This is a genomic window from Stenotrophomonas sp. 278 (assembly GCF_003935715.1).
Lineage (GTDB): Bacteria > Pseudomonadota > Gammaproteobacteria > Xanthomonadales > Xanthomonadaceae > Stenotrophomonas > Stenotrophomonas maltophilia_AH.
Map to the genome: position 1 here is coordinate 1 of NZ_RHPP01000014.1, position 50,024 is coordinate 50,024.

The 50,024-nt window shown below is 65.4% G+C and carries 45 protein-coding genes; 24 read left to right on the plus strand and 21 right to left on the minus strand.

The window, feature by feature from the left end; translation table 11 throughout:
* Positions 1–179: 179 nt before the first annotated feature.
* Complete coding sequence (locus EGJ34_RS04130; protein ID WP_125359271.1) at positions 180–1,622, minus strand: class II fumarate hydratase; 1,443 nt, start codon at positions 1,620–1,622, stop codon at positions 180–182.
* 200 nt (positions 1,623–1,822) lie between these two features.
* Here EGJ34_RS04130 and purB point away from each other — a divergent pair, with 200 nt between their 5' ends.
* The 6 genes from purB to lpdA all read left to right on the plus strand — a co-directional run bounded on the left by purB (position 1,823) and on the right by lpdA (position 11,108).
* Positions 1,823–3,190: an adenylosuccinate lyase gene (gene purB / locus EGJ34_RS04135; protein ID WP_125359272.1), complete on the plus strand. Its 1,368-nt coding sequence runs from the start codon at positions 1,823–1,825 to the stop codon at positions 3,188–3,190.
* Between the two features lie 231 nt (positions 3,191–3,421).
* Positions 3,422–4,822 (plus strand): cupin domain-containing protein, encoded by a 1,401-nt coding sequence (locus tag EGJ34_RS04140; RefSeq protein WP_125359273.1) that lies wholly within the window; start codon positions 3,422–3,424, stop codon positions 4,820–4,822.
* 1 nt (position 4,823) lies between these two features.
* Positions 4,824–5,351 carry a hypothetical protein gene (locus EGJ34_RS04145; RefSeq protein WP_260476895.1) on the plus strand — a complete coding sequence of 176 codons (528 nt, stop codon included), beginning with the start codon at positions 4,824–4,826 and terminating at the stop codon, positions 5,349–5,351.
* A gap of 186 nt (positions 5,352–5,537) precedes the next feature.
* Complete coding sequence (locus EGJ34_RS04150) at positions 5,538–8,369, plus strand: 2-oxoglutarate dehydrogenase E1 component (RefSeq protein WP_125359274.1); 2,832 nt, start codon at positions 5,538–5,540, stop codon at positions 8,367–8,369.
* 42 nt (positions 8,370–8,411) lie between these two features.
* Positions 8,412–9,608, plus strand: coding sequence for a dihydrolipoyllysine-residue succinyltransferase (gene sucB / locus EGJ34_RS04155; protein ID WP_125359275.1), 1,197 nt, complete (start codon positions 8,412–8,414; stop codon positions 9,606–9,608).
* Positions 9,609–9,671: 63 nt separating this feature from the next.
* A complete protein-coding gene (gene lpdA, locus EGJ34_RS04160; RefSeq protein ID WP_125359276.1) occupies positions 9,672–11,108 on the plus strand; it encodes a dihydrolipoyl dehydrogenase in 1,437 nt (478 codons plus the stop codon).
* 120 nt (positions 11,109–11,228) lie between these two features.
* On the opposite strand, the gene EGJ34_RS04165 is transcribed toward lpdA, so the two are convergent.
* From EGJ34_RS04165 to EGJ34_RS04190, 6 genes are all read right to left on the minus strand, one after another.
* On the minus strand, positions 11,229–11,441 hold the full coding sequence (locus EGJ34_RS04165; RefSeq protein WP_125359277.1) for a hypothetical protein: 213 nt from the start codon (positions 11,439–11,441) through the stop codon (positions 11,229–11,231).
* Between the two features lie 198 nt (positions 11,442–11,639).
* Positions 11,640–13,064 carry a replicative DNA helicase gene (locus EGJ34_RS04170; RefSeq protein ID WP_125359278.1) on the minus strand — a complete coding sequence of 475 codons (1,425 nt, stop codon included), beginning with the start codon at positions 13,062–13,064 and terminating at the stop codon, positions 11,640–11,642.
* 130 nt (positions 13,065–13,194) lie between these two features.
* Positions 13,195–13,746 (minus strand): NAD(P)H-dependent oxidoreductase, encoded by a 552-nt coding sequence (locus EGJ34_RS04175; protein WP_125359279.1) that lies wholly within the window; start codon positions 13,744–13,746, stop codon positions 13,195–13,197.
* A 95-nt stretch (positions 13,747–13,841) separates the two neighbouring features.
* A complete protein-coding gene (asnB, locus tag EGJ34_RS04180) occupies positions 13,842–15,779 on the minus strand; it encodes an asparagine synthase (glutamine-hydrolyzing) (RefSeq protein ID WP_125359280.1) in 1,938 nt (645 codons plus the stop codon).
* A 3-nt stretch (positions 15,780–15,782) separates the two neighbouring features.
* Positions 15,783–18,062 carry a thiamine pyrophosphate-dependent enzyme gene (locus EGJ34_RS04185; RefSeq protein ID WP_125359281.1) on the minus strand — a complete coding sequence of 760 codons (2,280 nt, stop codon included), beginning with the start codon at positions 18,060–18,062 and terminating at the stop codon, positions 15,783–15,785.
* A 182-nt stretch (positions 18,063–18,244) separates the two neighbouring features.
* Entirely contained in the window at positions 18,245–19,060 is an 816-nt protein-coding gene (locus EGJ34_RS04190; RefSeq protein WP_125359282.1) for a glycine zipper 2TM domain-containing protein, read from the minus strand.
* 161 nt (positions 19,061–19,221) lie between these two features.
* Between EGJ34_RS04190 and EGJ34_RS04195 the strand changes: the two genes are divergently transcribed.
* Positions 19,222–19,446 (plus strand): DUF6116 family protein, encoded by a 225-nt coding sequence (locus EGJ34_RS04195; RefSeq protein WP_125359283.1) that lies wholly within the window; start codon positions 19,222–19,224, stop codon positions 19,444–19,446.
* A complete protein-coding gene (locus EGJ34_RS04200; RefSeq protein WP_125359284.1) occupies positions 19,443–20,207 on the plus strand; it encodes a TatD family hydrolase in 765 nt (254 codons plus the stop codon). The genes EGJ34_RS04195 and EGJ34_RS04200 overlap by 4 nt, the downstream gene beginning before the upstream one ends.
* A gap of 36 nt (positions 20,208–20,243) precedes the next feature.
* On the opposite strand, the gene EGJ34_RS04205 is transcribed toward EGJ34_RS04200, so the two are convergent.
* Positions 20,244–21,035 carry a tRNA threonylcarbamoyladenosine dehydratase gene (locus EGJ34_RS04205; protein WP_125359285.1) on the minus strand — a complete coding sequence of 264 codons (792 nt, stop codon included), beginning with the start codon at positions 21,033–21,035 and terminating at the stop codon, positions 20,244–20,246.
* Between the two features lie 149 nt (positions 21,036–21,184).
* Here EGJ34_RS04205 and EGJ34_RS04210 point away from each other — a divergent pair, with 149 nt between their 5' ends.
* On the plus strand, positions 21,185–21,679 hold the full coding sequence (locus EGJ34_RS04210) for a glycine zipper 2TM domain-containing protein (RefSeq protein ID WP_125359286.1): 495 nt from the start codon (positions 21,185–21,187) through the stop codon (positions 21,677–21,679).
* 79 nt (positions 21,680–21,758) lie between these two features.
* On the opposite strand, the gene EGJ34_RS04215 is transcribed toward EGJ34_RS04210, so the two are convergent.
* On the minus strand, positions 21,759–21,968 hold the full coding sequence (locus tag EGJ34_RS04215; RefSeq protein ID WP_125359287.1) for a cold-shock protein: 210 nt from the start codon (positions 21,966–21,968) through the stop codon (positions 21,759–21,761).
* Between the two features lie 234 nt (positions 21,969–22,202).
* Between EGJ34_RS04215 and EGJ34_RS04220 the strand changes: the two genes are divergently transcribed.
* The 3 genes from EGJ34_RS04220 to arsC all read left to right on the plus strand — a co-directional run bounded on the left by EGJ34_RS04220 (position 22,203) and on the right by arsC (position 24,360).
* On the plus strand, positions 22,203–22,688 hold the full coding sequence (locus EGJ34_RS04220) for a DUF456 domain-containing protein (protein ID WP_125359288.1): 486 nt from the start codon (positions 22,203–22,205) through the stop codon (positions 22,686–22,688).
* Between the two features lie 167 nt (positions 22,689–22,855).
* Positions 22,856–24,019: a phospholipase A gene (locus EGJ34_RS04225; protein ID WP_125359289.1), complete on the plus strand. Its 1,164-nt coding sequence runs from the start codon at positions 22,856–22,858 to the stop codon at positions 24,017–24,019.
* A complete protein-coding gene (arsC, locus tag EGJ34_RS04230; RefSeq protein WP_125359290.1) occupies positions 24,019–24,360 on the plus strand; it encodes an arsenate reductase (glutaredoxin) in 342 nt (113 codons plus the stop codon). Before EGJ34_RS04225 ends, arsC begins: the two co-directional genes overlap by 1 nt.
* 132 nt (positions 24,361–24,492) lie before the next feature.
* On the opposite strand, the gene EGJ34_RS04235 is transcribed toward arsC, so the two are convergent.
* Entirely contained in the window at positions 24,493–26,010 is a 1,518-nt protein-coding gene (locus tag EGJ34_RS04235; RefSeq protein WP_125359291.1) for a fumarate hydratase, read from the minus strand.
* Between the two features lie 350 nt (positions 26,011–26,360).
* On the opposite strand from EGJ34_RS04235, the gene EGJ34_RS04240 reads away from it, so the two are divergent.
* On the plus strand, positions 26,361–28,217 hold the full coding sequence (locus EGJ34_RS04240) for an ABC transporter ATP-binding protein (RefSeq protein WP_260476897.1): 1,857 nt from the start codon (positions 26,361–26,363) through the stop codon (positions 28,215–28,217).
* A gap of 287 nt (positions 28,218–28,504) precedes the next feature.
* Positions 28,505–29,284: a ferredoxin--NADP reductase gene (locus tag EGJ34_RS04245; RefSeq protein ID WP_125359293.1), complete on the plus strand. Its 780-nt coding sequence runs from the start codon at positions 28,505–28,507 to the stop codon at positions 29,282–29,284.
* A 118-nt stretch (positions 29,285–29,402) separates the two neighbouring features.
* Here EGJ34_RS04245 and EGJ34_RS04250 read toward each other — a convergent pair whose 3' ends face one another.
* Positions 29,403–29,885: a glutathione peroxidase gene (locus EGJ34_RS04250; protein ID WP_125359294.1), complete on the minus strand. Its 483-nt coding sequence runs from the start codon at positions 29,883–29,885 to the stop codon at positions 29,403–29,405.
* A 118-nt stretch (positions 29,886–30,003) separates the two neighbouring features.
* Here EGJ34_RS04250 and EGJ34_RS04255 point away from each other — a divergent pair, with 118 nt between their 5' ends.
* Together EGJ34_RS04255 and EGJ34_RS04260 are read left to right on the plus strand one after the other, a co-directional pair.
* On the plus strand, positions 30,004–32,169 hold the full coding sequence (locus EGJ34_RS04255) for a M3 family metallopeptidase (RefSeq protein ID WP_125359295.1): 2,166 nt from the start codon (positions 30,004–30,006) through the stop codon (positions 32,167–32,169).
* 151 nt (positions 32,170–32,320) lie between these two features.
* Complete coding sequence (locus EGJ34_RS04260) at positions 32,321–32,767, plus strand: hypothetical protein (protein WP_125359296.1); 447 nt, start codon at positions 32,321–32,323, stop codon at positions 32,765–32,767.
* 8 nt (positions 32,768–32,775) lie between these two features.
* Here EGJ34_RS04260 and EGJ34_RS04265 read toward each other — a convergent pair whose 3' ends face one another.
* From EGJ34_RS04265 to EGJ34_RS04280, 4 genes are all read right to left on the minus strand, one after another.
* Positions 32,776–34,296, minus strand: coding sequence for an MASE1 domain-containing protein (locus tag EGJ34_RS04265; protein ID WP_125359297.1), 1,521 nt, complete (start codon positions 34,294–34,296; stop codon positions 32,776–32,778).
* A gap of 306 nt (positions 34,297–34,602) precedes the next feature.
* On the minus strand, positions 34,603–35,721 hold the full coding sequence (gene cfa, locus EGJ34_RS04270; protein ID WP_125359298.1) for a cyclopropane fatty acyl phospholipid synthase: 1,119 nt from the start codon (positions 35,719–35,721) through the stop codon (positions 34,603–34,605).
* Positions 35,722–35,734: 13 nt separating this feature from the next.
* The gene (locus EGJ34_RS04275) at positions 35,735–36,598 is read right to left on the minus strand and encodes a DUF3298 and DUF4163 domain-containing protein (RefSeq protein ID WP_125359299.1); all 864 of its coding nucleotides are present in this window, start codon (positions 36,596–36,598) and stop codon (positions 35,735–35,737) included.
* A 64-nt stretch (positions 36,599–36,662) separates the two neighbouring features.
* A complete protein-coding gene (locus EGJ34_RS04280; protein WP_125359300.1) occupies positions 36,663–36,968 on the minus strand; it encodes a GNAT family N-acetyltransferase in 306 nt (101 codons plus the stop codon).
* Between the two features lie 212 nt (positions 36,969–37,180).
* On the opposite strand from EGJ34_RS04280, the gene EGJ34_RS22105 reads away from it, so the two are divergent.
* Entirely contained in the window at positions 37,181–37,357 is a 177-nt protein-coding gene (locus EGJ34_RS22105) for a hypothetical protein (RefSeq protein WP_185750059.1), read from the plus strand.
* A gap of 100 nt (positions 37,358–37,457) precedes the next feature.
* Here EGJ34_RS22105 and EGJ34_RS04285 read toward each other — a convergent pair whose 3' ends face one another.
* Positions 37,458–38,084: a rhomboid family intramembrane serine protease gene (locus EGJ34_RS04285; RefSeq protein WP_125359301.1), complete on the minus strand. Its 627-nt coding sequence runs from the start codon at positions 38,082–38,084 to the stop codon at positions 37,458–37,460.
* Between the two features lie 8 nt (positions 38,085–38,092).
* Positions 38,093–39,655 (minus strand): oligopeptide:H+ symporter, encoded by a 1,563-nt coding sequence (locus EGJ34_RS04290; RefSeq protein ID WP_125359302.1) that lies wholly within the window; start codon positions 39,653–39,655, stop codon positions 38,093–38,095.
* A 211-nt stretch (positions 39,656–39,866) separates the two neighbouring features.
* On the opposite strand from EGJ34_RS04290, the gene EGJ34_RS04295 reads away from it, so the two are divergent.
* Positions 39,867–40,646: an endonuclease/exonuclease/phosphatase family protein gene (locus EGJ34_RS04295; protein WP_185750060.1), complete on the plus strand. Its 780-nt coding sequence runs from the start codon at positions 39,867–39,869 to the stop codon at positions 40,644–40,646.
* A 159-nt stretch (positions 40,647–40,805) separates the two neighbouring features.
* On the opposite strand, the gene EGJ34_RS04300 is transcribed toward EGJ34_RS04295, so the two are convergent.
* Positions 40,806–41,417 carry a superoxide dismutase gene (locus EGJ34_RS04300; RefSeq protein WP_125359304.1) on the minus strand — a complete coding sequence of 204 codons (612 nt, stop codon included), beginning with the start codon at positions 41,415–41,417 and terminating at the stop codon, positions 40,806–40,808.
* A 190-nt stretch (positions 41,418–41,607) separates the two neighbouring features.
* Between EGJ34_RS04300 and EGJ34_RS04305 the strand changes: the two genes are divergently transcribed.
* Positions 41,608–42,060 carry a ribonuclease domain-containing protein gene (locus EGJ34_RS04305; protein WP_125359305.1) on the plus strand — a complete coding sequence of 151 codons (453 nt, stop codon included), beginning with the start codon at positions 41,608–41,610 and terminating at the stop codon, positions 42,058–42,060.
* The gene (locus EGJ34_RS04310; protein ID WP_125359306.1) at positions 42,057–42,488 is read left to right on the plus strand and encodes a barstar family protein; all 432 of its coding nucleotides are present in this window, start codon (positions 42,057–42,059) and stop codon (positions 42,486–42,488) included. The genes EGJ34_RS04305 and EGJ34_RS04310 overlap by 4 nt, the downstream gene beginning before the upstream one ends.
* Positions 42,489–42,515: 27 nt before the next feature.
* Here EGJ34_RS04310 and EGJ34_RS04315 read toward each other — a convergent pair whose 3' ends face one another.
* Both EGJ34_RS04315 and EGJ34_RS04320 read right to left on the minus strand, forming a co-directional pair.
* On the minus strand, positions 42,516–44,546 hold the full coding sequence (locus EGJ34_RS04315) for a hypothetical protein (protein WP_125359307.1): 2,031 nt from the start codon (positions 44,544–44,546) through the stop codon (positions 42,516–42,518).
* Between the two features lie 9 nt (positions 44,547–44,555).
* Entirely contained in the window at positions 44,556–45,155 is a 600-nt protein-coding gene (locus tag EGJ34_RS04320) for an NfuA family Fe-S biogenesis protein (protein WP_125359308.1), read from the minus strand.
* Positions 45,156–45,246: 91 nt separating this feature from the next.
* On the opposite strand from EGJ34_RS04320, the gene EGJ34_RS04325 reads away from it, so the two are divergent.
* The 3 genes from EGJ34_RS04325 (at position 45,247) to zupT (ending at position 46,896) form a co-directional block, all read left to right on the plus strand.
* On the plus strand, positions 45,247–45,588 hold the full coding sequence (locus tag EGJ34_RS04325) for a 4a-hydroxytetrahydrobiopterin dehydratase (RefSeq protein WP_125359309.1): 342 nt from the start codon (positions 45,247–45,249) through the stop codon (positions 45,586–45,588).
* A gap of 5 nt (positions 45,589–45,593) precedes the next feature.
* Complete coding sequence (locus EGJ34_RS04330) at positions 45,594–46,010, plus strand: energy transducer TonB (RefSeq protein ID WP_125359310.1); 417 nt, start codon at positions 45,594–45,596, stop codon at positions 46,008–46,010.
* Positions 46,011–46,086: 76 nt separating this feature from the next.
* Positions 46,087–46,896, plus strand: coding sequence for a zinc transporter ZupT (gene zupT, locus EGJ34_RS04335; RefSeq protein WP_125359311.1), 810 nt, complete (start codon positions 46,087–46,089; stop codon positions 46,894–46,896).
* Positions 46,897–46,970: 74 nt separating this feature from the next.
* Here zupT and EGJ34_RS04340 read toward each other — a convergent pair whose 3' ends face one another.
* Entirely contained in the window at positions 46,971–47,948 is a 978-nt protein-coding gene (locus tag EGJ34_RS04340; protein ID WP_125359312.1) for an RluA family pseudouridine synthase, read from the minus strand.
* A gap of 403 nt (positions 47,949–48,351) precedes the next feature.
* Here EGJ34_RS04340 and EGJ34_RS04345 point away from each other — a divergent pair.
* Positions 48,352–50,024: Rne/Rng family ribonuclease (locus EGJ34_RS04345; protein WP_125359313.1), on the plus strand; the 1,673-nt coding region annotated here is incomplete at its 3' end.

The following is a 50,024-nucleotide window of genomic DNA, read 5'->3' on the forward strand; positions in this document are numbered from 1 at the left end:
CCGTGAATCCATCCATGGAGGCTACTCGGACGCCATCCATGGCGCCGAGTGTCCCGCAAACCCACCCCGGCACGCCCAAACACGTAGACCGGCAGCCAAGAGCTGTTCGCCCAAATGCATGAAGCCGGGCAAAGCCCGGCCCCACGCAACACATCGCAATCGCAGGGCGCGTTAAGCGATCAACCGCCACCGCCCGAACCGCCGCCGGCGTGGATGCCGCCAGCGGTCAGTGCGGCAGGATCCAGCAGGCGGCGCAGCTCCGCTTCGCTGAGGCCGCTGTCTTCCTTGGCCACGTCCAGCACCGGGCGCTGCTCCTTGTAGGCGCGTTTGGCAATTGCGGCCGCCTTTTCGTAACCGATGATCGGGTTCAGCGCGGTCACCAGGATCGGGTTGCGGCCCAGGGCTTCGCGCACGCGATCCTCGCGCACTTTCAGGCCTGCGATCGCGGTGTCCGCCAGCAGGCGCGAGATGTTGGACAGCAGACCGATACCATCCAGCAGGTTCGCCGCCACCAGCGGCAGGGTCACGTTCAACTGGAAGTTGCCGGTCTGCCCCGCCACCGTGATCGCGGTGTGGTGGCCGATCACCTGTGCGCACACCATCACCGTGGCTTCCGGAATCACCGGATTGACTTTGCCCGGCATGATCGAGCTGCCCGGCTGCAGCGCCGGCAGCTCAATCTCGCCCAGGCCCGCCAGCGGACCGGCATTCATCCAGCGCAGGTCGTTGGCGATCTTGATCAGTGCCACCGCCAGCGCGTTGAGCTGACCCGAAAGCTCCACCGCATCGTCCTGCGCGGCCAGCCCTTCAAATTTGTTTTCGGCGCTGTCAAACCGCACGCCGGTCTGCTGCTTCAGGCGTTTTGCCACGCGCTCGCCGAACCGCGGGTCCGCATTGATCCCGGTGCCGATGGCGGTGCCGCCGAGCGGAAGGCGGCGCAGGCGTTTGAGTGCGTCTTCCAGCCGCTCCTGCGCCGAAGCCAGCTGCGCCGACCAGGCACCGAACTCCTGCTCGAAGGTCAGTGGCATCGCATCCATAAGATGCGTACGGCCGGTCTTGACCACCTTGCGCAGGCTGCGCCCCTTCTTGTCGATGGTCCTGCGCAGGTGCACCAGCGCCGGCAGCAGCTGTTCGTGCACGCCGAGCAGCGCGGACACCCGCAACGCGGTGGGAATCACGTCGTTGGAGCTCTGGCCCTGGTTGACGTGGTCGTTCGGGTGCACCGCGGTCTTGCCGGCCTTGCCTGCCCGGTTGGCCAAGGTGGCGATCACCTCGTTGGCATTCATGTTCGACGAGGTGCCCGAGCCGGTCTGGTACACGTCAATCGGGAAATGCGCGTCGTGGTCGCCCGCGGCCACTTCGCTTGCCGCCGCTTCGATGGCCTTGCCGATGTTCTTCGGCAGGTGGCCCAGTTCGGCGTTGACCGCCGCCGCTGCGCCCTTCACCAGGCCCAGGGCGCGGATGAAGCCGCGCGGCATGCGCTGGCCGGAGACCGGGAAGTTTTCCACCGCACGCTGGGTCTGTGCGCCCCACAAGGCGTCTGCAGGCACCTGCAGTTCACCCATGCTGTCGTGCTCGACGCGGAACGCCTGCAGGGGCCGTTTTGTTGCAGCTTTGCTCATTTCGTTGACTCCGCACTACTTCGTGTTGGGGAAAGGAAGCGGCGGCTGGCGAAGGAGCGCTTCCTGGCTGGCGGCAGCGGTCACGATACCCCGCATCGCGGGATTTGGGTATGCGACAGCCCGGTAGCGCCGGCCGTTGGCCGGCCCAGGCAGTGGGTCAGGTAGAATATTGCCCCCGCCGCCCCTCGCCTGCGCCTGCCATGTCCGAATTTGCCCTGCTTGCCCTGTCCCCGCTTGATGGCCGCTACGCCGGCAAGGTCGACGCCCTGCGCCCGATCTTCTCCGAATATGGCCTGATCAAGGCCCGCGTGAAGGTCGAAGTGGAATGGCTGCTGGCCCTGGCCAATGAGCCGGGCATCGTCGAGCTGGCCCCGTTCGCCCCGGCCGCGGCCGACCGACTGCGCGCCCTGGCCGACGGCTTCTCGCCGGCCCACGCGGCACGGGTGAAGGAAATCGAGCGCACCACCAATCACGACGTGAAGGCGGTGGAATACTTCATCAAGGAACAGCTGAAGGACGACGCCGAACTGGCTCCGGCGCTGGAGTTCGTGCATTTCGCCTGCACCAGCGAAGACATCAACAACCTCAGCTACGGGCTGATGCTGGAACAGGCGCGCCGTGAAGTGCTGCTGCCGAGCCTGGACGGCATTGCGTCCAGCCTGCGCGCCCTCGCCCACGCCCAGGCCGACCAGCCGATGCTGTCGCGCACCCACGGCCAGACCGCTTCGCCGACCACGCTGGGCAAGGAAGTGGCCAACGTGGTGGCCCGCCTGGAGCGCCAGCGTCGCCAGATCGCAGCGGTGGAATTCACCGGCAAGATCAACGGTGCGGTGGGCAACTACAACGCGCACGTGATCGCCTACCCGGACGTGAACTGGCCGGCCTTCGCGCAGCGCTTCGTGGAAAGCCTGGGCCTGGTGTTCAACCCGTACACCACCCAGATCGAGCCGCACGACAACATCGCCGAGATCGGCGACGCGGCACGCCGCGCCAACATCATCCTGATCGACCTGGCCCGTGACATCTGGGGCTACATCTCGCTGGGCTACTTCAAGCAGAAGCTGAAGGAAGGCGAAGTCGGCTCTTCGACCATGCCGCACAAGGTCAACCCGATCGACTTCGAAAATGCGGAAGGCAACTTCGGCATTGCCAACGCGCTGTTCGAGCACTTCAGCGCCAAGCTGCCGATCAGCCGCTGGCAGCGCGACCTGACCGACTCCACCGTGCTGCGCGCGGTGGGCACGGCGTTCGGCCACACCCAGGTGGCGCTGGACTCGCTGGCCAAGGGCCTGGGCAAGCTGACGGTGAACCCGGAGCGCCTGGACGCCGACCTGGACGCCTCCTGGGAAGTCCTGGCCGAAGCCGTGCAGACGGTGATGCGCCGCTACGGCCTGCCCAACCCCTACGAACAGCTCAAGGCCCTGACCCGCGGCCAGGGCATCACCGCCGAGTCGATGAAGGCCTTCGTGGAATCCCTGGACCTGCCGGAAAGCGCCAAGCAGGAACTGCGCACCCTGACCCCGGGCGGCTACATCGGCCTGGCATCGGAGCTGGCCAAGGCGATCTAAGCCTTGCGGCCCCTGTGAAACCCCGGACGGGGCATCGGTTCATCCGGTGCCCCTTTTCGTTGTGGATCGCCTGGGCCGGCCAACGGCCGGCGCTACCGTGTTGAACCGCACGCCTCGGTAGCGCCGGCCGTTGGCCGGCCCAGGCGGTATCGGGCGCGTGACAGATCAGCGCAGGTGCACACACCGCCGAACCAGCGGACAATAGCCGGGTACCCTGCAAGGATTTCCCCCATGGCTGTGCGCAAGACCAAAACTCCCGTCATCGAAGTCCAGGCCCGTCCCGGCTTGCCGCTGGGCATGCCTGCCGCCACCTTCCTGCGCGACTACTGGCAGAAGCGGCCGCTGCTGATCCGCCAGGCCTTTCCGGACTTTGAAACGCCCGTGCAGCCCGAGGACCTGGCTGGCCTGGCCTGTGAGGAAACCGCGCTGGCGCGGGTGATCAGCCATGACCGCGCCACCGACGGCTGGACCGTGCGTACCGGTCCCTTCCAGGAAGAAGATTTCCCCGGCATGCCCGACCACGACTGGACCCTGCTGGTCCAGGACGTCGACAAGTGGGACCCCGATGTGCGTGCCCTCATCCAGCACTTCGACTTCCTGCCGCGCTGGCGCATGGACGACGTGATGATCAGCTTCGCCGCCACCGGCGGCTCCGTCGGGGCCCATGTCGACCAGTACGACGTGTTCCTGCTGCAGGCCTACGGCCACCGCCGCTGGCAGATCGACGCCAGCGAGTCAATCAACGGCAAGCGGCCGCCACTGGACTTCCGCGATGACGTCGACATCAAGCTGCTCAAGCGCTTCAAGGTCACCCATGACTGGGTGCTGGCTCCCGGCGACATGCTGTACCTGCCGCCCAACGTGCCGCACAACGGGGTCGCCGAAGACCCCTGCCTGACCTTCTCGTTCGGCATGCGCGCCCCGGCCGCCGCCGAACTGATCAGCGACTATCTGGACACGCTGATCATGGATGCCAGCGAGGACATCCGCTATCACGACCCCGATCTCAAGGTGCCGGAAGATCCCAACGAGATCGATACCGTCGCCATGAACCGGGTCGTGGCCGCGCTCAATGCCATCCGCATGAACGACCCCGACCGCCTGGGCGACTGGTTCGGCCGCTTCATCACCACCTACCGCGCCGCGGGCGAGGTCACCGCCAATGGTGAGCCGCTGCCGCGTGAAGAGATCGAGTCCGCCCTCGCTGGCGGCTTCGTGCTCGGGCGCCACCCTTGGGCCCGGCTGGCCTGGCGTCGCGCCAGCCGCGGGGCCAGCCTGTACTGCAGCGGGCTGGAATTTGCCCTGTCGGTGAAGGACGCCCAGTCCCTGGCCGCGCTGGAACAGCTGGATGCCGGCAGCTATGGCAAGCTCTCCGCCAAGGGCCGCGCTGCCGTGCAGGACCTGGTCGCCGGCGGCTACTACCAGTTGATCGACCCCAGCGCCTTCGACGAAGAAGACGACATCGAAGAGGGCTACGAGATCGTTGACGCCACCGAGACCGTCGAAGTGATGGAAGACGCCGACCTGGAAGCCGACGTCCACGAGGTCACCATTCACGAGGACGGCGTCGAAGTGATTGTCGAGTTCGACGACAGCGACGACAGCAACGACACCGACGAGCCGCGCCGCTGACATGGACCACCCCGGCGAGCCCCTGCTGCCCGACCTGGCCCGCCTGCTGAGCGGGGCCGCCACCGTCGACACGGCCGACCAGGCCGTGTCGATCACGACGGCAATCGCGCAGCGGGCCCGCCGCCAACTGTGGATCCACAGCCGCCTGCTCGACCCCGGCCTGCTGGACGCCCCGCCGGTGCTGGAGGCGCTGCGCCGCTTCGCCACCGCGCGTCACGACAAGCAGGTCTGCATCATCGTCCACGACGCCAGCGCCGTCGCCGCCGCCGGTTCACCCCTGCTGGGGCTGATCCAGCGCCTGCCCACCGTGTTCCGGGTCCGCCAGGTCACCGACCCGATCGACCGGGCGGTGGCCTCAGCCTGCCTGCTCAATGATGTGGGCGACTACTACTTTCGTCTGAGCGGGCATCGGCTCGACGGCGAAGCCGGCCTCGCGCAGCCGGCACGTTCGCGGCCGTTGCAGGACGGTTTGCAGCGCGTATGGGAACGTTCGCGTGATTGCACCGAGTTGCGCGCGCTCGGCCTGTAGTCGCGAAGGAGGGGCTGAACCTGTCTGGGAATGACACCGCAAGCCCCGGAAAGTCCCGTTTGCTGCCCCTTCCTGTCCTGATGGGGGTACAATTTGGTGGTTAGATACCGCCCGCGCAGGGCTATTCACATTTGTCCTGCCGGATCATCGAAGACTTACCCCCACAAGCGAATCCGACCCTCCATCGTGGACAATCTACTGAAGCAGTTTGCGCAGTCATCGCAGCTCGCCGGCGGCAACGCCTCCTATGTCGAGGATCTGTACGAGCAGTACCTCGTTTCTCCGGACAGTGTCGATCCCAAATGGAAGACCTACTTCGACGGCTTCAAGGGCCGCGAAGCCGGTGACATTCCGCACTCGGCCGTCATCGCCCACATTGCCGACGCCGCCAAGGACGCCCTCAAGGGTGGTACCGGCGCTGGCGCAGGCGACGAACGCGAGCGCAATGTCGGTCGCCTGATCACGGCCTACCGCTCGCGCGGCCACCTGGACGCCAAGCTCGACCCGCTGGGTCTGGCCCAGGCCGTGAACTCGCCCGATCTGGGCCTGCCCTTCCACAGCCTGTCCGAAGGCGACCTCAACGCCGAGTTCAGCACCGGCGGTGTCGGTGGTCAGCCGCGCATGAAGCTGCGCGACCTGCTGGCGCGCCTGAAGGCGACCTATACCGGCTCGATCGGTGCAGAGTTCATGCACATCTCCGAGGTCGAGCAGCGCCAGTGGATCTACCAGCGCCTCGAACTCGCCGGTGGCAACTACAACCTGGATGCGGACACCAAGCGCCGCACCCTGGAGCGCCTGACCGCCGCTGAAGGCCTGGAACGCTACCTGCACACCAAGTATGTCGGCCAGAAGCGCTTCTCGCTGGAAGGTGGCGACGCGCTGATCCCGATGATGGACACCATCATCCGTGACGCCGGCAAGGACGGGGTCAAGGACGTGGTGATCGGCATGGCCCACCGCGGCCGTCTGAACGTGCTGGTCAACACCCTTGGCAAGAACCCGCGCAAGCTGTTCGACGAATTCGAAGGCAAGTTCGAGCACGACGAGCATGCTTCGGCCGGTGACGTGAAGTACCACATGGGCTTCTCGGCCGACGTCGCCACCGATGGCGGCCCGGTGCACCTGGCGCTGGCGTTCAACCCGTCGCACCTGGAAATCGCCGACCCGGTCGTGGCCGGTTCCGTGCGTTCGCGCCAGGAGCGCCGCAAGGACACCGCACGCAAGCAGGTCATGCCGATCCTCATCCACGGCGACGCGGCCTTTTCCGGCCAGGGCGTGGTCATGGAGCTGTTCCAGATGTCGCAGGCCCGCGGCTTCGCCGTGGGCGGGACCGTGCACATCGTGGTCAACAACCAGGTCGGTTTCACCACCTCCAATCCGCTGGACACCCGCTCCACCCGTTACGCGACCGACGTGGCCAAGATGATTGCCGCGCCGGTGCTGCACGTGAACGGCGACGATCCGGAAGCCGTGGTGTTCGCGGCCAAGCTGGCGTTTGATTTCCGCCAGAAGTTCGCCAAGGACGTGGTCATCGACCTGATGTGCTACCGCCGCTGGGGCCACAACGAAGCCGACGAACCGGCGATCACCCAGCCGCTGATGTACCAGGTCATCCGCAAGCACCAGACCACCCGCGAGCTGTACGCCGCGCAGCTGGAACAGGCTGGCGTCATCGCCGCCGGTGCCGGCAAGGCGATGGTCGATGCCTACCGCGAGAAGCTGGACGCCGGTGAAGTGACCACCGAGCTGGCCAAGGTCGAGAAGACCCCGCCGACCAGTCCGCTGTTCGTCGACTGGCCGAAGCTGCTGGAAGGCAAGCTGTCCGATCCGGTCTCCACCAAGGTGGACATGGGCAAGCTCAAGCAGCTGGCTGAAATGATCAACACCGTGCCGGCCGAAGTGGAACTGCACTCGCGCGTGGCCAAGGTGTACGACGACCGTCGCAAGATGGCCGCCGGCGAGATCCCGGGCGACTGGGGCTTCGCGGAAAACCTCGCCTACGCCACCCTGCTCGACGAAGGCCGTGCCATGCGCCTGGTCGGCCAGGACGTGGGCCGTGGCACCTTCACCCATCGCCACGCGATCCTGCACGACCAGAAGACCGACAACTACTACCTGCCGCTGCGGCAGCTGGTGGATTCGCCGGAGAAGGTCGCGGTGATCGACTCGCTGCTCAGCGAAGAAGCGGTGATGGCCTTTGAATACGGCTTCTCCACCACCGATCCCAACACCCTGTGCATCTGGGAAGGCCAGTTCGGCGACTTCGCCAATGGTGCCCAGGTGGTCATCGACCAGTTCATCGCTGCCGGCGAAGCCAAGTGGGGCCGCATTTCCGGCCTGACCCTGCTGCTGCCGCACGGCTATGAAGGGCAAGGTCCGGAACACAGCTCGGCGCGCCTGGAGCGTTTCCTGCAGCTGTGCGCGCTGGAGAACATGCTGGTGGTGGTGCCCTCCACCCCGGCCCAGGCCTTCCACATGCTGCGTCGCCAGCTGTGCATGACCACCCGCAAGCCGCTGGTGGTGATGTCGCCGAAGTCGCTGCTGCGCCACAAGCTGGCCGTGTCGACCCTGGACGAACTGGCCAACGGCGAGTTCCAGCACCTGATCGGCGACGCCAATGCGGACGCCAAAAAGGTCAAGCGCGTGGTGCTGTGCTCGGGCAAGGTCTACTACGACCTGCTCGAAGACCAGACCAAGCGTGGCCAGGACGACGTTGCCATCATCCGCGTGGAACAGCTGTATCCGTTCCCGCGCGCGCTGCTGGCCGCCGAACTGAAGAAGTACGGCAACGCCACCGACGTGGTGTGGACGCAGGAGGAACCGCAGAACCAGGGTGCGTGGTACCAGATCCGCCACCACCTGCAGTTCTGCCTGGCCGATGGCCAGAACCTGCACTACGCCGGTCGCGCACGTTCGGCTTCGCCGGCCGCCGGTCACATGGCTGACCACATCATCGAACAGCAGAAGCTGGTCGCCGATGCCCTGGTCAACCCGTTCAACGACGTTGTCGCTGAATAACCCCCACTCATTTCTAGAAAAGACAAATCAGGAAGCTCCCGCATGGCCACCGAAGTCAAAGCCCCGGTACTGCCCGAATCCGTCGCCGACGGCACCATCGCCACCTGGCACAAGAAAGTCGGCGATGCCGTCAAGCGCGATGAAAACCTGCTGGATCTGGAAACCGACAAGGTCGTTCTGGAAGTGCCGTCGCCGGTCGATGGCGTGCTGAAGGAAATCAAGTTCGAAGTGGGTGCCACCGTGACCTCCAGCCAGGTCGTGGCGATCATCGAGGAAGGCGCGGTTGCCGAAGCCCCGGCTCCGGCGGCCGAAGCGCCGAAGGCTGAAGCCCCGAAGGCCGCTGCTCCGGCTGCTGCTGCCGCTCCGGCTCCGGCCGCCAAGTCGGCCGCTGATGCCCTGCCCCCGGGTGCCCGCTTCACCGCCATCACCGAAGGCGTGAACCCGGCCGACGTCGACGGCACCGGCCGTCGCGGCGCGGTGACCAAGGAAGACATCGTCAACTTCGCCCGTAACGGCGGTGCCGGCAAGGCCGGTGGCGCACGTCCGGAAGAACGCGTGCCGATGACCCGCATCCGCAAGCGCATTGCCGAACGCCTGATGGAGTCCAAGAACTCCACCGCCATGCTGACCACCTTCAACGAAGTCGACCTGAGCAAGGTGTCGGCCGCGCGCAAGGAACTGCAGGACGAGTTCGTCAAGGCACACGGCATCAAGCTGGGCTTCATGAGCTTCTTCGTGAAGGCCGCCGCCAACGCGCTGCAGCGCTTCCCGCTGGTCAACGCCTCGATCGATGGTGACGACATCATCTATCACGGCTACGCCGACGTCTCGATCGCCGTGTCCACCGAAAAGGGTCTGGTGACCCCGGTGCTGCGCAACGTCGAGCGCATGTCCTTCGCCGACATCGAAAAGACCATTGCCGAGTACGCCAAGAAGGCGCGCGACGGCAAGCTGGGCCTGGACGAACTGCAGGGCGGCACCTTCACCGTGACCAACGGCGGCACCTTCGGTTCGCTGCTGTCCACCCCGATCATCAACCCGCCGCAGAGCGCCATCCTGGGCATGCACGCCATCAAGGAGCGTCCGATCGCCCAGAACGGCCAGGTCGTGATCGCGCCGATGATGTACCTGGCGCTGTCCTACGACCACCGCATCATCGACGGCAAGGACTCGGTGCAGTTCCTGGTGGACATCAAGAACCAGCTGGAAAACCCGGGCCGCATGCTGTTCGGCCTGTAAGACCTTCCCGCCCCTCCGTGCTTCGCGCGGAGGGGTTCTGGTAAAAGCAACAAGGAACTATCAATGGCTGAACAATTCGACGTTGTCGTCATCGGTGCCGGCCCGGCCGGCTACCATGCCGCCATCCGTGCCGCCCAGCTGGGCCTGAAGACCGCCTGCATCGACGCCGCTCTGGGCAAGGACGGCAAGCCGGCCCTGGGTGGCACCTGCCTGCGCGTGGGCTGCATTCCGTCCAAGGCGCTGCTGGACTCCTCGCGCCAGTACTGGAACATGGGCCACATCTTTGGCGACCACGGCATCAGCTTCAAGGACGCCAAGATCGACGTCGAAGCGATGGTGGGCCGCAAGGACAAGATCGTAAAGCAGTTCACCGGCGGCATCGGCATGCTGTTCAAGGCCAACAAGGTGACCCCGTACTACGGTTTCGGTGAGCTGCAGCCGGGCAAGATCGTCAAGGTCACCCAGCACGACGGCACCGTCGTGGAACTGGCCGGCACCAACATCATCATCGCGGCCGGTTCGGACTCGATCGAACTGCCGTTCGCCAAGTTCGACGGCGAAACCATCGTCGACAACGTCGGCGGCCTGGACTTCACCGAAGTGCCGGCGCGTCTGGCCGTCATCGGTGCCGGCGTGATCGGTCTGGAACTGGGCAGCGTGTGGAAGCGCCTGGGTTCGGAAGTAACCATCCTGGAAGCGCTGCCGGACTTCCTGGCCGCGGCTGACGCCGAAGTGGCCAAGGTCGCCGCCAAGGAATTCAAGAAGCAGGGCCTGGACATCCGCCTGGGTGCCAAGGTCTCCAAGGCCGAAGTCACCGGCAAGGGCAAGAAGAAGGAAGTCGCCCTGACCTACGCTGACGCCGAAGGCGAGAAGAACCTCACCGTCGACAAGCTGCTGGTCGCCGTGGGCCGTCGCGCCGCCACCAAGGGCCTGCTGGCCGAAGGTACCGGCGTGAAGATCAACGAACGCGGCCAGATCGAAGTGGACGCCCACTGCCACACCGGCGTGGACGGCATCTGGGCGGTCGGCGACTGCGTGCGCGGCCCGATGCTGGCGCACAAGGGCTTCGAGGAAGGCATCGCGGTGGCTGAGCTGATCGCCGGCCTGCCGGGTCACGTCAACTTCGACACCATTCCGTGGGTGATCTACACCGAACCGGAACTGGCCTGGGTCGGCAAGACCGAGCAGCAGCTGAAGGACGAAGGCATTCCGTACAAGGCCGGCAGCTTCCCGTTCGCCGCCAACGGCCGTGCCGTCGCCATGATCGAGCCGGCCGGCTTCGTGAAGGTGCTGGCACACGCCGAAACCGACCGAATCCTCGGCATGCACCTGGTCGGTGCCAACGTTTCCGAGCTGGTGCACGAAGGTGTGCTGACCATGGAGTTCAGCGGCTCGGCCGACGACCTGGCCCGCATCTGCCACGCGCACCCGTCGCTGTCGGAAGTGGTCCACGACGCCGCCATGGCCGTCAGCAAGCGCGCCATCCACAAGGCCAATTGATCGGCCTTGATGTGAGGTAACGAAAAACCCCGCCTCGGCGGGGTTTTTTGTGGGTCATGCACGTGCCGACCAACGGTCGGCACCTACCGGTAGCGCACGACCGTTGGTCGTGCGGCGCAATCACACCATCGCGCGTCCGCCACCCAGCATCCGCGCCGGCAGCATGAACAAAGCGCGCAGGAACGCGAACAACGCCGAGAACGTGATCCCGACCAGCCGGAACGGCAGGCTCAGCAGCCACACGAACGGCCAGGCCAGCAGGGCCAGTATCGCCAGCGGCCAGCACAGCACGAACAGCAGGCACCACACACCGAGCGCGAACAGGGTCTTCATGACGGGGGCTCCTTGCGCGGCGGCTTGCCGCGTGGGGATACCTTGGCTGTCGAACATGCCAGCGGCAATCGGTTTCCGACGAAACCCCGGATGCTCCGACGAAACCGGTAGCGCCGGCCGTTGGCCGGCCCTCATGAACCCATCCGGATGCGCGGGGGCCGGCCAACGGCCGGCGCTACCGCCGTAACGCCTTCGACGTTACTCGAACGAACCCACCGAATCGTGCGACAGGTTGTCGAAACGGGTGTACTCGCCGAAGAACTTCAGCTTGCACGAGCCGGTCGGGCCGCCTCGGTGCTTGCCGATGATGATCTCGGCCAGGCCCTTGTCCGGCGAGTTTTCCTTGTTGTAGTAGTCGTCGCGGTAGATGAACACGATCATGTCCGCGTCCTGCTCGATTGCGCCCGATTCACGAAGGTCAGCCATCACCGGGCGCTTGTCGGTTCGCGTTTCCAGCGAGCGGTTCAGCTGCGACAGCGCAATGACCGGCACGTTCAGCTCTTTCGCAAGACCCTTCAACGAACGCGAAATTTCCGAGATTTCGGTCGCGCGGTTTTCGCTGTTGCCGGGCACGCTCATCAGCTGCAGGTAGTCGATCACGACCAGGCCCAGGTCGTGCTCGCGCTTGAGGCGGCGGCACTTGGAGCGCAGCACCTCCGGCGAAACGCCCGGGGTGTCGTCGATGAAGATCTTGGTTTCCTTCAGCATCCGGATCGCGCCGGTGACGCGGCTCCAGTCCTCGTCTTCCAGCTGACCGGTACGCAGGCGCTGGGCGTTGATGCGGCCGTTGGAGGAAATCAGACGCATCGCCAGCTGCGACGCCGACATTTCCATCGAGAACACCGCCACGCCCTTCTTCGACTTGATTGCCGCGTATTCGGCGATGTTCAGCGCGAAGGTGGTCTTGCCCATGGCTGGGCGCGCAGCCAGGATGATCAGGTCGGTGGGCTGCAGGCCCGCGGTCATCGCGTCAAAATCGGCGTAGCCGGTCGGCAGACCGGTGATGTTGCCGCCGTTCTCGAAGCGGTTGCGCAGTTCTTCAAAGGCATCTTTCAGCGCGCCCGGCATGGCCACGAAATCGGTACGACCGCGTGCGCCCTGCTCGGCAATGGCGAACACCGACTTTTCCGCAGCCGACAACAGTTCGGAACTGTCGCGCCCTTCCGGCTGGAAACCGTCGTTGACGATGTCCGTACCCACCTGGATCAGCTGGCGCAGCACGGCCTTGTCGCGCACGATTTCCGCGTACGCGCCGATGTTGGCCGCCGATGGCGTGGTGCTGGCCAGTTCGATCAGGTACGCGCCGTCGCCGACCAGCTCCAGCTTGCCCTGCGATTCAAACCACTCGCCCAGGGTGACCGCGTCGAACGGGCGGTCACGCTCGGACAGCTCGCGGATCGCCCGGTAGATCATCTGGTGGTCACGACGGTAGAAATCCGTCTCGTTGAGCTGGTCGTTGACCCGGTCGTAGCTTTCCGGGGCCAGCATCAGCCCGCCCAGCACCGCCTGCTCGGCTTCGATCGAATGCGGCGGCACGCGCAGCTGATCGATGCGCGATTCGTCGCGCTCGAAACGGTCGCCGCGTTCTTTGCGGTCGTTACGGAAGCCGGAGCGGGCAGACATGTAGGACGGGGTTCCTGCGGCGTGGAGCGTGCTACATGGTACCGCCTACGGCCCGGTACAACCCTGTGGATAAACCGTGGATGATCTGGGGGCAATCTGCGGCGACGGTGTCACGACCAACGGTCGTGACCTACCGGTGCGTGGCGATGAACGCCAGGAACTTGTCGGTGAATCCCTGCAGGAAGCCACGGGTGCTGTCGTTGCCGATCTCGCCGTCGGCGTCGATCAGGCCCTCCTTGAAGTGCAGGAACACCTCCGGCTGGCCCAGCACCGGCATGTCCAGGTAGGCGAGCACGTTGCGCAGATGCTGCTGGGCCAGCGCGGTGCCGATCACGCCGATCGAGGCCCCCACCACGGCGGCCGGCTTGCCGGCGAAGGCGCTGTCGCCGTACGGGCGCGACCCCAGGTCGATGGCGTTCTTCAGCACACCGGGGATCGAGCGGTTGTATTCGGGGGTGACGAACAGGACCGCGTCGGCGCTGCGGATCTGGTCTTTCAGGCGCACGCCTTCGGCCGGGTAGTGCTTGTCGAAGTCCTGGTTGTACAGCGGCAGGTCACCGATCTGCACGTAGTCGAAGCTGGCCTTGCTGCCGGCGAGTTTCTCCAGCGCGTGGGCCAGGGCGAGATTGTGCGAGCCGGTGCGCAGGCTGCCGACGAGGACGGCGATCTTGGGGGTGGCCATGGGGGGCTCCTGTCGAGGGAATCCCCAGCGTAGAGCCCCGCCCTGCGTGGCTGCGTGAACGTGTCAGGCACCCCGAAGCCACGCAGGGCGTGGCTCTACGCAACCTCGGCCCTCGCATGCTTCCAGTGCGCCTGCCAGGCCTGGAACATCAGCACATTCCACAGATGCGTGTGCCATTTGCGCTCGCCCTGCTGGAATTTCTGCCACAACGGGGCCACCGCGTTCACCTGGAAGACGCCCTCGCCCGCCAACCGCGACGGATCCAGCAGATCATCGGCCCAGCCGCGCAGGTCGCCCTTCAACCACGCACTCACCGGCGCGCCAAAGCCGCGCTTGGGTCGATGCACCATGTCGTGTGGCACGTAACGGCCCAGCACCCGCTTCAGCAGGTACTTGCTGACCCCATCGCGCTGCTTGAGATGCAACGGCAGCGACCAGGCGAATTCGGCCACCCGCCAGTCCAGCAGCGGCGCACGCGCTTCCAGGCTGACCGCCATGCTGGTGCGGTCGACCTTGCACAGCAGGTCATCGGGCAGATAGGTGCTGAAATCGGCCAGCATCATCGCGTCGGCCGGCGAGCCGGCCCCGTGCAGCGGGTCGGCCAGGTCATAGAAGCTGCCTGCCCCCTTGGCCCCGATCACCGCGGCAACCGGGTCGCGCCAGCGCGAAATGCGGTTGCGGTACACATCACCGATGCCGCGCGCGCCGGTTTCGGCCAGCAATGCGGCCAGACCACCGGTACGCGAGGCTTCCCCCTGGGTGTGCGCATGCGCCGCCATCCAGCGCCGCAGCGGGGCGGGCACGCGGCCGAGCAGGTTCCAGTTGCGCAGGGCGCGCTGGTAACGACTGTAGCCGAAGAACAACTCATCGCCGCCATCACCCGACAGCGCCACCGTCACCGAGCCGCGCGCCAGCTTCGCTACCAGCGCGGTCGGCACCTGCGAGGCGTCGGCAAACGGCTCGTCGAAAATCGAAGGCAGCTGCGGCACCACTGCCAGCGCATCCGCGCCGCGGACATACAGTTCGGTGTGGTCGGTGCCGAGGTGTCCGGCCAGTGCCTTCGCCAGCGGCGCTTCGTCGTGGTCGGAGCCCTCAAAACCAATGCTGAAGCTGTGGATCGGCGTGGACGACTGCGCCTGCATCAGCGAGGCCACCACCGAGGAATCCGTGCCGCCGGACAGGAACACGCCCACCGGCACGTCGGCCACCATCCGCAGCGCCACTGCATCGCGCAGCAGGCCGTCGAGCTGGAATTCGGCATCGTCGTCGCTGCCGGCAAACGGCGCGGCCAAGGCATGCTGCATGCGCTCGCGCGCGTTCCAGAACGGCACCTGCTGCTGATCCGGTCGATGCGCATGCGCGCCGGCCGCCACCGCGGTCGCATCCAGGCGCAGCACCCGTCCCGGCATCAGTTTGAAACAGCGCTCATGGATGCAGTGCGGGGCCGGGATGTAGTCCAGTCGCATCAGCAGGGTCAGCGCGTCACGGTCGACGTCGTTGTCGAACTGCGGGTGCTGCCACAGCGCCTTCAGTTCCGAACCGAACACCAGGGTGTCGCCGGCCCAGCCGTAATACAGCGGCTTCTTGCCGACCCGGTCACGCGCCAGCCACAGGCACTGCTCAGCGCGGTCCCACAAGGCAATGGCGAACATGCCGTTGGCGCGCTGCAGAGTTTCGTCCACGCCCCAGGCCACGAAGGCGGCCAGCAGCACCTCGGTGTCCGAATGACCGCGGAAGCTGTGGCCGAGCGCTTCCAGTTCGGCGCGCAGCGCGGCGAAGTTGTACACCTCGCCGTTGTAGGCCAGCACATATCGGCCGTCCACCGACGCCATCGGCTGATGGCCAAGCGGCGACAGATCCAGGATGCTCAGCCGGCGATGCGCCAGGGCGATGCCGGCAGCGGCATCGGCCCAGACGCCGCGATCATCCGGCCCACGGTGCAGGAGGGCGTCGCCCATCTGCCCCGCCCCGTGTTCAAGTGCGGCCTGTTCCGTTACCGGAGCCGCCAACAGCATGCCTGCCAATCCACACATCAGTCAGTGTTCCTGCGCCAACACCCGCGCGGCGCTTACCAGTGCATTGTCGCTTGGAAGCACGCACATTGCTGCCCCTGCCAGCGGAGTATAGGTGTCGGCCCCGCTGACCCGCTGCATCGGCAGGTGCCCCAATCCGGCCTCGACCAGCGCGGTCATCACGCCCTCGCCTACCCCCGCGCTGTGCCGGCCCTCGTCGACCACCAGCACCCGCTGCGCGTCGGCGGCCTGTGCGGCGATGAAGCCGGTGTTGAGCGGCACCAGCCAGCGCAGGTCCACCACCCGCACCTGCCAGCCGAGTTCCTCTCCAATGCGTGCAGCGGCGCGCAGGCTCATCGGCACCCCGTTGCCGTAGGTGAAGATCACCAGGTCACTGGCCCCGGGCTGGTACACCCGGCCCTCGCCCAGCACCAGCGCCTGGTCCGGAGCGGGGTACGGAAACAGCCATTGGCCATCGCCCGGCTCATGCAGGTCCTTGATCATGTACAGCGCAATGGGTTCCAGAAACACCGCGACGCGACCATCCACCTGGGCCAGCGCGGCCAGGGTGCGCAGCATCATCGCCGCATCATCGCCACGGGAAGGACAGCCGACCACCAGCCCCGGAATGTCACGCAGCGCGGCAATCGAATTGTCGTTATGGAAGTGGCCGCCAAAGCCCTTCTGGTACCCCAGCCCGGCAATGCGCACCAGCATCGGGTTGCGGTATTGATTGTTGGAGAAGAACTGCAGCGAACAGGCCTCACCGCGCAGCTGGTCGGCGGCGTTGTGCAGGTAGGCCAGGTACTGGATCTCCGGAACCGGCAACATGCCCAGGTTGGCCAGCCCCTGTGCCATGCCCAATATCATCGTTTCATCCAGCAGCGTGTTGAACACCCGGCGCGGCCCGAAGGCCTTCAGCAAGCCCTTGCTGACCGTGTACACGCCGCCTTTCTGTGCCACGTCCTCGCCGAACAGCAGCGCCGCGGGATACTTGCACAGCAGGTCATGCAGGGCCTGGTTGATCTGCACGGCCAGGTGTCGTGGCGGCTGCAGTTCCGGCAGCTGCGCCGCACCGCCGAAGGCCAGCTCGCGCTCTTCGGCTGCTGCCGGCCGGGTTGCTTCGGCATGCACGGCGGCCGGTGTGTAGGGAGCCAGCGGCGCGACAATCTCCTCCAGCGTTTCCAGCTTGGGCCGTGCACCGGCCGCTTCGGCGGCGGCAAAACAGCGCGCGCGGATCGCTTCGTAGCGCTCCAGCACCTGGTCGGCGCTGAGCCACCCTGACTGCAGCGCGATCTGCGCCGAGCGCAACAGCGGATCGGCGGCTTCAGCTGCGCACAACTCGCTCAGCGGACGCCATTCGATCTCGAAATCGGTGCCGGCATGGCCCATCAGGCGCGTGGTGCGCAGGTGCAGGAAGGTCGGCCGCCGGGTGTAGCGACAGTGCTCCAGCGCGCGTTCCACCTGGCCGTGGCCCTCGGCCAGGTCCAGGCCGTCGGCATGGAAATAGTCCAGGCCCGGGCGGTGGCGGAAGCTGTCGGCGATCCAGCCGGTCGGGGTCTTCACCGAAATGCCGATGCCGTTGTCCTCACAGACGAACAGGATCGGCGCGGGCAGGCGCTGGTAGGCCGCCCAGGCGGCGGTGTTGAAGGCGGTCTGCGCGGTGGCATGGTTGGCCGACGCATCACCGAAGGAGCAGATCACCACGCTGTCTTCGGGGATGGGTAATGCATGCCCGATACGTCGGGCGCTCTCGATCGCCAACGCGGTGCCCAGCGCCTTGGGCAGATGCGAGGCAATGGTCGAGGTCTGCGGCAACACCCATAGCGGCTTGCTGCCCCACACCTTGTGGCGGCCACCGCTGGCCGGATCGTCGCGGCTGGCAGCGAATGAGAGTGCGGCGTCCATGACCGGGTCCATGCCCGGCAGCTGGCGGAAGCGTTCGGCCATGAACGCCCCCGAGCGATAGTGCAGGAACGCCGGGTCGGTGTGACGGGCCAGCCGCGCAACCAGTGCGTTGCCCTCATGGCCGGATGACCCGATGGTGTAGAAGACCTTGTTCTGCACGCGCAGCACGCGCGCCATCAGGTCCAGATGGCGGCTGATGAGCTGGGATTCGAACAAGGCATCGAAGCCGGCTGCATCCAGTGAACTGCCCGGCAGGATCGGTGCGTCCGATGCCGGGCGCGCAGTCGGCTGTCCCTGCCAGTGGCGGACGAACTCGATGAAATTGGTGTCGCAGATTTCAGCGCGGTTGAGGCCCTTCATGCGGGCCGGAATCGGATCGGGAACCACGGCAAACATCCATCACCCTCCGTGACGTGTTGCGGACGCAGACGACCTTTGGCCGCATCAGGCCATACGCGCTTCGGGTTTGCCAAGAGCAGGCGCAACAAAAAAGGCCGGGGACTTTCGCCCCCGGCCTTTTTCGGTTCGATCATTGATACGTGTCTGCCGTGTAGTGCCGGGCCATGCCCGGCAACCCGTCACTGCGTGACGGACGCGGTCTGGGTGACCAGCTGGCCATCCACCACCGGCAGGCGGTCGCTGGCCGGCTTGTTGTCCATCTTGACGGTCTTTTCGACGCCGTCGTAACGGTAGGTCACGTTGTAACCGGTGACCGCATCGGTGGTGCCCATGGCAATGCGGTTACCCGGCTTGCTGGCCATGCGCATGGTGCCGGTGGTGCCGTCCTCGTTGCGGTAGGTGACGTTGTAGCCGGTCACGCGGGTCGACTCGGAGGTGGCGGTTTCGGTGTGGCACTGGCGCTCGGTGCGGTTGACCACGCGGCCACCGACGTGGCGCTTGTCCACCTGGTTGCCGATCAGACCACCGGCCACGGCACCAGCCGCGGTGGCAGCCTTCTTGCCGTTGCCGCCGCCGACCTGGTTACCCAGCAGGCCGCCGATGACCGCGCCGGCCACGGTGCCGCCGACATTGCCGTCGCGCTCGGGCAGGCGTTCCTGCACCACCACGTCCTGGCAGACCTCATGCGGGGTCTGGGTCGTGGAGGTTTCGCGCACCGGCTCGGTGCCGATCACGGTGGCGTAGGCTTTTTCCTTTTTGGTCAGCGGATCGACCTTGACCACGTCGGCGTATTCCAGCCCGCGCGGCGCATCCACCGGCACAGCATCAGAAGCGGTACCGTCGTTGGCCAGCGGCGTGGTGTCCAGGGTCGGTCGGGTCTGCGAGGCGGTCACCGCATCAGCGGAATCACCGCTTTTCATGAAGGCCGCAGTGGCGATACCGCCCACCAGCAGCGCACCGGCAGCGACCAGAGCAGTAGTAGTTGTGCTTTTCATTTCCGACTCCCTGCGGACGATCCGCAACGTTCTTGGCGAGGATTCCAGCATGCAACACCTGAACGGAATCTCCACATGACGCTTACAGCCCTATCACCCATTCAGGTTCTGTCGTTCCTTGGCCCATGATAGCGTTTACAGCATTCCTGGAGGACACCGTGATGGCCAATCCGCTGCTGCTGCCGATCGTCAACTGGGCGCGTCGGCTGCGCTACCCCACCCTGTTCAAGATCACCGCCGCGCTGTTCGCGCTGACGTTGTTCATTCCCGATCCGGTGCCCTTCGTGGACGAGATCCTGTTCGCGCTGGGCACCCTGCTGCTGGCCAACTGGAAGCGGCGCAGCGACGACCTGCCGCCCACCCTGCCGACGCCGCCCCGCGCGTGATCCTGTTCGACAGCCACTGTCATCTGGATGCGGATGAATTCGATGCTGACCGCGCCGAGGTGATTGCGCGCGCGCAGGCTGCGGGGGTGCGCGCGCAGGTGCTGCCGGCGGTAACGGCGGCGAGCTGGCCCAAGCTGCGCGACAGCTGCGGACTCGCCGAGGGGCTTCATCCGGCTTACGGCCTGCACCCGATGTTCCTCGACCAGCATCGCCCGGAGCACCTTGAGCAGCTGCGCGAGTGGATCACCCGAGAACGGCCCTGCGCGGTGGGCGAATGCGGGTTGGATTTCTTCGTCGAAGGACTGGATGCCGGACAGCAGCAGTTCTACTTCGTCGAGCAGCTCAAGATCGCGCGCGACTTTGACCTGCCGGTGATCGTGCACGCGCGGCGTGCGGTGGAAGCGGTGATTGCCGCCATCAAGCAGGTGGGCGGGCTGCGCGGCGTGGTGCACAGTTTCCCTGGCAGTCCCGAGCAGGCCGATCAGCTGCACAAGCTGGGCTTCCTGCTGGGGCTGGGTGGGCCGCTGACCTATGACCGGGCGCAGCGGCTGCGGCGGCTGGTCGCGCAGATGCCGCTGGAACAGCTGCTGCTGGAGACGGATGCACCGGATCAACCGGATGCCAGCATTCGCGGGGAACGGAATGAGCCGGCGCGGTTGGCGGTGATTGTGGAAACGGTGGCGGAACTGCGCGGTGAGTCGGCGGAGGTGATCGCAACGCAGACCACCGCCAACGCAAAGCGGCTGTTCTCAATCCCGTAGAGCCACGCAGGGGCGGCGATTGCATCGGGTCGATCGTCAGCCCCGCTTCTTCAGAAGCATCTCCAGAGCCTTGCCCACCGCCGCAAACGCGAACGCACCGGTGATGTGCGTCGCCGCGCCCAGGCCGGCACCGCAGTCGAGCTTCAGCGCGGCATCGGCACCCAGCTGCGGTCGCAGCCCGCACACGCTGCCATCGGCCTGCGGATACTTCACGTTTTCCAGCGAGTAGATCGCCGGCACACCGAAATAGCGCGAGGCGTTCTTGGGGAAGTTGAAGTCGCTGCGCAGCTTTTTGCGGATCAAGGCCAGCATGGCGTCATGCTCGGTGCGCGAGACGTCGCGCACCCGCACCAGGGTCGGATCGGTACGACCGCCGGCGGCGCCCACCGTCAGAATCGGAAGCTTGCGTCGACGGCACCAGGCGATGGTTTCCACCTTCACCCGGAAGCTGTCGCAGGCGTCGATCACCAGATCGAAGCCGCGGTCCAGCAGTTCTTCCATGTTGCCCACGGTCAGGAACGCGGCGACCGGGTCGACCTCGATGTCCGGATTGATCGCGCGGCAGCGCTCGGCCATCGCCTCGGCCTTGTTGCGACCGTACATGCCGGCCAGCGCCGGCAGCTGCCGGTTGGTGTTGGACACGCAGATGTCATCGGCGTCGATCAGCGTCAGGTGGCCCACCGCGGTACGCGCCAAGGCCTCCACGACCCAGGAGCCCACCCCGCCCATGCCGACCACCGCCACCCGGCGGCGCGACAGGTGATCCACGGTGCCTACCCCATACAGCCGGTCGATGCCGGCGAAGCGCTCACGCAATACGTCATTCATGGGGCACATTTTAGACGTCCGGGTGCGCTGATTCATCTGCCAGCCACGAATTCCTACCGGGATTGGCGTCCTGTTCACACTGCGCAGGACAGGATCGCCCCATGCGCACCAGACGCATGCAACCACCCGATCTGGCCAGGAGAATACCCATGAAGATCCAACTCATTGCTGCCGCTGCCGTGGCCACCGTCGCACTGGCCGGCTGTGCCACCTCGCCGGGCTATGGCGGTGGCGGTTATAACAACGGCGGCTACAACAACGGCTACGGCAACAGCGGTGGCTACAACCAGTCGCGCTGCGCCGACTGCGGCATTGTGACCCGCATCAACACCGTGGCCTCCGGCCGCACCGCTCCCGCCGCCACCGGCGCGATCCTGGGCGGCATCGTCGGTGCCGTGGCCGGCCACGAAATTTCCGACCATACCGGCGGCAGCCGCGGTAACAAGAATGTGGCCGCCGCAGCAGGTGCAGTCGGCGGCGCGCTTGCCGGTAACCAGATCCAGAAGAATGTCACCAGCGACACCTTCGACATTACCGTGCGCATGGACGACGGTCGCACCATCGTGGTCAACCAGCGTGACCTCGGGGGTATTCGCGAGAATACCTACGTTCGCGTGGTCAACGGCCGGGTGATTCTGCGCTGAGCCGCTGCTGCCCCGACCGGCTACAAAGAAGGCCCGCTTGCGCGGGCCTTCTTTTCATCCTCGTCGCGGTGACGCGCCCTCAGACGGGCTGCACCTTGTCAGCCTGCAGGCCCTTCTGGCCCTGCACGACTTCGAAGGTCACCGACTGGCCTTCCTTGAGGCTCTTGAAACCCTGGGTTTCAATCGCACGGAAGTGCACAAACACGTCTTCGCCGTTCTGGCGGCTGATGAAGCCAAAGCCCTTGGCATCATTGAACCACTTCACGGTACCGTTCTCACGCTCAGCCATCTCACTTACTCCCTGGGGATCTCTGCTATGTCGTTGGATACGCCTGGTTGGGCGGCTGACAGCAAGGGGGGAAGCGAGGTGCGTAGATGCATCTGGACGGATCTAGCATCATCAGGCCACGATCCACGGTGACCTTGCCAAGCTCAGCGCCTGCAACTTAACCCGAGCAAAATCAAAAAGCAACATACCAAAATCGAATAAGTCAACCCTATTTCCAAAACCGTACGGTACAGAATGGACCCTTCATTCATCTTTTATCTGCTAGCCGTCGTCCTGGTGCTGGTGGGCATCGCCGGAATCATCCTGCCCGCCCTGCCCGGGATCCCGCTGGTGTTCGCGGGGCTGCTGGTCGCCGCGTGGACTGACGGCTTCCGCCATGTGGGCTGGGTCCCGTTGACGGTGCTCGGGCTGCTGACCCTGACCTCCTTCGCGGTGGACATCCTCGCCACGGTCGTGGGGGCCAAACGGGTCCAGGCCAGCAGCAAGGCGCTGTGGGGCACCTTCATCGGCAGCATCGTCGGGCTGTTCTTCATGCCGATCGGGCTGTTCGCCGGACCGCTGCTGGGGGCGCTGGCCGGTGAGTACTGGCACACACGCGAACTGGGCCGCTCGACCAAGGTCGGCCTGGCCACCTGGATGGGAATCCTGCTCGGGGTGGCGCTGAAACTGGCGATCGTGATCGCGATGCTGGGCATCTTTGCGTTCTCGTGGTTCTTCTGACCGGCTCCCCCTCGCGACTGGGGTCTGACCCGTAGAGCCGGGCTTGCCCGGCTGCTGTTGGCGGGAAACATCAGGCGAAGCGCAGCCGGGCAAGCCCGGCTCTACGACCACATCGCCATAACTGGTGCAGAATGTGCCGGTTTCCCATTGCCGTGCGGCCTGCCCCCATGACCACACCATTCCCTCGCTCCGCGTTGTTCTGCGCATTAGCCCTGGCTTGCGCCAGCACGGCAGCCGCGCAGGAAGTCGCTCCCACCCCGGCCACGCCCGAAGCCTGCGCGCTGGTGGGCTCCGATGCCGCCCGCCTGGCCTGCTATGACACCCTGTTCCGGCGCGGAGTGCAGACCACCCAGGAAGCCGATGCGGCCGCCATCGCCGCGCAGCAGGCGCGCCGCGAGGAACGCCAGGCCGCGCGCGAGGCCCAGGCCGACGCGCCTACCGGTGAGAAGGTCAAGCATCGACTCGGCGAGCTGTTCCAGAACGACGGCCATGAGCAGGCCCTGGCCAACGCCGGCAAGGGCTCGCTGCTGGACAGCCGCTGGGAACTGGCGCAGGACTCCAAGCTGGGGGCGTTCCAGCTGCGCGCCTACAAACCGGTGTACCTGCTGCCGGCGTTCTGGACCAGCGACAAGAACCAGACCCCGCAGTCGCCCAACCCCGACAACACCGTCACCACGCCGCAGCAGCTGGACAGCAACGAACTGAAGTTCCAGCTCAGCTTCAAGACCAAGGTCTGGGAGAACGTGTTCGGCGACAACGGCGACTTGTGGGCCGGTTATACGCAGAGCTCGCGATGGCAGGCCTACAACGCCGACAACTCGCGCCCGTTCCGCGAGACCAATTACGAGCCGGAAGTGATGATGATGTTCCGCACCGGCTATTCCATCGGTGGCTGGCACGGGCGCATGGCCGGCCTGAGCCTGACCCACCAGTCCAACGGACGTGCCGACCCGCTGTCGCGCAGCTGGAACCGGGTGATCCTCAATGTCGGCCTGGACCGCGAGAACTGGGCACTGGTGCTGCGCCCTTGGTACCGCCTGCCGGAGGACCGCGAAGATGACAACAATCCGGACATCGAGGACTACATGGGCCGTGGCGACGCGGTGCTGACCTGGAACCGCAACGGTCATGAGGTTTCACTGCTGGCGCGGCATTCGCTGCGCGGTGGCGACCGCTCGCACGGCGCACTGCAGCTGGACTATGGCTTCCCGATCAGCAACCTGCTGCGCGGACATATCCAGGTGTTCGATGGCTATGGCGAAAGCATGATCGACTACAACCACAAGGCGACCTACGTGGGCGTGGGCGTCTCGCTGCTGGAGTGGTACTGATGACGGTGACGATCTGGCACAACCCGCGCTGCGGCAATTCGCGGGGTGCCTTGGAACATATCCGCGCCGCGGGTATCGAACCGGTGATCCGCGATTATCTGACCGATGTGCCCAGCGAAGCGGAACTGCGCAAGGTGCTGAAGGAATCCGGGCTGCGGGTGATCGAGCTGGTACGGCGCAAGGAGGCCGTGTTTGACGAACTGGGCTTGGACGGCGCGGATGACGCCACCCTGCTGGCGGCGATGCGCAAGCATCCGATTCTGATCAACCGGCCGGTAGTGATCACGCCGAAGGGCACCAACCTGTGCCGGCCGCCGGAGAAGGCGCTGGCGTTGTTGTGACGCCATATCCGCCGTAGAGCCACGCCCTGCGTGGCTTCGACCAAGTCCGGCACCGCGAAGCCACGCAGGGCGTGGCTCTACATCTGCATTGGATACCGCGAAGCCACGCAGGGCGTGGCTCTACGTCGGGGATTACGCTACGACCACCGGAATTCCTGCAATGCGGGCCTGCCACTCGCGCGGGCCGGTGGTGTGCACCGACTCGCCGGTGGAATCGACCGCCACGGTGACCGGCATGTCCTGCACGGTGAACTCGTAAATTGCTTCCATGCCGAGGTCGGCGAAGCCCACCACCTTGGCCGCCTTGATCGCCTTGGAAACCAGGTAGGCCGAACCACCCACCGCCATCAGGTAGGCGGACTTGTTGTCACGGATCGCCTCGATCGCCGCCGGACCGCGCTCGGCCTTGCCGACCATGCCCAGCAGGCCGGTCTGTTCCAGCACCTGGCGGGTGAACTTGTCCATGCGCGTGGCCGTGGTCGGGCCAGCCGGACCCACCACTTCGTCACGCACCGGATCCACCGGGCCGACGTAGTAGATGAAGCGGCCCTTAAGGTCGACCGGCAGCGGCTCGCCCTTGTTGAGCATGTCGACCATGCGCTTGTGCGCGGCGTCGCGGCCGGTCAGCAGCTTGCCGTTGAGCAGCAGGGTCTGGCCCGGCTTCCAGCTGGCCACGTCCTCCGGAGTGATCGTATCCAGGTCCACGCGGGTGCCCTTGGACGCGTCATAGGTGATCTGCGGCCAGTCTTCCAGCGACGGCGGGTCCAGCATGACCGGGCCACTGCCATCCAGGGTGAAGTGCGCATGGCGGGTCGCCGCGCAGTTCGGAATCATCGCCACCGGCAGGTTCGCGGCGTGGGTCGGGAAGTCCTTGACCTTGATGTCGAGAACCGTGGTCAGGCCACCCAGGCCCTGTGCGCCGATGCCCAGCGCGTTGACCTTGTCGTACAGCTCCAGGCGCAGTTCTTCGGCGCGGTTGGACGCACCACGCGCCTTCAGTTCGTTGATGTCGATCGGCTCCATCAGCGATTCCTTGGCCAGCAGCATCGCCTTTTCAGCCGTGCCGCCAATGCCGATGCCCAGCATGCCCGGCGGGCACCAGCCCGCGCCCATGGTCGGCACCGTCTTCAGCACCCAGTCCACGATGGAATCGGACGGATTGAGCATGGCGAACTTGCTCTTGGCTTCCGAACCACCGCCCTTGGCGGCCACGATCACCTCGACAGTGTCGCCCGGCACGATCTTGACGTTGACCACGCCCGGGGTGTTGTCCTTGGTGTTGATGCGCTTGCCCGCCGGATCGGCCAGCACCGAGGCGCGCAGCTTGTTGTCCGGGTGGTTGTAGGCGCGGCGCACGCCTTCGTTGGCCATGTCTTCCACGCCCATGGTGGCGTCGTCCCAGCGCACGTTCATGCCGATTTCCAGGAACACGGTGACGATGCCGGTGTCCTGGCAGATCGGCCGGTGGCCTTCGGCGCACATGCGCGAGTTGATCAGGATCTGCGCCATCGCTTCCTTCGCTGCCGGCGATTCCTCGCGCTCGTAGGCGGCGGCAAGGCTCTTGATGTAATCGACCGGGTGGTAGTACGAGATGTACTGCAGCGCGTCGGCGATGGACTGGATGAGGTCTTCCTGCTTGATCGATGTCACGTAATGCTCGCTTGCTCGGGGCTGGCGGGGGTAAGCCGACCATTTTACCCGTCCGGCCCGGCGGAGTTGGGAATGACTCCCGACAACCGGCACCTTCGGTACGGGTTGCCCGCGCATCCCACCTTAACCCCGCGTCGTTGGCGCGCCCCCTTCAACAAGAAGGGGGCTCTCCCCCAGACGCAGACCGGTAGCGCCGGCAACGAGCGGCAACCCCGCGAGTAACGTCGCATCGCGACGGCCCCGAAGGGGTGCCCGGCATTGACGGGCATACCGTTGGTCGGGCGGCGGCGCACCGCGCCGGGTCGGTCCACAACCGTTCAATCACGGCGCGCACAGGCACAATGACGCCCATGCCAGCCCCTACCCCTGCGAAAAACCCCAGCCTGCGCGAGCGCTTCCAGGCGCTACGCAACCTGCCGCCGTTCCTGCGCCAGATCTGGCAGGCCAGCCCCTGGCTGGCCACTGCGAGCCTCGGCCTGCGGGTGATCCGCGCCCTGCTGCCGGTGGCCATGCTGTACGTGGGCAAGCTGATCATCGACGCGGCGCTGCTGCTGAGCCGGCATGAAGCAGGCTTCCCACCGTTCAGCGAGGCACTCTCCAGTGGCCTGCTCAACCCGCTGCTGGTGCTGCTGGCGCTGGAGTTCGGGCTGGCCATTGCCTCGGACCTGCTGGGCCGCATCGTCAGCTACGCCGACACCCTGCTCTCGGAGCTGTTCACCAACGCCACCAGCGTGCGCCTGATGGAACACGCCGCCGAGCTGGACCTGGAGGACTTCGAGGACCCCGACCTGCAGGACAAGCTCGACCGCGCCCGGCGCCAGACCATGGGCCGGATGAACCTGATGAGCCAGCTGTTCGGCCAGGTCCAGGACGCGATCACCGTGGCCAGCCTGGCCGTGGGCCTGCTGGTGTATGCGCCCTGGTTGATCCTGCTGCTGGCGGTGGCACTGGTGCCGGCGTTCATCGGCGAATCGCACTTCAATGCGGCCGGCTACAGCCTCAACTTCCAGTGGACGCCCGAGCGCCGCCAGCTCGACTACCTGCGCCAGATCGGGGCCAGCGTGGAAACGGCGAAGGAAGTGAAGATCTTCAACCTGCATCGGTTCCTGATCGACCGCTACCGCTTCCTGGCCGACAAGTTTTTCCAGGCCAACCGCCGGCTGGCACGCAAACGCGCCTTCTGGGGCACCCTGCTCGCTGCGCTGGGCACGCTGGGTTACTACACCGCCTATGCCTACATCGCCTGGCGCACCGTGCGCGGCGACTTCTCGATCGGCGACCTGACTTTCCTGGCCGGCAGCTTCCTGCGCCTGCGCCAACTGCTGGAAGGCCTGCTGATCGGCTTCTCGCAGGTGGCCAGCCAGGCGCTGTACCTGGATGACCTGTTCTCGTTCTTCCAGATCCAGCCGGAAATCCATTCGCGCACCGACGCGGTGCCGGTGCCGCAGCCGATCACCCAGGGCTTCGTGTTCGAGAACGTGGGCTTCCGCTATCCCGAAGCCGAGCGCTGGGCCGTACGCCACCTCAGCTTCGAGCTGCGCGCCGGCGAAGTGCTGGCGCTGGTCGGCGAGAACGGAGCCGGCAAGACCACGCTGGTGAAGCTGCTGGCGCGCCTGTACGACCCCGACGAAGGCCGCATCCTGCTCGACGGCCGTGATCTGCGCGACTACGACCTGGACGACCTGCGCGCCAACATGGGGGTCATCTTCCAGGACTTCGTGCGCTACAACCTGACGGCCGGGGAGAACATCGGTGTCGGCCTCGTCGGGGCGATGGACGACCAGACCCGGATCCGCGACGCCGCCCGCCGCGGCATGGCCGACGAGGTCATTGCCGACCTGCCCGAAGGCTACGACCAGCTGATCGGGCGACGTTTCAAACAGGGCGTGGATCTTTCCGGTGGCCAGTGGCAGAAGATCGCCATTGCCCGCGCCTATATGCGCGATGCGCAGGTGATGATTCTGGATGAGCCTACGGCTGCGTTGGACGCGCGGGCGGAATTCGAGGTATTCCAGCGATTCAAGGAGCTGTCTGACAATCGAACAGCCGTGCTGATTTCGCACCGGTTCTCGTCGGTCCGCATGGCGGACCGGATTCTGGTGCTGGCCGAGGGGCGACTGGAGGCCAGTGGGACGCATGCGGAACTGATGGTTCAGGGTGGGCGCTATGCGGAGCTGTTCGAGTTGCAGGCGGCGGGGTATCGCTGAGGCAGCGTGGAGCGCCGCGATACCGTCTCGAATTGCGCGTCCTGCATGGGAACGCCGTGGTCCCGTAGAGCGGGGCTTGCCCCGCTTGCCGGATGCGCCGGAAAGCTTCAGCGGGGCAAGCCCCGCTCTACGTCGCTGGCCGGATGTGCCGGGAAAGCTTCAGCGGGGCAAGCCCCGCTCTACGGGTCGGTCGGACAGCGCCGGAACAGCCCCTTGCGGGCCAGTCAATGAGAATTTATCTCATCTGCGCTAGAATAGCGGGGACGAATCAGATCAGACCCACCCCCATGTCTTCCGCTTTTGGTGCCGAAACGGTGCTTGAAGTCCGTCACTGGACGGACGCCTACTTCAGCTTCACCACCACCCGCGACAGCGGTTTCCGCTTTGAGAACGGTCAGTTCGTGATGATCGGCCTGGAAACCGAGGCGCGACCGCTGCTGCGTGCCTATTCCATCGCCAGCGCCAACTGGGAAGAGAACCTGGAGTTCTTCAGCATCAAGGTGCAGGACGGTCCGCTGACCTCGCGCCTGCAGCACATCAAGCCGGGCGACAAGGTCCTGGTGGGCAAGAAGCCGACCGGCACCCTGCTGATCAGCGACCTGCATCCGGGCAAGCACCTGTACCTGCTGGGTACCGGCACCGGGCTGGCTCCGTGGCTGTCGGTCATCAAAGACCCGGAAACCTACGAGCGCTTCGACAAGGTGATCCTCACCCATGGCGTGCGCTTCGAGAAGGACCTGGCCTACCGCGACCTGTTCGAAAAGGAACTGCGCGAGCACGAGTTCCTGGGCGAGATGATCGGCGACAAGCTGCTCTACTACCCCGCCGTCACCCGCGAGCCGTTCCCCAACCAGGGCCGCCTGACCTCGCTGCTGGAAAGCGGTGAAATGCAGCGCACCCTGGGCCTGCCGGAGCTCAACCCGGAGAATGACCGCGCAATGATCTGCGGCAGCCCGCAGATGCTGGCCGACCTGCGCCAGGTGCTGGACGCACGCGGTTTCCAGACCTCACCCCGCATTGGCACGCCGGGGCATTACGTGTTCGAGCGCGCGTTCGTCGAGAAATAAACGCCGATTCGTTGACCCAACCGTAGAGCCACGCCCTGCGTGGCTGCGACCCCGTCTGACACCTCGCAGCCACGCAGGGCGTGGCTCTACGGGGTTCGATCAGCCAGTGTGGCCCCGGTTACGCCAGCGCTTTTTCAATATCGCCGCGCAGGCTTTCCGGCTTGTCAGTGGGCGCATAGCGCTGCAGCACCTGCCCATCACGCCCGACCAGGAACTTGCTGAAGTTCCATTTGATCCCCTTGGTGCCCAGCAGCCCCGTCTTCTCGGCCTTCAGCCACTGCCACAGCGGGTGCGCCTTGTCGCCGTTGACGTCGATCTTCTCCGACAGCGGGAAATCCACTTCATAGGTCAGCGAACAGAAATTCCGGATCTCCTCGGCGTTGCCCGGCTCCTGATGGCCGAACTGGTCACAGGGGAAGCCCACCACCACCAGCCCGCGCGGACCGTACTCACGCCACAGGGCCTCCAGGCCCTCGTACTGGGGGGTGAAGCCGCATTTGCTGGCCACGTTCACCAGCAGCAGCACTTTGCCCTTGTACTGGTCCAGCGCCTGGGGGTGACCATCCAGGTCCACATACGAGAAATCGAAGGCGGTGGTCATGGCGCGTCTCCAGTAGGCATGCCCCATTGTACCCCCCTGTCGCACATGCCTTTTGACACAAGCCGACCCGGTTTCCCCCGGGTTACCCTCGGGCACTTGTCTGACCGGAGATTTCCCCTTGACCACCCGTCTTGCCCTCGCTGTCGCCGTGACCCTCGGCCTGGCCCTGCCCGCCTACTCCGCCGTGGCTGCCGCCCCGGCCGCCACCGCCGCCCAGCAGGCCAACCCGTTCTTCGCCGACAGCCCGCTGCCGCTGCACTTCCCGCAGTTCGACAAGATCAAGGACAGCGACTTCGCTCCCGCCTTCGACGCCGGCATGGCCCAGCAGCTGAAGGAAGTCGAGGCCATCGCCAACAACAAGGCCAAGCCGACCTTCGACAACACCATCATCGCCCTGGAAAAGAGCGGTGACACCCTGGACCGCGCCACCACCGTGTTCTTCTCGCTGGTCGGTGCCGACACCAACGACACCCGCAAGAAGCTGCAGGCGGATTACTCGGCGAAGTTCGCCGCGCACAGCGACGCCATCGCGCTGAACGGCAAGCTGTTCGCCCGCATCCAGGCGCTGTATGACACCCGCACCCAGCTGGGTCTGGACGCCGAAGGCGTGCGCCTGGTCGAGAAGTACTACGAAAGCTATGTCCGCGCCGGTGCCAAGCTCAACGACGCCGACAAGGCCAAGCTGAAGGAAATGAACGCCGAACTGGCGAACCTGGGTACCAAGTTCAGCCAGAACGTCCAGAACGAAGTGAACGCCTCGGCCGTGGTGGTCGACGACGTCAAACAGCTTGATGGCCTGTCGGCCGAGCAGATCGCCGCCGCCGCCGAAGCCGCCAAGGCACGCAAGCTGGACGGCAAGTACGTCATCGCCCTGCTCAACACCACTGGCCAGCCGCCGCTGACCAACCTGACCAACCGTGACCTGCGCAAGAAGATCTATGAAGCGTCGATCACCCGTGGCAGCCGCGGTGGCGAGTTCGACAACACGGCCCTGGTCTCGCGCATCATGACCCTGCGTGCGGAGAAGGCCAAGATGATGGGCTTCCCCAACTTCGCCGCCTACAACCTGACCAACCAGACCGCCAAGACCCCCGAGGCGGTCAATGCCATGCTGGGCCAGCTGGCTCCGGCCGCGGTGGCCAACGCCAAGCGCGAAGCTGCCGACCTGCAGGCGATGATCGACAAGGAACAGAAGGCCGCCGGCAAGCCGACCTTCCAGCTGGAAGCGTGGGACTGGGCGTTCTACAGCGAGAAGGTGCGCCAGGCCAAGTACAACTTCGACGAATCCCAGCTCAAGCCGTACTTCGAAATGAAGAATGTGCTGGAAAACGGCGTGTTCTTCGCCGCCAACCAGGAATTCGGCCTGACCTTCAAGCAGCGCACCGACCTGCCGGTGTATCACGAAGACGTCACCGTGTATGACGTGTTCGATGCCGACGGCAGCCAGCTGGCGATCTTCATCTTCGACCCGTACGCACGCGCTTCCAAGCGTGGCGGTGCGTGGATGAACTCGTATGTGTCGCAGTCCGAGCTGACCGGCTTCAAGCCGGTGGTGGCCAACCACCTCAACATTCCCAAGCCGCCGGCCGGCCAGCCGACCCTGCTGACCTGGGACGAAGTGACCACCACCTTCCACGAATTCGGCCACGCCCTGCACGGCATGTTCTCGAACGTGAAGTACCCCTACTTCTCCGGCACCTCGGTGCCGCGTGACTTCGTCGAGTTCCCCTCGCAGGTCAACGAGATGTGGGCCGACAATCCGCTGATCCTGAAGAACTACGCCAAGCACTACCAGAACAGCACCGCCATGCCGCAGGCACTGCTGGACAAGGTGATTGCCGCGGCCAAGTTCAACCAGGGCTTCGCCACCACCGAATACCTGGGTGCCGCCATGCTGGACCAGCGCTGGCACCAGATCAGTGCGGCGCAGGTGCCGGCCGCCAAGGGCGTGATGGACTTCGAACGTGCCGCGCTCGAGAAGGACGGCATCTACTTCGCCCCGGTGCCGCCGCGCTACCGCACCCCGTACTTCAGCCACATCATGGGCGGCTACTCGGCCGGCTACTACGCCTACATCTGGTCGGAAGTGCTGGATGCCAACACCCAGAAGTGGTTCCGCGACAACGGCGGCCTGAGCCGCAAGAACGGCGACCACTTCCGCCAGACCCTGCTGTCCAAGGGCGGCAGCGTGGACGCGATGCAGCTGTTCCGCGATTTCGCCGGGCATGAACCGCAGATCGAGCCGCTGCTTGAGAAGCGTGGTTTGACTTCGGAAACGAAGTAACCCTTGAAACCGCCCGGTGACCCCGGGCGGTTTTTCTTATGGGCGTCGCCGCGTTCGCCCCACTCTTTCAGAGAATCATCATCGATTGCGCGCTTCGCGACATCTAGCATCGCGCGGACCCGCTGACGGGTCTTGGAGTTGGAGGTCGATCGTGTGGTTCACGCCCCTGCGGAGAATATGCCCGCTTGCATTTTTGATGGTCTCGCCACTCGCAGCAAAAGCGATGTGTTGCCCCGGCGATGTAAATGTCATCAAGTCATCAGGTAGCGGGCTTGGACAGACGCAACCATTGGCTACCGACCAGAGCTTGGATCCGCTATGGAATGTGCACGCCTTTGAGCGTGATTCGATCAGCTACTTCCAGATCAGCGATATAGCCGAAGGCCTGCTCTTCATCATTGCAAAATCTGGAGACGTGTTCTGGCTTTTGCCAGCAGGCACCATCGACACTCAAGTTGCCCTACCGTCTGACCACCAACCTCAACGCCCAACGCTGGACGCGAAAGAAGTGTTCAGGCATCCGGACTTCACGCTACTAGTAAGTGGCACCGGAAAGGCGGCAGTCTGGCGGGTCGAGAATCACCCCACCAGGCCCTGACATGTCCACTACTCTCTAAAGAACATTCGGATTCGATTACGGCGGCACTGTACCGTGCCGCCGTAAGCCTGCGTGCGGCCGCTAAGTCGCCCAATCGCCATCGTCACGGTACTCCGTGACAAACACCGGCGCGAGTCCAGCGTCCCCACAGTCACGACTATTCCCCGGCTGGCTCCCACTTGGCCGCAGCGCGCTCGGATCTTTAGCTGGCCAGGTTCATTCTCCAGCAGCAAGGATACGGCCTCGGTCAAGGCGCGATACGCCGTCAATTGAAGGTCCAAGCTGAGACGACAGGGGTCTCCCACCAGGAATGGCTGAGCCATGCGATCCGTCTGCTCCCACGCGTCCCCGATTCCACCTACCTGTAGTGCAAGGTAGAGTCCAACATGCTCCATTGTGGTCGGATACACCATATTGGCCTGCTCACGGAACTGACGTGAATGCACCGTGGCAACATTCAACAGGCTGTTCGCGACCTCGTGGTGGCCCTTGGCCCTCATCCATTCCACAGTGTCGCTAAGCGCCACATCGAGCTTGTCGCCAATGCTCCGCAGGCTGACCACGCGATTCCGCAGCTCGCGCTCGCTTGTGCAATGCGAGGATCTTGCGTTCAAGATCGCCTCACGCTTCGCCCTTGCTTGAACTACGTACTGGCGATAGTGGTGAGTAATCCGTGATCCAAGCGCCAGCAGTGCGGTACCTGCAACTGCAACGAGCAGCTGGATCCTGAAAGAATCAAGATCGAATGATTCTGGCAACCCGGTGACAGGCGTGCTGATTCGGACGAATATGCTCATGATCGGCATTCCAATCGCAGCACCCCACCAGCCCTGCAGGCAGGTCAACGCAATAAGCGGCATCGCCATGAGCAACTGAATGATGGCCCTCTCAGTTGTGGATTCCTTCGGCAAGACGACCGAAAGGGCACCAAGTGTCAGAAGGGAAATAGCTGCGTAGGTCGTAGGAAGGCCTCGCCACGACTTCCTATCGATCTCTTCACGTCTAACCCAAAGCAGTGCCAGGGGTGAGATGGTCAGGATCGCCATGTATTGGCCGATCACATTGCGAGACGCAACCGTCGCGAACCCACCCGCTGGCGGTGACGGCCACAGCGCATGTGCCAAGGCCAGATTCCCGACACCGACCAACGTCGCCACGGCGAGTGCCACGATGAGCAACCACGTGTCTGTTTTACTGGCAATCGAACGGCGATGTACATAAACAATGATCGCGGCAACGGGAAACTGATAGGCCGACGAGATCACCACCCAATCCAAGCCATACTTTTCCATCAAGGGGATTCGAAGGTGCGCGAAGTACGCGTACTCTCCCAGCAGCAGATACGGCCACATGCTCGGACGGCACACCAGCAACGCTGCAACACGAATACCGGCAGGAAGGAAAAGCTGCTCCAGCGACACCTGCCGCGAAGCCCAGCACGCCGCCGCGTAAAGCGCGGCAACCAGTAACCCTTCCGGCAGCTCCAGCAACCGCGCTTGAAATCCCCGTACCAGCTTGCTGTCCGACATCCCTACCCTCCTTAGGTGGGCCGTTGTCGCAATCCGTCTGCGACGCCTGCCTGTTGCGAGGGCGCGAAAGTAGCGGGTGCGTTGCGGGGGAGCAATGCGATTTATGGGGATTGCGGCAAAGTTGAAAAAGTTCCTATGTGGTGGTCAAGCGTGGTTTAGAGTTCGTGGGGATCAAGCCCGCCGTGTCGGGGGGCGAGGATGTCGTAACGGACACACGCGCGATTCCGATTTGGGTCCATGCGTTGAAGCGGTGATCGTCGTTATCGGCAGTCGTCTTGCGACCGACTCTAGTTCCACACAATCCTGCTATCGGGGGGCTATGTAGCCGCCTGACACACCATTGGGTGAAAGGACGAGCTGCCACAGCTGTGCGTGGCGGCAGCGGAAGCTGGCCATGGAACCCGCCAGATAGAAGCGCCACATGCGCTTGAAGCGTTCGTCGTAACGCTGCGGGTCGAGGCGCGGCCATGCGGCTTCGATGTTCGCCCGCCAGGCCTGCAGGGTGCGGTCGTAGTCCGCACCGAAGCTGTGCCAGTCTTCCAGCACGAACAGTCCTTCATTGGCGACGGTGATCTGCGCGGCGGAGGGCAGCATCGAATTGGGAAAGATGTAGCGCGCGATCCACGGGTCGGTGCGGTGGCGCGAGATGTTGCTGCCGATCGTGTGCAGCAGGAACAGGCCGTCCGGTTTCAGGCAACGGCGAGCTGTCTCGAAGTACGTGCGGTAGTTCTTGTCGCCCACATGCTCGAACATGCCCACCGAAAGAATGGCGTCGAAAGACTCGTCGAGCTCGCGGTAATCCTGCAGACGGATCTCCACCGGCAGGCCGGCGCAGCGTTGCCGCGCGAACTCGGCCTGTTCCTGGGAAATGGTGATGCCCACGCCGGACACGCCGTAGCGGGTGGCTGCATATTCCAGCGCTTCGCCCCAGCCGCAGCCGATGTCGAGTACGCGCTGGCCCGGGCGCAGCCGCAGCTTGCGGCAGATCAGGTCGAGCTTGGCTTCCTGCGCGCTGTCCAGGTCGACCGCATCGGCCCAGTAGCCGCAGCTGTAAACCAGCCGGCGGCCGAGCATGGCCTGGTAGAGGTCGTTGCCGAGGTCGTAATGGCGCTTGCCCACTTCCAGACCGCCGCTGCCGGCCTGCAGATTGAACAGCCGTGCTTTCAACGCATCGGCCAGTTCGCGCCAGCCGTGCACGCGTTCGTCCAGATGCGCCTGCATCAGGTGCAGCAGGAAGCCGTCCAGCGAGACGGCCTCCCACTGCCCGTCCATGTAGCTTTCGCCCAGGCCGAGAGAGCCGTGGGCGATCACCCGCGAATAGAAGTGTTCGTCGTGGACCTGCAGGTCATGCGGGCGGTGGCCGCCCACGATGACATCCGCTTCGAGCAGCAGTTCGGCAACCCGATGCTGCAGCCCGACGTCCACGCACGCCTCCGCCTCAGCCTTGCGCGAACAGCCCGGCGAACGCCGGTGCCACGTGCGGAACCAGCAGGCTCGCCGGCACGTCCACGGTCTGGGTGCCGTCCGAGTACGGCCCCACCTGGTATGGCGGGAACACGAAACGCAACGCGGTGATGTGGCCCTGCGGGTCGGTCACCGGCTGGAACTGGCTGAAGTTGTCAGCGCTGGCCCCGGTGCCGTCGGCGATCATGCGGCTGGCGCTGCGCAGGGATTCCTGCAGCTGGCCCGGCTCCATGTCTTCGGCGCTCAGGCGGGTGGCCACGCGCTCACGCAGCTGGTCGGCCACGTAGTCGCTCACCGCCGCCCAGCCCTTCGTATCGGGAATGAGCGATTCGGCGGTCAGCAGTTTCTGCTGGTCCGGCAGCCACACGAAACGCGCCACCAGCGGCTCGCCGTGCGCGCCACCGGTGTAACGGCTGCCGTCGGCACTGACTACCACCAGTTGGGGCGTTTCCAGCAGCTTCTCGAAAGTCAGTGACAGCTCATACGGCATGGTCGGGGTGTCGTTACCCAGCCCGTCGACCGCCTGCTGCAGCTCGCCGCGTGCGGCGGTCGCATAGTCCGACAGCGCCTTGGCCAGGCCCGGATACTGGCTTACGTCCTGCGGATAGGTAATACCGACCACCGCCTTGGGGGTGTTCTCGATCACATCGCGCAGCTCGACGGGGGCCTCGGGGGCCGCCGGAGCATCCATGTTTTCCGGCAGCGTGGCCGTGGCTCCCTCTGCCGGTGTCTGCGTGGGCGTTTCAGCGTCGCGCTTGCAGCCCGCCACCAGCACCAGACCCAGTGCCAGCGCCCAGCCGCCGTAACCCAATGCCCGGCGGTTTCCTGCGATCTTCATTGCAATCCCCTTGTTGAATCCCCGCATGATGATCCTTCTTCCGTGAAGCACAACTCATCGTTGTTCAGCCGAGCAGCAGGTCCTGGTACTCGTCATGGTGCCGGTCCAGAAACGCCTCGGCATACTCGCAGGCCGGTATCACCTTGTAGCCCTGCTCGCGGGCGAACCGCAGCGCCACCTTGGTCAGCTCGCCGGCAATGCCGCGCCCGCCGATCTCCTCGGGCACGCCGGTATGGACGATGGTCATCCGCTTGCGCTTGATCTGGTAGTCGAGCACCGCCTCATACCCCCTGACCCGGGCCTTGAACCGGTGGTGGACCTGGTCGTGTTCGACCTCGTAAGCCAATCCGGGCGGGGTTACAGAAGCCATGGGCGACGTCTCCTGCGGCAACAGCGGGGATAGTGCGGAGCCGGCCGCCACGGCCGCGTGAAGCCTGAATCGGGGCAGTTGTGGACGTTGAGCGTCATATCCGCCCCTAAAGTCCGCCCGGCTCAAGCCGATACAGGGAACTGACAGGTCGCAAAAGCTGGCACGAGCCTTGCGATATCTGCCTGCCCTCTCCGTGTCATAAGGAGTCGTACATGGACCACGTACCTGCACCCTCGCTGCCCGCCGACGCCGACAGCTCGCTGCTGGAAGGCCTGTTCCAGCTGGCCCTCAATGGCCAGACCCAAGGGTCGGAATTCGACCTGATCGACCATGAGGTCTACACCCGGCTGCTCAGCGCCTACGGTGTCGACGGCCGCATCGCGGCGTGATGGTGGCGGGTCACGACCAACGGTCGTGACCTACCCGATCGGCATCCCCGATCGGCATCCCCGGTAGGTCACGACCGTTGGTCGTGACCTCGCCCTGCGATCAACCGCCCATCAGGTTGAAACGCGGGTTGCTCAGCTCACGCAGGAAGTGCTGGAAAATCTCCGGGCGCATCGCCAGCATGAACAGCACACCGAACGCGGCACCGGCGAGGTGCGCGCTGTGGTTGATGCGGTCACCGCCGCGGCGGTCCATCCAGATGCTGTAACCCACGTAGAAGGCGGCATAGATGATCGCCGGCGCGGGAATGAAGAACACGAAAATGATGCTCCACGGGCTCAGCAGGATGAAGGCGAACAGCACCGCCGACACCGCGCCCGACGCGCCCAGGCTGAGGTAGTTCGGGTTCTTCTGGTTCTTCAGGTAACTGGGCAGGATCGACACCAGCAGCGCACCCAGGTAGAACGCCGGGTACGTCAGGTAGCTGCCGGTCAGACCCAGCATCACCCGTTCGATCTGCCCGCCGAAGAAGAACAAGGTGATCATGTTGAACGCCAGGTGCGCCAGATCCGCATGGATGAATCCATACGTGATCAGGCGGTCGTACTGGCGTTTGCGGTCCACCGCCGGCGGCCACAGGATCAGGCGGTCGGCGAGTGCACGGTTTTTGAACGCCATCCACGACACCAGGACGGTGATGGCGATCAACAGCAGGTTCACGGGGGTCATCGGGGTACTCAGGCAGCGCGGTAGTTGTCGACCATACGATAACGCTTGGCATACCAACCGAAGGCCAACGCCGCGACAAAGGCGAAGCCGGCGAAGAAGAACATCAGGAACGCGGCCTCGCTCAGGCCGGTACTGGCGATCTTGTGGGTCACCGTCTCATTGCGCACGGCGGCGTTGGACAGCAGCACCCACAGGTTGCCGATGGTAGTGGTCAGGTTCCAGAAGCTCATCACCACGCCCTTCATGGCCTGCGGGGCCTGGCTGTAGGCAAACTCCAGCCCGGTGGCCGACACCAGGACCTCACCGAAGGTCAGCAGTGCATACGGCAGCACCTGCCAGAAGATGGACATGGCGTCGCCACCGTCCATCATCACCTGGATGCCACCCACCACCACCCAGGCCAGACCGCTGAAGGCGATGCCCGCGGTCATGCGGCGCAGCGCGGTCGGCTCGAAGCCGAAGCGGCGCAGGGCCGGGTACAGCACCAGGTTGTTGAACGGAATCAGGATCATCACCAGCAGCGGGTTCAGTGCCTGCATCTGCGAGGCGGTGAACCAGGACGGCATGCTCATCTGCTGGCCCTGCAGCACCCACGTGGAGGCCTTCTGGTCGAACAGCGAGAAGAACGGCGTGGTCAGCGCGAAGATCACCAGCACGCGCAGCACCGAGCGCACGCCTTCCACGGCTTCGGCCGGGTGCGACGCGCGGGCGCGATCGAGCTGGATCCAGGTGCCACCGCCCACACCCGCCAGCACCAGCACCAGCGCGATGCACAGGCAGATCACGATGCCCAGGGTGCCCACCAGGCCCATCGAGGCTACCGCCAGCACCAGGCCCAGCACCGCCAGGGTCAGGCCCGGACGGCCTTTGCCCGGCACCTGGGCGGTCAGCGCGGTACGCACCACGTTGCCGAACGAATGCGGGTCTTTCGGCGGCAGCGGCACCAGCACATAGCGCTTGCGGCCCAGCCAGAACACGAAGGTGGCGACGAACATCAGGATGCCGGGAATACCGAACGCCCACTGCGGGCCGAGGTTCTTCAGCGCCAGTGGGATCAGCAGCGAGGCGAACAGCGAGCCGAAGTTGATGATCCAGTAGAAGGCGTCAAACACCACCTTGGCCAGGTGCTTGTTGCTCTGGTCGAACTGGTCGCCCATGAACGAGGCCACCAGCGGCTTGATCCCGCCCGCACCCAGTGCGATCAGGCCCAGGCCCAGGAAGAAGCCTTCGCGACTGTTCTCGAACACCGCCAGGCAGGCGTGGCCGGCGCAGTAGACCAGGCTGAACCACAGAATGGTGTGGTATTTGCCGAAGAACTTGTCAGCCAGCCAGCCGCCCAGCAGCGGGAAGAAGTACACGCCGATCATGAAGCTGTGCATGATGTCCTTGGCCTCGCCCGCCCGTCCTTCGGCGGTGATCTCCTGCAGCAGCAGCGAGGTGATCAGGAACTGCACCAGGATGTTGCGCATCCCATAGAAGCTGAACCGCTCGCAGGCCTCGTTGCCAATGATGTACGGAATCTGCCCTGGCATTTTTCCCTTGCCAGCGCTGGCGGCTGCATGCGTGCTCATTCGATGGGGCTGTCCTGCGTGTATAAAGGGTGAAAGGGTACCGGAAGGGCCGCAGCGGCGCACGTTGCGCCCGGACGTGACAGCCGGCCGTATCCATGGCAGGCCTCCTGTGGCCGGGGTCACGGCGCGTCGACGACAGATGCGTAAACTTATCGTTATGCCCCCCCTCCCCTCGGTTGGACCGGGACGCTGGCCCTGCTGGCTCCTGCTGATGCTGCTGGTTGCGCCCACCGCCCTGGCCCATGCCCGTCAGGGTGAAGCCGCGCCGCGCCTGCTCAAGGTGGCTACGCTGGAACTGCCGGTGCAGGACGACACCCAGTGGCAGCAGCGCCGCGACCAGGTCCTGCAGGTGCTGGAGGCGCTCCAGCCCGATGTCATCGCGGTGCAGCGCGTGCAGCAGGACAAGAGCCGCCACAATCCGGCCTGCTGGCTGGCGGTGCGCCTGCGCTACAGCTGCGACTTCGTTACCGCCGATCCGCCGAGCCAGCCGCTGCGCCAGGGCAGCGCCATGCTCAGCCGGCTGGAGGTGGTCGAGGACGGGGTGACCCTGCTGCACCCGCCCGGGCGCTACAGCGCGGCGGGGATGCTGCGGGTGAAGCAAGGCCAGGACCTGATCAACGTCTATGTGGCCCGGCTGTGGCCGGAGCCGGACGAAGCGGCGATTCGTCGCCACCAGACCAGTGACCTGATGACCTGGATCGGGGCCACCGCCGATGGCCTGCCCTCGCTGATTGCCGGGGCCTATGCGGCCAGCACGCATGAGCTGGTGAGCAGTTCGCCCGGGTTCCAGCCGGCACGGAAGAATCCGGGTGAGCGGGTCGAGCCGCCGTCGGTCGCGGGCAGCGCGACGCGGGCGCATGGACTGGATGTGCTGTTCCAGGTGAAGCATTTCAGCGGGGTGAGCCTGGAGGCGGTGAAGCTTGATTCGGACGGCGAGCCGGTGCGCCTTGGGGTAATGGCCACGCTGCAACTGCAGGACGCTGCTCTATAACGTAGAGCCGGGCTTGCCCGGCGGCCCGCCGACCCCGCCGAAAGCAGCCGGGCAAGCCCGGCTCTACGGTTGGTCGCACGGCGCAGGCACCGCGCGCAGGTGCCACACACAAAAACGGCCGGGCGATTCCCGGCCGTTTGGCGTCACACGTACCTGCGATCAGGCGATCGCTTCCTGGTAGCGGCGCTCCACTTCGTTCCAGTCGACCACGTTGAAGAACGCGCCGATGTATTCCGGGCGACGGTTCTGGTACTTCAGGTAGTAGGCGTGTTCCCACACGTCCAGCGCCAGGATCGGGGTGTTGCCGTCCATCAGCGGGCTGTCCTGGTTGGCGCTGCTTTCCACCACCACCTTCTTGTCCGGGGTGACGCTCAGCCAGGCCCAGCCACTGCCGAAGCGGGTCAGTGCGGCCTTGGTGAAGGCTTCCTTGAACTTTTCGAAACCGCCCAGCTGGGCGTCGATGGCCTTGGCCACGTCGCCGACCGGATTGCCACCGGCATTGGGAGCCATCACGGTCCAGAACAGGGTGTGGTTGGCGTGACCGCCACCGTTGTTGCGGACCACGCCCTGCAGGTTTTCCGGCAGCGACTTGGTCTTCTTGACCAGCTCTTCCACCGGCAGGTCGGCGTATTCGGTGCCCTCCAGCGCGGCATTGACGTTGTTGATGTAGGTCTGGTGATGCTTGGTGTGATGGATTTCCATCGTGGCCGCATCAATGTGCGGCTCAAGTGCGTCGTAGGCGTAGGACAGCTTGGGGAGGGTGTAGGCCATGTGATTCTCCTGGTAGCTCACTCACCCGGTGCGTTCCGGGCGTTGCGTGTCGATGATGGGGATGGTCCGCCAGCTTACCAAGGGGCATGTAAACAAATCTGAGTTCCAGGTGGTGCGCTTGTTATGCAGCGGTGACGAAGCGCTCACGCCGCGCGTTACATTAGTGCCGGTTCCCCTTCTGCTCTTCTCCATGCGCAAGCCACTCCTGCTGCTGGTCGCGATCGTGCTGCTGATCGGCGGCCTGTTCGCCATCAAGGAATCCCAGCGTCCGCCGCCGCCACAGTTCGCGCCATCACTGACCGGTGAAGCAGCGCCGCCCGACACTGGCTCGCCTGCGCGCGCCAATGACCCGCTTCCGCCGTTCCTGCCCCCGGAAGCGCGCCGGACCATCGCCCTTATCCAGCGCGGCGGCCCCTATCCGCACCGCCAGGACGGCAGCGTGTTCGGCAACCGCGAGCAGCGCCTGCCCGAACGACCGCGTGGCTATTACCGTGAATTCACCGTGGAAACGCCCGGGGCTCCCAATCGCGGCGCGCGCCGCATCGTGACCGGCGGCAACCCACCCACCGGCTGGTTCTACACCGATGACCACTATGAAACCTTCCGCAGTTTTGACGTCCCCCCGGCCGGGAGCTGGCAATGACTCATGATCCGTTCGACCTGGGGTTGCATGACCTCAACAATGCTGGCGTGTACGCCATTGGCAACGACGATGTCGGCCCGCTGTCGGCGGCGATGCGTGACGCCGGGCTGAAAGTGCTGCGCGTGGACCTCGACGGATGTGCCGACAAACGCACCCTGCTCGCCCGCCTCGCCGCACAGCTGGATTTTCCGCAGGGAACGGGCGGCAACTGGGATGCGTTGTCGGACAACCTGCGTGACCTGGCCTGGCAGAAATCGCCGGGCGGCTATGCGTTGTTTCTGAGCGACGCCGATGGCCTGCGCGATGCCGGTGCGGCCGAATTCGAGACACTGCTGGATGTGCTGGATGAAGCCAGCCAGAGCTGGGCGCAGCAGGACGTGCCGTTCTGGGCGTTCGTGGCGTTGAAGGACGTGCCCGCGGCGGAATGATTCCGCGCCACGACCAACGGTCGTGGCCTACCGGCTTCCGTTGTCTTCCTGGAACTCTTTCTTGAACGGCACATCCGGCGGTGGCCGCGCCACCGCTGGCTGATCCTGCATGTTCGGGTCGGTCAAGCCGCAGCCGCCACCGAACTGCAGGACTGAAATCACGCAGGAAATCTTCGAGTTGGTGCCGGGAATCGGGATCTCCATGGTCTGGATGCCCCGGCGCACCCACTCGGCCAGCAACGACTCGTTCGGGGCCCAGTACTTGTCGAACGAGGTCGGCGTGTAATCATATGGCGGGCGCTTGAGCCAGGTGCCGGACTGGGCGATGCGCTCGCGGCTCCAACCATCGTTCGCGCCGCCGGGAGCGCCACGTTCGCTGTTGCCGCTGCCGTCCTGGTTCGGCACGCGCACGCTGCCGTCGGCGTTGAACAGCCCATCGCCGGTGCGACCGGTGCCCTGGTTGGCCTGAGCGGTGCTGCCCGGAGCGTTGCGTGAGGCTGCGCCCCAGTCGTCGCCGCGGGCGGGTGTGGACCAGTCGCCTGGATTGGGAGCCGGGCGTGCGGCGGGGGTGGCCGAAGGCGACGGGGTCGCTGATGCGGCGCTGCGCGCGGGCGACTGCGACGATGCTGCGGGGGACGTGGACGTAGAGCCGGGCTCTGCCCGGCTGGCCGACGGCGACGGCGCGGACGACAGCGGGGCAGAGCCCCGCTCTACAACAGCGGGTGTCGGTGTCGTTGAAGACGCGGATGCGGGTGTCGTCGAAGACGCCGGTGTCGGGGGTGTCGGGGTTGCCGACGGTGCCGGCGTCGCCGCCTGCACCGGACGCGGCGGCGCGTTGGGAACGGTGCGCTCGCGCACCGCCACCTCGGGACTGCGGGTCGGCGGACGCACCGTAACCTCGCGCGACGGCAACTGCGGAATGGTCACATCCACTACCGGCACCGAAGTCACTTCGCGCTCCCGCACCTGTACGTCGCGTTGCGGCAGGGTCACTTCCACGCGCGGCATCGGAACGGGAACTGCGGGTGTCGGTGCGGTCACCACGGTGACTTCGCGCTCGCGCACGGTGATCTCTCGCGGACGCAGCTGCGGCTCGATGGGGCGCAGCTGCGGCGTGGTCGGGGTGACCTGCGGAGCTTCCACGGTTGTGACCGTGCGTTCGCGGACGGTCACTGTCGGGACGTCGCGCGGCACCACCCGCACCTCGGTGCGCGGCACGGTCGTCGGCGGCACCACGAAGTCGGTGGTGGCTTCGGCCACGTCGGTGGCCTGGATCGGCTGCTCCACGACCGGCACCGGCGTGGGCGGCGTCGCTTGCGGTTCGGGTGGCGGCGCGGCCGCGACCGGGGTTGGCGGCACGACTTCGGCTGGGACCGGCGTCGGTGGCGATGGTTCGCTCGCCGTAGTAGAGCCGGGCTCTGCCCGGCTGGCCGTTGGCGGTGTGTCGGCGGGCTGGGGTTGGCTGGCTTCGTTCAGCGGGGCAGAGCCCCGCTCTACATTCGCGCGGGCAGACACCGCGTTGGCCGGGCGCGCAGCGACCGCAGCGTTCGGTTGCGCCGCCCCAGCGTTGCTCGGCTGTGCTGCCTCCGCATCGCCAGGTTGCCCGCCACCGCCATCCTCGGCCGGCGTGCCCTGCCCAATGAAGTCCACCCGCATGCGCCCGCCGTCACCGCCCTGCTCCGGCTCGACCGGCGGACGGATCACTGCCACCCACACCAGCAGCAGCGCGAACATCACATGCAACAACACGCTGATCGCCGCGGATGTCCAGCGCATCCAGCGCTGGTCGCGCGGGGCCGGATCCCAGGTCTGCCACGCCAGACGGCGCAGGGCCTGCGGGAAGCTCAACGCGGGCAAGCGCCCGGGCGACCCCGGCAGCGGACGCTGCATCAGCTGGGCAACCATCTCGGTGGCCCTTACTGAGTAAGGCACAGGCTTCAGCGCGCGCAACCATAGACCCCAGCCGTACGGCAGGCCGGTGGTTTTTTCCAGAATGCGCTTGTCCGGCTGCCGTGACAGCAGCCAAGCAAGGATGTCGTCAGCCCGGCGCAGAGGCACGCAGCGGAATCAGGCTGCCGTACCGCGGGGAATATACGGGGCATGACCGCTGTCGTGGTCGGTCGCGTCACGCACGGCGGTGATGCCGGGCACGCGGCCCATCAGCGTTTTCTCAATGCCCTGCTTCAAGGTGACATCGGCCATGCCACAGCCCTGGCAGCCGCCGCCGAAGCGCAGCAGCACCACGCCATCGGCCGAGACTTCCTGCACGGCCACGCGGCCGCCATGCGAGGCCAGCTGTGGGTTGACCTCGTTTTCCACCACCCAGTGGACGCGTTCGACCAGCGAGGCCGATTCAGCGGGGGCTTCACCCTTGATCTTCGGGGCCTTGATGGTCAGCTGCTGACTGCCGGCGGCGTTGCTGACGAAGTCGATCTCGGCTCCGTCCAGCCAGCCGACGCTGTCGGAGGCCACGTAGAGCGTGAATCCGTCGCAGTCCACGGCCCATTCGTCGCCAAGCAGGTCGGTCGGTTCGGCGAACTCCAGGCGCGCGTCGGCGCGCGGGGTGCCCGCGTCAACGGCACTCAGGCGCACGCCCATTCCGGGCACGGCTTCGCGCTCGATGAGTTTGCGGAAATAGGTCTGGGCAGTGTCAGAGATCTGGATCATCCGGCTATTCTAGCGGCTTACATGTTATGCGCTCATTCGGTTTATACACTGTCCGGCGCATTGTTCAGGCATACAGATGGTGGAGGATTCCATGACCGACCTGATTCCCCTGGCCCAGGCCCATTGCGTGCCCCGTCGGGGCAGCGACCACAAGCTGGGTCAGGCCCGCATTGCCGAGCTGCTGCCGCAGGTTCCGGGCTGGGAGCTGGCCGAACAGGGCCAGGCCCTGACCCGTACGTTTACGTTCAAGGACTACTACCGGACCATGGCCTTCGTGAATGCCCTGGCCTGGGTGGCCCACGCCGAGGACCATCACCCCGACCTGGGCGTGCACTACGACCGCGCGGTGGTGCGCTTTTCCACCCACGATGTGGGCGGATTGAGCGAGAACGACTTCATCTGTGCAGCCAAGGCTTCGGCCCTTACGGAGTAATTCGCATGAAAATGGTCCATGCCGCCCTGTCGGGCGTTTCGTTGTTGGTGCTGACCGCGTGCTCGGGCTCCTCGGAGCCGGCGGCTCCGGTGGCCGCCCCGACCGAAGTGGCCGCGGTCAAGACTCCGCCGCCGCAGTACCCCATCGAGCTGGCCTGCCAGAACATCGGCGGAACCAGCACCCTGAAGGTGGTGATCGGCCCTGACGGTAAACCAAGCGAAGTGACGCTGGCCACCAGCAGTGGCAACAGCGCGCTGGACGAGCAGGCGCGCACCGCGGTGCAGGGCTGGCAGTTCAAGGCCGCGACCCGGGCGGGCCAGCCGGTGTCGAGCAGGATCCAGGTACCGGTGACGTTCAATCCGCCGCAGCCCAAGCCGGATGAGTGCTTTGCCATTGAGGAACGGCTGCGTCGCGGCGGTTGATTGGACACGTTGACAGTCCGGACTGATCGGCACCGCACAGCCGGGCAAGCCCGGCTCTACAAGGACGCTTCGCTGCATGCCTGATTTTTCCGCTGAGAATGTAATCACGGCCCTGCTGGTCACCCTCGCCGCTGGTCTGGCCACCGGATTGGGCAGCCTGATGGTGCTGTTCTCGCGCCGCCCCAACCCCCGCCTGCTGGCGTTCGGGCTGGCCTTCGCCGGCGGCGCGATGGTGTTCGTGTCGCTGACCGAGATCCTCAACAAGGCGATTGATTCGTTCACCCAGGCCTATGACGCGCGGCTGGGCTTCGCCTATGGCACGGCGGCATTCCTGGGCGGCGTGCTGCTGATCGTGCTGATCGACCACCTGATCCCCAACCCGCACGACAGCCTGGACAAGCAGGACCCGATGTACCGCGACAACAACCGCGCCTACATCAAGCGCGTGGGTCTGTTGACGGCCGTGGCGATCACCGCGCACAACTTCCCGGAAGGGCTGGCCACCTTCTTCGCCACGCTGGAAAGCCCCTCGGTGGGCATGCCGCTGGCGTTCGCGATTGCGATCCACAACATTCCCGAAGGCATCGCGATTGCGGTGCCGGTGTACTTCGCCACGCAGAACAAGGGGTACGCCTTCCTGGCCAGCCTGGCCTCGGGCCTGGCCGAGCCGATCGGCGCGATCATCGGCTATGCGGTGCTTTCGAACGTGCTGACCCACGCCACCTTCGGCTGGGTGTTCGGTCTGATTTCCGGGGTGATGGTGTTCCTGGCCCTGGACGAACTGCTGCCGGCAGCCAAGCGCTACGCCAAGGGTCACGAAACCGTCTACGGTCTGGTGGCCGGCATGGGCAGCCTGGCGATCAGCCTGGTGTTGTTCAAGTGGTGATTCGCCGCCATGTGATTGCACACGCTGCGTGACGCCGGGCGACGCCCGGCTCTACGGATCCGTGCAATCAGGGATCAGCCGAGGCGATTGAGAGCCTCGGCCAGTTCTTCGGCCAGCGGGGCGTTGAGGACGTAGGGGGTCTTGCCGCTGTCCAGGGCGAACTCCAGCGAGGCGGCGTGCAGGAACAGGCGTTTGAGGCCGATCTGCTCGCGAAGCCGCTTGTTGACGTCCGGTTCGCCGTATTTGTCGTCACCGGCGACCGGATGCCCCAGATGCTGGGCGTGTACGCGGATCTGGTGGGTACGGCCGGTTTCGATCCGCACCTCGCAGTACGAATGTCCACCCCGGCGCTCCAGCACCTTGAAGTGGCTGATCGACTCCTTGCCGATCGCGTTCACCTGTACGTGGCGCTCGCCGCCCTGGCGCAGGCCCACGTGCAGCGGCGCGTCCACCGTCATGGTGCCGTCCGGCATGCGCCCCACCAGCAGGGTCAGGTAGCGCTTGCGGATGCCCGCGCCGTGGTCTTCACGCAGCAGCGCCTGCAGTTCGCTCAGCGCCGAGCGCTTCTTGGCCACCACCAGCAGGCCCGAGGTGTCCCGGTCCAGCCGGTGCACCAGTTCCAGCGTCTTGCCCGGGCGCAGCGCGCGCAGCGTCTCGATCGCGCCGAAGCTGATCCCGCTGCCCCCGTGACTGGCGACCCCCGAAGGCTTGTTCAGGGCCAGCAGCCGGTCGTCCTCAAAGACTATCGCCGCCTCCAGGCGCTTCATGAACGCCTCCGGCGGTGTCGCTTTGTCTCCTTCCTCGGTGAGACGCACCGGCGGCACCCGGACTTCATCCCCCGCTTCCAGCTTGCGCTCGGCCTTGGCGCGGCCGCCGTTCACCCGCACCTGGCCGCTGCGCACCAGCTTGTATACCAGGCTGCGCGGAGCCCCTTTCAGCTGGCCCAGCAGGAAGTTGTCCAGGCGTTGCCCGGCGCGGTCGGACGGAACTGTGATCATGCGCACGCTGGTCTTGGTGTCAGCGGACTTTGGGGACGGCTCGGAGACGGTCATTGGCCTTTTATTCTGTTACACTCGGCGGGCGAGATAAGGGATTGATTTCGTTGGAAGTTGTTCTGGGCCAGAAGCCCGGCTTCCTTCGATTCCGGCACAGTGCGCAGCCACCGCCCCCGGGGCGGCCATGTTAGCGGCTCACCGGCGGTCCCGGCCATCGCCGGATGCCTGACAAGCGTCTGCGCTGAAAAAATGACCCTGTGGCGCTCCAGCCTGGCTGACAGCTGCCTCCGGCCCGCAACACCCAAACCAAAAAAATGTAGCGCTCCCGCGGCCTGCCGTGGTGTTGAAGCGCTGGAAGCCCAAGCCGCCCTCCCCGCGCCTGCGCGATGGGCGAGCAAGCGTGACCAGAAGCGAAACCCCATGGCGTTCCGCGCGGTAGCAGCGCGCGAGGAACGCAACAATGAAGCGAATGCTGATCAATGCCACGCAGGCTGAAGAGCTGCGGGTAGCCATCGTGGATGGCCAGACGCTGTACGACATCGACATCGAACAGCCGTCCAAGGAACAGAAGAAGTCGAACATCTACAAGGGCCGCATCACCCGCCTGGAGCCCTCGCTGGAAGCAGCGTTTGTTGAATACGGCGGCGACCGTCACGGCTTCCTGCCGCTGAAGGAAATTTCCCGCGATTACTTCCAGGCCGGGGTCGACCACAACAAGGCGACCATCCGCGAACTGCTGCGTGAAGGCCAGGAAGTCGTTGTCCAGGTGGACAAGGAAGAGCGTGGCAACAAGGGTGCCGCCCTGACCACGTTCATTTCGCTGGCCGGCCGCTACATGGTGCTGATGCCCAACTCGCCCACCGCCGGTGGCGTGTCGCGTCGCATCGAGGGCGAAGACCGCGCCGCCCTGAAGGACGCGCTGGACAAGCTGAACATCCCCGACGACATGGGCGTGATCATCCGCACCGCCGGTGTCGGCCGTGACGCCGAAGAACTGCAGTGGGACCTGGACTACCTACTGCAGGTCTGGAAGGCCATCGCCGAAGCCGCGCTGACCAAGCCGGCTCCGTTCCTGATCTACCAGGAATCGCGCCTGATCGTGCGCGCCCTGCGTGACTACCTGCGCGCCGATGTCGGCGAGATCCTGGTCGATACCGAGGAACTGTACGAAACCGCGCGCGAATTCATGCAGCAGGTGATGCCGCAGACCCTGCGCAAGCTCAAGCACTACAAGGACGACATTCCGCTGTTCAACCGCTTCCAGATCGAATCGCAGATCGAAGGCGCGTATGAACGCAACGTCCGCCTGCCGTCCGGCGGCTCGATCGTGGTCGACCAGACCGAAGCCCTGACCGCCATCGACGTCAACTCCTCGCGCGCCACCAAGGGCAGCGACATCGAGGACACCGCCTTCCAGACCAACCTGGAAGCGGCCGAAGAAGTCGCCCGCCAGCTGCGTCTGCGCGACCTCGGCGGCCTGGTGGTGATCGACTTCATCGACATGTCGTCCAACAAGCACCAGCGCGAAGTGGAAAACCGCCTGCAGAACGCGCTGAAGTACGACCGCGCGCGCGTGCAGCTGGGCCGCATCTCGCGCTTCGGCCTGATGGAAATGAGCCGCCAGCGCCTGCGTCCGAGCCTGGGCGAATCCAGCCAGATCATCTGCCCCCGCTGCGACGGCCACGGCCGCATGCGCAGCGTGGAATCGTTGTCGCTGTCGATCATCCGCGTGGCGGAAGAACACGCCATGAAGGAAAACACCGGGCAGGTGCTGGTCCAGGCCCCGGTGGAAATCGCCAACTACCTGCTCAACGAAAAGCGCAGCGCGCTGCGTGAAATCGAACAGCGCCACGACGCGCCCATCGTGATCGTCGCCGACGAGCAGCTGCACACCCCGCACTACGAAGTCACGCGCCTGCGTGAAAACGAGCTGGGCGAAGAAAGCGGCAAGCCGAGCTACCAGCGCGGTACCCCGCGCAAGCTGCCGGTGCACGCGCTGACCAAGGCCCAGCTGAACATCCCGGCGGCCCCTGCAGTGACCCACGTCAAGCACAGCGCCCCGGCTCCGGTGCGCGAAGTGGCCGAAGTGGAAGCCGCTCCGGCCCCGGCTCCGGTCGCTCCGGCCCCCGTGGC

Coding starts and splice junctions, on each gene's coding strand:
- EGJ34_RS04130 (WP_125359271.1), bottom strand. CDS start 1,622: ATGAGCAAAGCTGCAACAAAACGGCCCCTGCAGGCGTTCCGCGTCGAG.
- purB (WP_125359272.1), top strand. CDS start 1,823: ATGTCCGAATTTGCCCTGCTTGCCCTGTCCCCGCTTGATGGCCGCTAC.
- EGJ34_RS04140 (WP_125359273.1), top strand. CDS start 3,422: ATGGCTGTGCGCAAGACCAAAACTCCCGTCATCGAAGTCCAGGCCCGT.
- EGJ34_RS04145 (WP_260476895.1), top strand. CDS start 4,824: ATGGACCACCCCGGCGAGCCCCTGCTGCCCGACCTGGCCCGCCTGCTG.
- sucB (WP_125359275.1), top strand. CDS start 8,412: ATGGCCACCGAAGTCAAAGCCCCGGTACTGCCCGAATCCGTCGCCGAC.
- lpdA (WP_125359276.1), top strand. CDS start 9,672: ATGGCTGAACAATTCGACGTTGTCGTCATCGGTGCCGGCCCGGCCGGC.
- EGJ34_RS04165 (WP_125359277.1), bottom strand. CDS start 11,441: ATGAAGACCCTGTTCGCGCTCGGTGTGTGGTGCCTGCTGTTCGTGCTG.
- EGJ34_RS04170 (WP_125359278.1), bottom strand. CDS start 13,064: ATGTCTGCCCGCTCCGGCTTCCGTAACGACCGCAAAGAACGCGGCGAC.
- EGJ34_RS04175 (WP_125359279.1), bottom strand. CDS start 13,746: ATGGCCACCCCCAAGATCGCCGTCCTCGTCGGCAGCCTGCGCACCGGC.
- asnB (WP_125359280.1), bottom strand. CDS start 15,779: ATGTGTGGATTGGCAGGCATGCTGTTGGCGGCTCCGGTAACGGAACAG.
- EGJ34_RS04185 (WP_125359281.1), bottom strand. CDS start 18,062: ATGTTTGCCGTGGTTCCCGATCCGATTCCGGCCCGCATGAAGGGCCTC.
- EGJ34_RS04190 (WP_125359282.1), bottom strand. CDS start 19,060: ATGAAAAGCACAACTACTACTGCTCTGGTCGCTGCCGGTGCGCTGCTG.
- EGJ34_RS04195 (WP_125359283.1), top strand. CDS start 19,222: ATGGCCAATCCGCTGCTGCTGCCGATCGTCAACTGGGCGCGTCGGCTG.
- EGJ34_RS04205 (WP_125359285.1), bottom strand. CDS start 21,035: ATGAATGACGTATTGCGTGAGCGCTTCGCCGGCATCGACCGGCTGTAT.
- EGJ34_RS04210 (WP_125359286.1), top strand. CDS start 21,185: ATGAAGATCCAACTCATTGCTGCCGCTGCCGTGGCCACCGTCGCACTG.
- EGJ34_RS04215 (WP_125359287.1), bottom strand. CDS start 21,968: ATGGCTGAGCGTGAGAACGGTACCGTGAAGTGGTTCAATGATGCCAAG.
- EGJ34_RS04220 (WP_125359288.1), top strand. CDS start 22,203: ATGGACCCTTCATTCATCTTTTATCTGCTAGCCGTCGTCCTGGTGCTG.
- EGJ34_RS04225 (WP_125359289.1), top strand. CDS start 22,856: ATGACCACACCATTCCCTCGCTCCGCGTTGTTCTGCGCATTAGCCCTG.
- arsC (WP_125359290.1), top strand. CDS start 24,019: ATGACGGTGACGATCTGGCACAACCCGCGCTGCGGCAATTCGCGGGGT.
- EGJ34_RS04240 (WP_260476897.1), top strand. CDS start 26,361: ATGCCAGCCCCTACCCCTGCGAAAAACCCCAGCCTGCGCGAGCGCTTC.
- EGJ34_RS04245 (WP_125359293.1), top strand. CDS start 28,505: ATGTCTTCCGCTTTTGGTGCCGAAACGGTGCTTGAAGTCCGTCACTGG.
- EGJ34_RS04250 (WP_125359294.1), bottom strand. CDS start 29,885: ATGACCACCGCCTTCGATTTCTCGTATGTGGACCTGGATGGTCACCCC.
- EGJ34_RS04265 (WP_125359297.1), bottom strand. CDS start 34,296: ATGTCGGACAGCAAGCTGGTACGGGGATTTCAAGCGCGGTTGCTGGAG.
- EGJ34_RS04275 (WP_125359299.1), bottom strand. CDS start 36,598: ATGAAGATCGCAGGAAACCGCCGGGCATTGGGTTACGGCGGCTGGGCG.
- EGJ34_RS04280 (WP_125359300.1), bottom strand. CDS start 36,968: ATGGCTTCTGTAACCCCGCCCGGATTGGCTTACGAGGTCGAACACGAC.
- EGJ34_RS22105 (WP_185750059.1), top strand. CDS start 37,181: ATGGACCACGTACCTGCACCCTCGCTGCCCGCCGACGCCGACAGCTCG.
- EGJ34_RS04285 (WP_125359301.1), bottom strand. CDS start 38,084: ATGACCCCCGTGAACCTGCTGTTGATCGCCATCACCGTCCTGGTGTCG.
- EGJ34_RS04290 (WP_125359302.1), bottom strand. CDS start 39,655: ATGAGCACGCATGCAGCCGCCAGCGCTGGCAAGGGAAAAATGCCAGGG.
- EGJ34_RS04295 (WP_185750060.1), top strand. CDS start 39,867: ATGCTGCTGGTTGCGCCCACCGCCCTGGCCCATGCCCGTCAGGGTGAA.
- EGJ34_RS04300 (WP_125359304.1), bottom strand. CDS start 41,417: ATGGCCTACACCCTCCCCAAGCTGTCCTACGCCTACGACGCACTTGAG.
- EGJ34_RS04305 (WP_125359305.1), top strand. CDS start 41,608: ATGCGCAAGCCACTCCTGCTGCTGGTCGCGATCGTGCTGCTGATCGGC.
- EGJ34_RS04310 (WP_125359306.1), top strand. CDS start 42,057: ATGACTCATGATCCGTTCGACCTGGGGTTGCATGACCTCAACAATGCT.
- EGJ34_RS04320 (WP_125359308.1), bottom strand. CDS start 45,155: ATGATCCAGATCTCTGACACTGCCCAGACCTATTTCCGCAAACTCATC.
- EGJ34_RS04325 (WP_125359309.1), top strand. CDS start 45,247: ATGACCGACCTGATTCCCCTGGCCCAGGCCCATTGCGTGCCCCGTCGG.
- EGJ34_RS04330 (WP_125359310.1), top strand. CDS start 45,594: ATGAAAATGGTCCATGCCGCCCTGTCGGGCGTTTCGTTGTTGGTGCTG.
- zupT (WP_125359311.1), top strand. CDS start 46,087: ATGCCTGATTTTTCCGCTGAGAATGTAATCACGGCCCTGCTGGTCACC.
- EGJ34_RS04340 (WP_125359312.1), bottom strand. CDS start 47,948: ATGACCGTCTCCGAGCCGTCCCCAAAGTCCGCTGACACCAAGACCAGC.